This is a genomic window from Streptomyces sp. NPDC052910, from assembly GCF_055585605.1.
Genome location: NZ_JBVJJR010000005.1, coordinates 1 through 54,949 on the forward strand (window position 1 = coordinate 1; position 54,949 = coordinate 54,949).

Sequence of the window (54,949 nt, forward strand, 5' to 3'; positions counted from 1 at the left end):
TCCTCCGGGCGCTTCCCTTCGGTGTTTCCAACCTTACCAGATCCGTTTTCCGTTCCGTTTCCGGTTCGGATTCCGTTTCCGGCCCCCTGTTGGAGTGGGGTTTCGCCTTCTCGCTTTCGCTTTCCGGCGATTCCGACTTTATCAGATTTTCAGCGGACCGATTTACTCGGCGTTTCGCTTCCTTCTGAGGGAGTCGAAGAGCTTCGCGATCAAGTGAGCGTTGCTCACGACTCGAAGCGATGTAGATACTAACCGTTGGTGACGAGCTAGTCCAGCCGTCCCAACCGTTCGAATCTACCTCCCCCACTCGCCCGTGTCAACAGGTCTGTGGGGCAGAAGGAAACCCTACCAGCCTCCGAGCTCAGTCGAACACCGACGGCGGGCTCTCCAGCTCCTCCAGCTCGATGCCCGGGGCCGACAGGACGACGTCGCCGGCCAGGTGGACCGCGTGCCGCTCCCCCGTGTCCAGGGCGCTGACCTGGTACTCGTCCACTTCCAAGGTCCCGTTGTCAGTGGTGTGTGGTGTCCTGCCGACCAGGGACCACGACTGGTCGACGGTGAGGGGGGCGAGGACGGGGGCGGTGAAGGAGACCAGGCGGACGCGGGTCGACGGGCCGCCGGGGGTCCGGCGGAGCAGGCGGGCCAGGGCCACGTGGAAAGCGGGGGAAACACCGGTGAAGGCGTGGGCCCGGACGTTGCCTTCCGTCGCGTGTTCGCCGGACGGATCGGTGCGGACCCAGGTGACCCCGTCGAGAGCCGCCGCCCGCACCTGCCAGTCGGCGGACCGGAGCTGAAGGCGGATGGGCCGGCCCAGCGCGTCGATCGTCAGATCGACCGAGCCGGCCGGAGCGCCGGACGCGTGGGTGGTCGTGGAGACGTAGCGCCAGCCGGAAGGCCCGGTCGCGCACTGGAAGTGTTCGTCACCGAGGGGGGTGTGGTCGTGCGGATCGTGGAGCGAGTAGCGGCCGCGGGGCATGGAGGGTTCCTTGACACGAACGGGCCAGGCCCCCGCCGCGAGGGCAGGGGCCTGGCCGGCCGGCTGGTGCGCCGGCTGCTGACGCTGCTGGGGCTGCTCCCGGCGCGGAGGCGGTCGGGAGGACCGCCGGCGCCGAGGGAGCCGTCAGTAACGGTAGTGGTCGGGCTTGTACGGGCCCTCGACCTTGACGCCGATGTACGCCGCCTGCTCCGGGCGGAGCGTCGTCAGCTTGACGCCGAGCGCGTCGAGGTGGAGCCGGGCGACCTTCTCGTCCAGGTGCTTGGGGAGCACGTAGACGTCGGTCGGGTAGGACTCCGGCTTGGTGAAGAGCTCGATCTGCGCCAGGGTCTGGTCGGCGAACGAGTTCGACATCACGAAGGACGGGTGGCCGGTCGCGTTGCCCAGGTTCAGCAGGCGGCCCTCGGACAGGACGATGAGGACCTTGCCGTCGGGGAAGGTCCAGGTGTGGACCTGCGGCTTGACCTCGTCCTTGACGATGCCGGGGATCTTCGCGAGACCGGCCATGTCGATCTCGTTGTCGAAGTGGCCGATGTTCCCCACGATGGCCTGGTGCTTCATCTTGGCCATGTCGGAGGCCATGATGATGTCCTTGTTGCCGGTCGTGGTGATGAAGATGTCGGCGGTCTCGACGACATCGTCCAAAGTGGCGACCTGGTAGCCGTCCATCGCGGCCTGCAGCGCGCAGATAGGGTCGATCTCGGTGACGATCACCCGGGCGCCCTGGCCGCGCAGCGACTCCGCGCAGCCCTTGCCGACGTCGCCGTAGCCGCAGACGACCGCGACCTTGCCGCCGATGAGGACGTCGGTGGCGCGGTTGATGCCGTCGATGAGCGAGTGGCGGCAGCCGTACTTGTTGTCGAACTTGGACTTCGTCACGGCGTCGTTCACGTTGATCGCCGGGAAGAGCAGGGTGCCCGCCGCCTGCATCTCGTAGAGGCGGTGGACGCCCGTCGTGGTCTCCTCGGTGACGCCGCGGATCTCCGACGCGAGCTGAGTCCACTTCCGGGGGTTCTCCCCCAGCGTGCGGTTCAGCAGCGTGAGGATCTGGGCGTACTCCTCGCTGTCCGCCGTGGACGGGTCCGGGGCCGCGCCGGCCTTCTCGAACTCGACGCCCTTGTGCACGAGCAGCGTGGCGTCACCGCCGTCGTCCAGGATCATGTTCGGGCCGCCGGTCGGAGCGTCCGGCCAGGTGAGGGCCTGCTCCGTGCACCACCAGTACTCCTCCAGCGTCTCGCCCTTCCAGGCGAAGACGGGGACGCCCTGGGGGTTGTCCGGCGTACCGTTCGGGCCCACCGCGATGGCCGCGGCGGCGTGGTCCTGGGTGGAGAAGATGTTGCAGGACGCCCAGCGCACCCGCGCGCCCAGCGCCACCAGGGTCTCGATGAGCACCGCCGTCTGCACGGTCATGTGCAGCGAGCCGGTGATGCGGGCGCCCGCCAGCGGCTGCGCCTCCGCGTACTCCTTGCGGATCGCCATCAGACCGGGCATCTCGTGCTCGGCGAGGGTGATCTCCTTACGGCCGAATGCCGCCAGGGAAAGGTCCGCGACCTTGAAGTCCTGGCCGGTGGAGGTGGTGGTCATACGGGCTGCTCCTCCTGAAGGGCGAGCGAGGGTTCGGGTACGGCCGTGCGACGGACAGATCGTCGTGCGTGTCGGTCCCCTTCGACACCCGCACGTCACACCTGGCCGCAGCGCAGTCCGTCGGAGGTCCTCTCTCCCTCGGCCGGCCCGTCGTGCGAACCGCCCGACCGCCATCAGCAGCGACGTCTGGCACCGCGTCCGAATCTACACCGGACGGCCCCCTGATCCCCAGCCCCTCCTTGGGATCCGTGCTTGCCGCGGTGGTTTGGTGACGGGGTACCGGGTTCTACCGGACGTCGCGGAAGGTTCCGTGCTCCCGAGGAGTTCCGTGCTCCTTCCCCGCTCCGCCGAGCGCGCCGGAAGCGCCTCGCCTCCCCGGAATCCGCCGTCCCGCTGTGAAGGATGCGACCGAAGGGTGTGCCCTGAGCAATTCGATTCGACCGTGGGTACCGCCGGGAACGCGCGTGCCGGGAAGGAGGCTCCGTGACCGGTCCGGCCGATCCCTCCGGGGGGACGACGGGAGGCCGCGGCGGCGGTGAGCCGTCCGGCGCGGAGGAAGTCGGGGAAAGCGGCGCCGGGACAGGCGGCGCGCGGCCGCTCCGGCTGGTCGCCGTGACCGCCTGTCCCACGGGTATCGCCCACACCTATATGGCGGCCGAGAAGCTGGTCCGGGCCGCCGAGGCGCTCGGGCACCGCATGCGGGTGGAGACCCAGGGCTCCATCGGTGCGGAGAACGTGCTGACCGCCGGGGACATCGCGGCGGCCGACGGAGTGATCGTCGCGGCCGACAAGGACGTGGACCTGGCCCGGTTCGCCGGCAAGCGGGTGCTCGTCACCGGGGTGGCCGACGGCATCCGCCATCCGGAGCTGCTGATCCGGCGGGTGGAGGACGCGCCCCTTCACCACCCGGCGGGCAGGGGGCGGGAGGGCGGCCCGAGGGGTGGCTTCTTCGAGGCTCCGCTCTTCGGCGGCGCGGCCGGAGCCGTCGGGTACCGGGCACTGATGAACGGCGTCTCCTACATGATCCCGTTCGTCGTCACCGGCGGGCTGCTGATCGCCGTCTCGCTCGGGCTGGGCGGGCGGGCCGGGCCGCACGGGCTGGCGATTCCCGCCGGGTCGTGCTGGGAGCACGTGCACCGGATCGGCGAGGTCGGGTTCGCGCTGATGCTGCCTGTCCTCTCCGGGTACATCGCGTGCGCGCTCGCCGACCGGGCGGCGCTGGTGCCGGGCATGGTCGGCGGGTGGCTGGCGAGCGACGGCGCGCTCTACGGATCGCGGTCGGGCGCGGGGTTCCTGGGGGCGATCGTCACCGGGTTCCTGGCCGGGTGGCTGGTGCTCGCGATGCGACGGGTTCCGGTGCGGCGCTTCGTCCGGCCGGTGATGCCGGTCATCGTCATCCCGGTGGTGGCCTCGTCCGTTCTCGGCCTGTTCTTCGTCTACGCGCTCGGCCGGCCGGTCTCGTGGGTCTTCGACCACCTCACCGACGGACTCGCCGGGCTGCATGGCGCGGGCGCCGCCGGGCTGGGGGTCCTGCTGGGGCTGATGATCACCTTCGACATGGGTGGGCCGGTCAACAAGACGGCCTTCCTCTTCGGGGCCGGGCTGGTCTCCCGGAGACCGGAGGTGATGGGCGTCTGCGCTGCCGCGATCCCCGTGCCGCCCCTCGGGCAGGGGCTGGCGACGCTGGTGCGGCGTGCCCTGTTCCCCGCGCAGGAGCGCGAGGCGGGGCTCGCGGCGCTGATCATGGGCTTCTTCGGTATCACCGAGGGGGCGATTCCGTTCGCCGCGGCGCGGCCCGCGCGGGTGATCCCCGCGAACCTGCTCGGCGGTGCGGTGGCCGGCGCCATCGCGGGGGTCGCCGCGGTCACCGACGCGGTGCCGCACGGCGGGCCGGTCGTCGCGCTGCTGGGGGCGGTGGGCGGCGTGCCCATGTTCTTCGTCGCCGTCGGGATGGGGACGGTGGTGACGGCGTTGGTGACGGTGAGTCTGATGGGGGTGGGGGGTGGTGGGGCTGCGGCTTCCCCCGCGTCCGCCGCTTCCCCCGCGTCCACCGGATCGCCCGCGCCCGCCGCGGGGGAAGCGCTGGGCGGGTTGCTGTCCGTGCGGACCATCCGCCCCTGGCTCACCGCGCGCCGCAAGGAGGAGGCCATCCGGGAACTGGCCGGGCTGCTCGCCGCGGATGACGCCGTGCTCGACGGCGAAGCCCTGGTGGCCGCCCTGCTCGCGCGGGAGGCACGGGGCACCACCGCGGCCGGGGAGGCCGTCGCCTTTCCCCACGCCCGGACCGGCGCGGTCGCGGCTCCGGTCGTCGCCTTCGCCCGTTCGTCCGAGGGGATCGACTGGGGGGCGGCGGACGGTGTCCCCGTGCAGCTGCTCTTCGCCGTCGCCGTGCCTGAGGGGGCGGACGAGGAGCATGTGCGGATTCTGGGGGTGTTGGCGCGGAGGCTGTTGGATTCCGGGTTCCGGGAGCGGTTGTCGGCGGCGCCGGATGCTTCGGGGGTGTTGCGGGTTTTGGGGGCGTCGCGCTGAGGCTTGGTGGGGCGGCGGGCGCGGTCGGGCGGGGCGCTGGGAGCCTGTTCGGCGGGCGCCCGGCGCCGGAGGGGGTCCCGCCGAGAGGCCGGCCTACCGGCCGGCGCGGGCGGTTCCCCGGTCCCGCCCTTTCACCGTTTCTTCGGGGCCGCGCCCCGGGCCCCGCTTCGCGGCTCCGCCGCGAGGCGCGAGGTTTTCAGACGCCGGACGGGCTGGTCACCGCGCTCTCGGCCCCGGGCATCACGCCTCGCCGCGAGATCCTCAAACGCCGGACGGGTTGGGGGTGGGGCCGGGTCCCCCCGGGGTCGCCGCCGGGTCCGGGCCCGCTGCCGCTGCCGTTTCGCTGTAGACGTCGGGTTCGAGGTAGATGACGCGGGCGATGGGGACCGCGGTGCGGATGCGGGTTTCGGCAGCGTCGATGGCTCGGGCCACGTCGGCGGCGGTGTCGTCGTGGCGTACGGCGATCTTGGCGGCGACGAGGAGTTCCTCGGGGCCGAGGTGGAGCGTGCGCATGTGGATGACGCCCGTCACGGTCGCGCCGTCGACGGCGGCCTCGCGGATGCGGGCGACCTGCTCGGGTCCGGCGGCCTCGCCGAGGAGGAGGGACTTGGTCTCGGCGGCGAGGACGAGGGCGATGAGGACGAGGAGGGCGCCGATGCAGAGGGTGCCGATGCCGTCCCAGACACCGTTGCCGGTGGCGACGGTGAGGCCGACGCCGCAGAGGGCGAGGACGAGGCCGACGAGGGCGCCGAAGTCCTCCAGGAGGACCACGGGCAGTTCGGGCGCCTTGGCCGTGCGCACGAACTGTTTCCAGGACTGCCGGCCGCGCAGTTCGTTCGATTCGGCGATGGCCGTGCGGAAGGAGAAGCCCTCGGCGATGACGGCGAACAGGAGCACGCCCACCGGCCAGTACCAGTTGTCGAGCTCGTGCGGGTTCTTGATCTTCTCGTAGCCCTCGTAGAGGGCGAAGACGCCACCGATGGTGAACAGGACGATCGCGACGAGGAAGCCGTAGACGTACCGCTCGCGCCCGTAGCCGAAGGGGTGTTCCTCGCTCGCCGCTTTCTTGGCCTTCTTTCCGCCGATCAGCAGCAGGGCCTGGTTGCCGGAGTCGGCGACCGAGTGGACCCCCTCCGCGAGCATCGACGACGAGCCGCTGAACGCGAAGGCGACGAACTTCGCCACGGCGATGGCCAGGTTGGCCCCCAGCGCGGCGACGATGGCCTTCGTTCCGCCTTGAGCACTCATACGTACGGGGTGTCCCTTCCGCCACGGGCCCACCACGGGGTCACCGCGATGGTCTTTGCTGTTTCTTTGCCGCCTTCGGCGGGCCATTGTGTCAGCAGCCGCGGCCTTCCCGGCCTCACAGCGCGACGGTGGCGCGGAACAGCGTGCCCTCTCCCCGCAGTTCCACGCGCTCCCCCGCCGGGACGAACACGGACTCGCCGCGCGCCAGCTCCACGTCACCGGCGTCACCACCGAGGCGGACGGTACCGGCGGTGCACAGGAGGATCTGGGGGGCGGGCGCGTCCAGCGTCACGGGCGGGGCGTCGGTGGCCCGTACGTAACGGGAGAGGCGGAACTCGTCGACGGGGGCGTCGTACACCTCCTCCTCGTCCGGCCCGGCCTCCGGCCGCAGCACGGCGGGGACGGTGGGTTCGAAGCGGACGACCCGCAGCAGCTCGGGAACGTCGACGTGCTTGGGGGTCAGCCCGCACCGCAGCACGTTGTCCGAGCCCGCCATGATCTCGACGCCGAGCCCCTCCAGATAGGCGTGCGGCACCCCGGCGCCCAGGTGCAGGGCCTCGCCGGGCTGGAGCCGTACGTGGTTGAGGAGCATGGCGGCGAGGACGCCCGGGTCGCCGGGGTAGTGCCGGGCGACGGAGGCGTAGGCGGCGCAGTCGGCCCGGTAGGGGCCGTCCTCGGCGGCCAGCCGGCCGGCCGCGGCGGCGGCCTGGGCGACGGTCTCCGCCATCGCCGCGCGGTCGGCGGTGAGGACGGCGGTCAGGACCTCGCGGAGCGCGTCGGACGCGGGGTGGGCGCGCAGCAGGTCGACGTACGGCTTGAGCGCGTCGACGCCGAGGGCCTCGAACAGGTCCGCCGTCCGCACCGGGTCGCGGAAGCCGCACAGCCCGTCGAACGGCGTGAGGGCGCAGAGGAGTTCGGGCTTGTGGTGCGGGTCCTTGTAGGTGCGGTGCGGTGCGTCGAGCGGGATGCCGCGGGCTTCCTCGGCGGCGAAGCCGGCCTCCGCCCGGGCCCGGTCGGGGTGCACTTGAAGGGAGAGCGGGGCGGCGGCGGCGAGCAGCTTGAGCAGGAACGGGAGCCGGGGGCCGAAGGCACGGACGGCCGGGGCGCCGAGCTCGCGCTCGGGGCCGGCGGCGATGACGTCGGTCAGGGGGCGCGGCCCGTCGCCCCGGTCGACGCGGGAGGGGGCGCCGGGGTGGGCGCCCATCCAGAGCTCGGCCTGGGGCTCACCGGTCACCGGGGTGCCGAGGAGGCCGGGGATCGCGGTGGTGGAGCCCCAGGCGTAGGGGCGCACGGTGTTGGCGAGGCGGTCCATGGGGGGCGGTTCCTGACGTGTGCGGACGGGTCCGGCGCGGTGCGTACGGGTCCGGGGCGCCCGGACCGGGCGACGGTCCGGCCCGCGGACGGGCTTAGGGGGTACCGGCGAGGGCCAGGTAGACGGCGGCGAAGTCGGTCACGGCCAGCAGCTCGGCGGCGGTCTCCAGGGCGCTCGCGCCCTCGGCGGCCTCCAGCTCGCTGACCGGGGTGTCCCGGTGCAGCGCCAGGTCGCGGGCGCCGGGGACGGGCGAGGTGACGTCGGGAGCACGCTCCCGCAGCAGGACGACCCGGGCGTGCAGGGCCTCCGGTTCGTCGACGCGGTCGCGGAAGAAGTCGTCGGGGTCGGCCCCGGCGGCGAGCGAGCCGGAGAGCAGGGCGCTGTGCGCGGTGAGCGCCTCGGGCAGCTCGGCGGCGAGGGCCGGGCGGCCGGCCAGTGCGGCGAGGACGGTCGCGAAGCGGCGGCCGGCGGCGGCCGCGAGCTCGCCCTCGGTCCAGATCAGCGGGAGGGTGTCGGCCAGTTCGGCGGCGAGGGTCTTGGCGGGGTTGCCGTAGGTGGCGGTGGCCGGGCCGCAGCGTTCGGCGAGCCGGTCCAGCCGGTCGGCGAGCGCGTCCAGAGCCGGTTGCGGGGCCTCGAACAGGCCGATGCGGTCGGCGAGCACGAGCAGCGGGGTGAGCAGGGACCACAGCGTGCCGGGACCGGTCGGCAGGACGTTCTCGCCGTTCTCCGGGCGCGCGGGGGTGTCGTCGCCGGCCATCGTCGTCTCGTACGGGGTGCTGGTCAGCGGGACGGCCAGGCCGCGGGCCTGGGCGGTGGCGTCGGCGAGCGGGGTGCCGGCCGGAGTCACGCAGACGACGGAGCAGCCGCGGCGGTACGCCTGTTCCAGCAGCAGGGCGAGGCCGGGCTCGGTGCCGTCGGGGCTGACGACGAGGAGCAGGTCGACCGGGCCGATCCAGCCGGGGAGCGTCCAGCGCAGGGCGCCCGGGGCGGCGGCGACGCCGGTGGGGCGGAGGTGGGCGACGGGGCAGCCGCCGCCGGCGAGCGCGGCCAGCAGGTCGGCCGCGGAGCCGGCGGCCGGGCCGGGCCCGGCGACGAGGACGGCGCGCGGGCGCCCGTCGGGCCGCAGCGTTCCGACGCCCGCCTCGGCGGCGTTGCGGACGGCCGTCCGGACCCGGGCGCCGGACTCGGCGGCACCGCGCAACAGGCCGTGGACGTCGGCACGGGCGAGGGCGTCGGGGTCATCGAGGAGTGACTCGTCGAACACCGTTGATCAGCTCCGATCGCCGTGGTGTGCGGGGGTGCCGGCCGGGACGGCGCGGCTCAGTGGGGGCGCCGGGCCTCGTCCACCAGGAGGACGGGGATGCCGTCGCGGACGGGGTACGCCAGGGCGCAGCTCTCGCTCTCGCACACCAGCTCGGTGGTCTCGCCGGAGCCGTCCGCTTCCTGCCGCAGGGGCGCGTGGCACGCCGGGCAGGCGAGGATCTCCAGGAGGCCGGCTTCGAGCGGCATGGGGGTTCCCTTCGGGAGGTGTGCGTCGGGTGTGCGTCTCTGTGCGGTCAGGGTACCGCCGGACGTCACCGTGATGACGTCCGGCGGGAAACCGGGACGGCGGTGCGCCCCTCAGGCGCGGACGATGGCCAGGACCTCGTCGCGGACCCGGGCGACCGTCTCCGCGTCGCGGGCCTCGACGTTGAGCCGCAGGAGCGGCTCGGTGTTGGAGGCGCGGAGGTTGAACCACCAGTCGGCGGCGGTGACCGTGAGGCCGTCCAGCTCATCGAGCTCGACGTCGTCGCGGTCCGCGTAGGCGGCGCGGACGGCCGCGGCGCGGCCCGGCTGGTCGGCGACGGTGCTGTTGATCTCGCCGGAGGCGGCGTAGCGGTCGTACTCGCGGACCAGCTCGGAGAGCGGCTTGTCCTGGCCGCCGAGGGCGGCGAGGACGTGCAGCGCGGCGAGCATGCCGGTGTCGGCGTTCCAGAAGTCGCGGAAGTAGTAGTGGGCGGAGTGCTCGCCGCCGAAGATGGCGCCCGTGCGGGCCATCTCCTGCTTGATGAAGGAGTGCCCGACGCGGGTGCGGACCGGCTTGCCGCCGTTCTCCTTGACGACCTCGGGCACCGACCAGGAGGTGATGAGGTTGTGGATGACCGTTCCGCCGGGGTGCTTGCCGAGTTCGCGGGCGGCGACCAGGGCGGTGATGGCGGACGGGGAGACGGGGTCGCCGTTCTCGTCGACGACGAAGCAGCGGTCGGCGTCGCCGTCGAAGGCGAGGCCGATGTCGGCGCCGGTCTCGCGGACCTTGGCCTGGAGGTCGACCAGGTTCTTGGGGTCGAGGGGGTTGGCCTCGTGGTTGGGGAAGGTGCCGTCGAGCTCGAAGTAGAGGGCGACCAAGTCGATCGGCAGGCCCTCCAGGACGGTGGGGACGGTGTGGCCGCCCATGCCGTTGCCCGCGTCGACGACGGTCTTCAGCCGCCGGATCCGGCCGAGGTCGACCAGGGAGCGCAGGTGGGCGGCGTAGTCGGCGAGGGTGTCCCGCTGCGACAGGGTGCCGGGGGTGGCGACGGGCTCGGGGGCGCCGTTCTCCGACCAGTCCTCCACCAGGGCGCGGATCTCGGCGAGGCCGGTGTCCTGGCCGACGGGGGCGGCTCCCGCGCGGCACATCTTGATGCCGTTGTACCGCGCCGGGTTGTGGCTGGCCGTGAACATGGCGCCGGGCAGGCCGAGATGACCGCTGGCGAAGTACAACTGGTCGGTCGAGCAGAGCCCGATCTCGGTGACGTCGGCGCCCCGGGCGGCGGCGCCGCGCGCGAAGGCCCGGGCCAGCCCGGGGGACGAGGGCCGCATGTCGTGCCCGACGACGATCGCGTCCGCCTCCGTCACCTTGGCGAAGGCAGCGCCGAAGAGCTCGGCGAGCGCCTCGTCCCACTGGTCGGGGACCACACCACGCACGTCGTACGCCTTCACGAGCTGCGACAGATCAGCCACGTCTCACCCTCCTGGAGTCCGGTACAGGTCCGGTACAGGTACCCAAACCTACCCGGACCCATCACCGGTTCCGGCGGCGGACGGCCGCGGAGGGGCCGAACCGGGGGCGAATCCGGGTCGAATCTCCGGGGAAGGTGGGGGGTTGAGCGCTCGGCGAACGGTGAAGACACCCGGCTGTCGGGCGGCCGGACGCGTGTCGCCGGGCCGAGAAAGAGGGGTAAAGAGGGGCAGAGGCGCTCTGAAAGCCGCTGAAGCCCCGGAAAGGGACGGACCGTGGTGAAAGCCCCCGGGCGAATCGGCCGGAACCGGCCGCCGGGCGGCGGGGCTTCAGGGCGCGACGCCTCAGGAGTCGGGCGACCGCAGCACCCTGAGGTGACCCCGGCGGGCGACCTCCATCGGGTTGACCTCACGGCTGGTGGGACCGATGGGCCCCTTGGCCTGCCCGCCGACGGAACCGACCGGGCCGACGGACCCACCGCCCGCGGCACGCTCCTGCGGACGGGCCGCCTCCCGCACGGCGTTGGCCAGCGCTTCGAGGTCGTCACTGCTGGGACGGGCGGGACCGGTGTCCACGGCCAGCCGGACGACGTCCCACCCGCGGGGGGCGGTCAGCCGCTCCGAGTGCTCGGCGCACAGGTCGTAGCAGTGGGGTTCGGCGTAGGTGGCGAGCGGGCCGAGGACGGCGGTCGAATCGGCGTAGACGTACGTCAGCGTCGCGACGGCCGGGCGGCCACACGCGGTGCGCGAACAGCGACGTACAGGGCTCACGAGGTGGGACGGTACCGCACTCTTGAGCGGGCCGCGACGACTCACTCCTGGCTCACCCCTCCGTGTCGTGCCGGAGCGCCCGGTGGACACCGCCCCCGAACCGCCGGGTCGACCTGCGCGGGGACGGCGTGGAACAGGATGCGCGGCCCTGGAACTCTGTCATCACTCAGCCACCATAGTGTCATTCGGGATGCGATCGGCGGTCGCGGCGTCGGCTTTATCCGATCGCAAGCAACATCGGAACGCTCATCGGGTGACATCCGATGAGATGCGCGGCTACCGCGCGTACACGGCCGACCGGCGGATACCCTTCGAGGTGATGGACAGCCCCGACAGCCCCGTACCTTCCCCTGCCGGTCCGCCCGGTCCGCCCGGCCCCTCCGGCCGGCGTCCACGCCACCGCGACCGGCACGGCCGCGGTATGCGCGGTCCGATCGCCCCGCCGCAGGTTCCGCTGTCGGTGAGCCGCGCGGAGGCGTTCGTCGACCTCGTCCACGACTCGGCGGAGCGGCTGGAGCGCCGCTGGCCGCAACTGGCGTCCGTGGACTTCGTGGTGCGGGAGGTGCCCGTGCCGGGCGAGGACGGCGAGCCGGGCGAGGCGCTGTTCCTCGACGGCGGCTCGGTCCCGCTCGGCCGGTACGTGGCGGCGCACGGCGACGACCCCGACCGCATCGTCATCTACCGCCGCCCGGTGGAGATCCGCTCCAAGAACCGTGACGACCGGGCGCTGCTGGTGCACGAGGTCGTCGTCGAGCAGGTGGCCGAACTGCTGGGGCTGGCCCCGGAGTCGGTGGACCCCCGCTACGGGCAGGACTGACGCGGGCGCGGGGGGCCGGCGCCGCCCCCTCCCGCGTTTCGCGTACGGCCGCCGAGCGCGCGGTCACCGTCCCCGCCCTGCCGTCGCCTTCGGCGCGCGCCCACCGTCAGCACATCACCGTCATCAGCGCACCGCCGTCGTCAGCGCATCACCGTCGTCAGGTCCGACCGCACCGCCGGGACCTCCACCATGGAACGGTCATCCGGGACGGGCTGCACGGTGAACGCCGGGACGCCGTCGCGCGGAAGCGTCAGCGTCAGGGCGGCGTGCACCGGGCCGCCGGAGACCGTCTCCACCGTGAGCGCGTGACCGCCCTTGCCCCCGCCTCCCGGAACGGGCGGCTCCACCGTGAGCGTGGTGCCGGACCGGACGGTGTACGTCCGCGTGGCCGGGCCACCGCCCCCGCCCGCCGCCCAGGCCGTGACCTTGACCCGCGCCTCCGCGCCGGGCGCCGTCAGGGACAGCGCCGTGCCCTTGGCCCGGTCGTCCGCCACCGTGCCGCGGGCGCCGACCGGGCCGGTCGCCGGGAGGAACGCCGTCTCCTGCTTGTCGCCCTTGCCCCGGGTCACCCGCAGCCCGGCGACGACCTTCCCGCCGCCCTCGGCGGTCAGCAGCAGCGAACCGGCCTCGCCCCGGGCGACGCCGTCCAGTTCGGCCGACTCCGTGGTGCCGCTCCTGACGTGCAGCGTCTCGTGTCCCGCCGGGGTGATCGACCCGGTCGGGCCGGCGAAGCGGAGGGTGAGGTCGGCGTCCTCGGCGCCGGGGGCGAAGGCGACGAGCCGCACGGAGGTGGCGTCGGCCGGGATGCCCGGGAGGACGGCGGTGGCGGCCGGCTCGGAGGCGGGCAGCCAGTCACCGCCCTGCTTCTCGTCGGACGCCTGCACGGCCGCGCCGACCCGCCCGGAACGGGCGGTGACGTGCAGGGTGAGGTTCTCGGCGGGCGTGTCGGTCAGGGTGCTCAGCAGGACGGGCACCGACGAACGCGGCGGAACGGTCACGCCCTCGCCGGCGGGCGCCGCGACGCGGCCGTCCTTGCCGTACAGCTCCAGGTCGACGACGGCGGCGGTGCCGGGGTCGGGGTTGGTGAGGTGGACGTAGTCCTGGCGGCCCTTGGCCGTGGAGACGCCCGGGAACCAGAACGACGTGTCGGCCGGCGCGCATGTCAGCCCGTGCAGGCCGCGCCCGCTGCCCGCCGCGACGGACGTCGTCTGCCGGACGGTGAAGCCGGGGGCGAGCGGTCCGTCGGCGGCGCCGAGGAGGGCGGGGGCGTCGGAGCGGTCGGTGGTGGCGGTCGCGGGGGCGCCGGGAGCCTTGAGGGTGAGGACCGGCCCGGCGCCCGGGGCGGCCTTGTCGCTCTCCTTCTTCGCCGCCGGGTTCTTCTCGTCCGGCTTCCCGGCCTTTCCGTCCTTGCCGTCCTTGGCCGCCGGGGCCTGGCTCCTCGCCGTCGTCACCGGCACCAGCTCGGCGGGCCGCCGCGCGCCCCCGCCGCCGGTGGCACCGGATCCGCCCGGGGCGCCGGGGGAGAACGCCGTGTACGTCGTCTCCGCCACCTCGGAGGAGCTCGGCGCCGGGCAGACCACGGCCGAGCGCTGGACCGGCACCCGGCCGGCGGCCCGCACGCCCTGCGCGGTGTCGGTGCCGGCGCTCCCGGCGTCGCCCGAGGGCCCGGTCACCACCGCGACACCGGTGACGGCCGCAAGCGCCGCCGCGGTCGCGAGCAGGGAGAGGGTGGTGCGGCCCATGGCCGCCCGCTCCCGCTTCGCCCCCGGCCGCTCGCGCCGCGCCGTCGGCCGCTCGCGCTTCGACCGCTCCCGCTTTCCCGCTGCCCGCTCGCGCTTCACCGCTGGTCACTCCCGTCGCGGCGCAGGCCGCGGCCGCCGTCGTGCGTCGTGTCGTGGCTCGGTCCGCCGTACCCGTACGGGTCGTGGACGCCGTAGGGGCCGGAGGCGTAGGGGACGTCCTGTCCGGACGCGTCCTGGTAGGCGCCGGGGGCGGCCTGGTGGCCCGGCCCCGGGTACGCGTCGGCGTAACCGCCCGGCCCGCCCGGCCCTTCCGGACAGGGCGGCGGGTACCTGGAGGAGGACCCGTACGACCCGTACGACCCGTAGGGGTCGTGGGAGGCGGCGTCCCAGCCGCCGTCCGCCGCCCCCTGGGCGTACTGGGGGGCGGGCACCGCGGCGTAGGGGTCCGCCACGGCGTACGGGTCCGCCGAGGGCTGCTCGTACGGGTCGGCCGACACCGGCTCGGGCGCGGCCGGGCCGCCCTCCCCCGCCGGGGCCTCCCGTCCCTCGGCGGCGGCCCGCAGCCGGCGGGCCCGGCGGCCCTCGCCGGCCGGCGCCTGCGCGGGCAGGTCCACGGGCACCGCCGCGGGGACCACCGCGTCGGGCAGGTCGTCGTCGATCTGCCGGCGGCGGCCCGGCAGCGCGAGGACGACCAGGACGGCCGCGAGCAGCCCCTGTGTCCACACCCAGGCGGTCCGGGCGGCGGGCGTCTCGTAGGAGAGCGTCAGCCGGCCGCCGGCGGCCGGGAGCCGGAAGCCCTGCGCCCAGCCGTCGAGGGTGACGCGCGGCAGGGACCGTCCGTCGAGGGTGGCCCGCCAGCCGGGCGCGGCCCGGTCCGCGAGGCGCAGCACCCGGCCGTCCTTCCCGGCGGGGATCGTGGCCCGGGCCCCTACGGGCCCGGAGGGGACGGCCACCGGGCCGGCGCCCTCGGTGACGACGCTCAGCCGGGAGACCGGCCGGTCGACCCGCCACAGGGCGGTCCGTCCCTCCTGGCTGAGCCGGGTGAGGCCGGGGGTGGCGTCCAGGGCGGTCCCGAGGTCCCGGGCGGCGCCGTCGCGGACCAGGACGAAGCCCACGGCGTAGTCGGCGAGACGGGCGGCCTGGTCGGCGCCGGAGCCGGCGACGAGGCCGGCGACGACGGAGTCCAGCCGCGCGTCCCGGCCCGGGGCCACCGCGTCGTCGCCCAGTCGGATCCCGGAGCCGCGCACGAGCGCGTAGGCGACGTGGGCGGTGTGGCCCGGTTCCGGGGCGAGGACCAGGGTGCGAGCGCGGTCGCGGGTGGTCGCCGCCTCGGCGACGAACGCCGGGACCTGCACGGGGTCCCGCCGCTCCAGCGGCCCGCCGGCGCCGCCGGCCGCCCAGCCGACGGCGGCGACGAGCGGGCCCGCCGCCGCGGCGAGGGCGACGAGCCCCGCGACGGGCTGCCGCCAGCCGAAGCTCCGGGCGGCGACCCGCTCCCGGGCCCCCTCGGCGCCGACCACGGCGGCGGCGGTCAGCGCCAGGCCGTACACGAGCAGGGCGGGCCCGGCCCAGGCCGTGTGGTTGACGAGCGCCGCGCAGAGCAGCCCGGCGAGCGCGACCGTCCAGGCGGTGCCCACCGCGGCCCGCCGGTCGGCGCGGAGCAGCGCGCCGAGCGCGGCGAGCAGGACGCCGGCGAACAGCAACCCCCCGGAGGTCCCGGGCCCGCCGGGGTCTCCGGCGAGCAGGTGCCACGGCGTGGTGGTGCCGCCGCCGTACTCCGTCCCCGCCTGGGCGAGGAACCGGCCGGGGTCGGCGAACAGCCCGAACGACCAGGGCGCCAGGACGACCACCGGGGTGGCCGCGACGGCGAGCAGGGCGAGCGCGTGCGGGACGAGGCCGCCGCCCCGGGCGCGCAGCGCCAGGACGCCGAGGCCGAGGACCACGGCGAGCGGCCAGACCAGCGGCGTGAACGCGGTGCCGACGGTCAGGAGGAGGGCGTACGTCCAGACGGCCCGCCACACGGGCCGGGCGCCCGGCGAGCGGAACCCGCCGGCCGCGACGGCGGCTCGGGCGACGAGCGGAAGCAGGACCGCGAGGACGGCGGTGCCCAGTCGGCCCGTCGCGAGGGCGCCGGTGACGGCGGGCAGGAACGCGTAGGCGACGCTGCCCCAGGCCCGCAGCGACCGGGAACCGGCCAGCGGGCGGGAGGCGAAGTAGGCGGTCAGTCCGGCCAGCGGCACCGAGCAGACCAGCAGCAGGGTGACGGCGAGGTCCGGCGAGCCGAGGAGCAGCGTCGACAGGGCGGCGAGCACGGCGAGGTACGGCGGGGCTCCGGTGGTGCCGCCGGTGCCGACGGCGTGCCAGCCGGCCGCGTACCGCGACCACAGGTCGGACGCGCCCTCCGGCGCGGGCAGCAGGGCACCGCCGGACAGCGCGCCGCCGCCGTACAGCCCGCGGCAGGCGACGACGGAGACCAGCAGCAGGGCGGCGAAGAGGACGGGCGCGGGCTTGCGGGCGATCCGCCGCAGCCGGGCGAACTGCTCGATCTCCAGGAAGTCCGCCTCGTCGCCGCCGGGCCCGGACTCGACGGCGCCGTGCCGCCCCGCCGACCTCGACTCGGGGTCGGAGCGGCCGCCGAAGAAGGCCGTGAGCTGCTCGAACACGACCCTCAGGGTGGCGCCCGGCGGGGGGAAGAGGGGCCGCAGCTCCTTGGCGTCGACGGCCGCCGCGCGGCGTCTCCGGGCGGCGCGGACCCGGCCGGGGCGCAGCAGCACCGCGCCCAGGCCGGTGAGCTCGTCGAGTGCCTGGCCGGGGACCTTGCCGACGAGGTGGCCGAGGGCGCTCAGCAGGGTCCCCAGGACGACCCGCAGGAGCACGTAGGGAAGGGCCGGGCCCCGGGTGTTGGCGAGCAGGGCGTAGACGGCGCCCGCCTTGTCGACGCGGTGCGGGGAGGCCGGCCGGCGTCCCACGCAGTCGACGGGACGGCGCTCGCGGGAGGCGGCCTCGGCGTGCCGGAGGACGGCGTCGGGGGCGACGAGGACACGGTGTCCGGCCGCGTGGGCGCGCCAGCAGAAGTCGACGTCGTCGCGCATCAGGGGCAGCCGGGGGTCGAAGCCGCCGAGCGCCTCCCAGACGTCCCGCCGGACGAGCATGCCCGCGGTGGAGACGGAGAGGACGGACCGCACGTGGTCGTGCTGGCCCTGGTCCTGCTCGCGGCGGTCGAGGCCGGTCCAGCGGCGGCCGCCGCGGGCGATGGTGACGCCCACTTCGAGGAGCTGCCGGCGGTCGTACCAGCTCCGCAGCTTGGGCCCGAGGACGGCGGCGGGCCGGCCGGCGGCGATCTCCTGGTCGGCGACGCGCAGCAGTTCGCGGAGGGCGCCCGGTTCGGGGGCGCAGTCGTCGTGCAGCAGCCACAGCCACTGGACGGGTTCGGCGTCGCGGTCGTGGGCGTCCGGGGACCCGTACGGGTCGTGCTGGTCGTCGCGCCAGGTGCGGCTGACGGGGTCCCAGCCGCTGGAGCCGGCGAGGTACGGGAGGTCGTCGGCGGTGGGCGCGGGGGTCGCGCGGACCGCCTCGTCGACGGCGGTGCCGAAACCGGCGCGGCGGGCGAGGTGCAGGACGCGGTCGGCACCGAGCGCGTCGGCGAGCAGCCGGGCCGAGTCGTCGTCACTGCCGGTGTCGGCGGCGACGGCCCGCTGGACGGGCCGCTCCTGGCCGAGCAGTCCGGCGAGCGCGTCGGGCAGCCAGCGGGCGCCGTCGTGGGCCACGAGCACGGCGGTGACGACGTGGCGGGGGAACGCCGGGGGGTGGGTGAGGTCGAACGCGGGGGGTGCCGGGTGGTGGGCCGGCGGATCGCTGTGCGCGGACATCGGGTACGGGCCCTCCGGCCGGTGGCGGCCGGGCGGGGGCGGGTGCCGCTCCCGGTTCGGCCGCGGTGCTGGACTGCGGTGGACGGTGCGCCCGAGGGGCGTCGGCCGTCTCGGACGGCACCCCACCCTAGTGGCTGGGAACGGGGCGCTCCGCCTCCTTGGGACGGGGTGTGGACGACGGCCGTGTGTGGTGCGAGCAGGCGTTCGACGGGGGGTGGCGGCTGCGCACGACGGGCTCAGGGGAAGGCGGAGCGCGGGCGGTGAGGGTGCCCGTGGGTGCGGCGACGGACCGGCTGGGCGCGGAGGCGTGGGGAGGCGTGGGGAAGGGGGGAGAGGGGGGGTGGGGGCGGTGGCTCCGGCGCGTACGGCTCGTACCGCTGACGTCGGACGTATGACGGGCGTACGACAGACGTACGGCGGGCGTTCGGGAGGCGGCGGCGGACGGGCGGCGGGCAGCGGACCGCGGCCATGGCGGCGCGCCGGGCTCGGCGGGAGCCGCGGGATAGCGGCCGTCGAGCCGGCGGAGACCTGGTGGGATCCGGCGAGGCCGGGCGCCCGGCGGACCGGTGGGCGTCGCGTTCGGCGACCGGCGTGCGGCGGTGGTCGACCGGCGGCCGAGGACCGGCGATCGGGAGTCGGCGGGAGGCCGGCACGCGACCGGTGCGGCTCGCGGGCGGCGGCGGGCCTCGACGGGACGGCCCGATGGTGACCCGGCGTCAGATGCCGGGAGCGACGCGGCGTCCGGAGCCGCGGCGCCGCGGTGGATGGCGCTCGGCCGGTGACGCCCGAGAGGCGCCGTTCAGGCGGTGCGCCGGAGGTGACGCGGGATCAGACCGCGGCCTTCTTCAGGCGGCGGCGTTCGCGCTCGGACAAGCCGCCCCAGATGCCGAAGCGTTCGTCGTTGGCGAGTGCGTATTCGAGGCATTCGGAGCGGACTTCGCAGGCGAGGCAGACCTTCTTGGCCTCGCGGGTCGATCCGCCTTTTTCGGGGAAGAAGGACTCGGGATCGGTCTGGGCGCACAACGCGCGCTCCTGCCAGCCGAGCTCCTCGTCCGCCTCCTCGACCAGCAGTTGCTGAAACAGCTCGGTCATGTGCGCCCCTCGTCTGTCATTGCGTCCCCGTGATGCTGCCGTGATGAGGTACGGCAGAACGACACGAGTGAAATTACAAGTGCGCCGATCCGGGCCAGTCAAGCCGAGATCTGCTATTGAGCCCCTTATTCACTCTGCGGAACCAAGGCCGAGCGGAAAGTTGCCAAACCACCACAAGAGTGGACACACCTCTCGTCAGCCACAGCCGTCCCGCGACTCCCTTGTCTTCAAGGGGGGACGCGAGGGGCGACCGTCCAGTTGCACCACCCGTCACCGGGCGATGTTTGAACACCAGGATGCCGGGCGACTGTCCCGCAACCCCACGAGACAAACCTTTCTCCGATCTCCGCTACCGGATGAGGTGAAAGATTGGCATCAAACCGGACATCCGGTTGACATGGCACAGCGGATGCCGGTCTCCTTGTGAGCATGCTCGCGACCGCACCCTCCCCGACGTCCGCCCGGACGTCCGTCCCGGGGATTCCCGGCCTGACCCGTTCCTACGGGTCGCGCTGTGCCGCCCAGGCGCGCTGTCGCTGTTCTAGCTGTTGATGCCCCAGAGCTCCGGCTGACCCCTTTTTCTCACCGGCTTTCCCGAGCTTCCTCCCGCGCGCGTCCGCGCGCGCTCCCGCTCGCGTTCGCCTGCCCCGCCCTCCCGCGACCGGACCCGTCACCGCACGGTCCGGCCGTCACGCCGTACGCGTGACCGTCGCGCCGTCCGCGTGACCGTCCGCACCCTCCGCCCTCCGGCCCCGCGCCTCCCGCTCCCGCCACCCGTCGAGGAACCCCGCTCATGAACAGCGACGTCCAGATCGCCGGCGACCCGCTCGCCGTCCCCCACCTCATGCCGCCGCCGGCCGCCCACCCCGCCACGGTCGCCGAGTTCGCCGGGCTGGCCCGGCGCATCGCCGCCGACCGCGCGGCCTGGTCCCCACTGGTCCGCTACGACGCCGTCACCCGCTGGTACCACCGGCTGCGCACCGGCCCCGGCTACGAGGTGTGGCTGCTGAGCTGGGTGCCCGGCCAGGGCAGCGGGCCGCACGGCCACGGGCGCTCCTCCGGCGTGCTCACCGTCCTCCAGGGCGCGCTGACCGAGCTCCAGGAGGTGTCCGGGGCCACCGTCCGGCGCCGCCTCGGCGAGGGCGACCAGCGGGTCTTCGCCCCCGGGTACGCCCATGAGGTCGTCAACGACTCCCTCGAACCGGCCGTCAGCCTCCACGTCTACTCCCCCGGCCTCACCGAGATGCCCCGCCACCGCCCGCTCGGCGTCACGGAGGGCCGCCCGGCCGCCGCGCCCGTCCGGTGACGTCCCGCCGCACCACCCCTCCGAGGCGCCGGACGGGGCTGACAGACTGGCCCGCATGCAGCGCATTGTGGTTCTGGCCGGCGGGATCGGGGGCGCCCGCTTCCTCCGCGGCCTGACATCAGCAGCCCCGGACGCGGACATCACCGTCATCGGCAACACCGGTGACGACATCCACCTCTTCGGCCTCAAGGTCTGTCCCGACCTCGACACGGTGATGTACACGCTCGGCGGCGGCATCCACGAGGAGCAGGGGTGGGGCCGCGCCGACGAGACCTTCGCCGTGAAGGGGGAACTGGCCGCCTACGGCGTCGGCCCCGAGTGGTTCGGGCTGGGCGACCGCGACTTCGCCACGCACATCGTCCGCACGCAGATGCTCGCCGCCGGCTACCCGCTCAGCGCCGTCACCGAGGCGCTGTGCGAGCGGTGGAAGCCGGGCGTGCGGCTGCTGCCGATGAGCGACGACCGCGTCGAGACCCACGTCATGATCGACGACCCGGACGGCACGGAGGGCGCGCGCAAGGCCGTGCACTTCCAGGAGTACTGGGTGCGGCTGCGCGCCCAGGTGCCCGCACACGCGATCATCCCCGTCGGCGCGGAGCAGGCGAAGCCGGCACCCGGCGTGCTGGAGGCCATCGGCGCGGCCGACGTCATCCTCTTCCCGCCGTCCAACCCGGTCGTCAGCGTCGGCTCCATCCTCTCCGTGCCCGGGATCCGGGAGGCCGTCGCGGCGGCGGACGCGCCGGTCGTCGGGCTCTCGCCCATCGTCGGCGACGCGCCGGTGCGCGGCATGGCCGACAAGGTGCTGGCGGCCGTCGGCGTCGAGTCCACGGCCTCGGCCGTCGCCCGGCACTACGGCTCCGGCCTGATCGACGGCTGGCTGGTCGACACGGTCGACGCGGCGCGGACCGCCGAGGTGGAGGCCGCCGGCATCCGCTGCCGTGCCGTCCCGCTGATGATGACGGACGTCCCGGCCACCGCGCGGATGGCCGCCGAGGCACTCGCCCTGGCCGAGGAGGTGCGCGCGTGACCGAGGCGCCCGCGTACCGGGTCTGGGCCCTGCCCGGACTGCCGGAGGTCCGGCCCGGCGACGACCTGGTCAAGCTCGTCGCCGCGGCGGCCACCGCCGAGGGGCTGCCCGGGCTGGCCGACGGCGACGTCCTGCTCGTCACCTCCAAGATCGTCAGCAAGGCCGAGGGACGCGTCGCCGAGGCACCCGACCGCGAGGCGGCGATCGACGCCGAGACCGTACGGCTCGTGGCCCGGCGCGGCACGCTGCGCATCGTCGAGAACCGGCTCGGCCTCGTCATGGCCGCCGCGGGCGTCGACGCCTCCAACACCCCCGAGGGCACGATCCTCCTGCTCCCCGAGGACCCGGACGCCTCCGCCCGCGCGCTGCGCGCCGGGCTGCGGGACACCCTCGGCGTGGACGTCGGCGTGATCGTCACCGACACCGCCGGGCGGGCCTGGCGCGCCGGTCTGACGGACATGGCGATCGGCGCGGCCGGGGTGCGCGTCCTCGACGACCTGCGCGGCGGCACCGACGCGCACGGCAATCCGCTGACGGCCACCGTCGTCGCCACCGCCGACGAACTCGCCGCCGCCGGCGACCTGGTGAAGGGCAAGGCGGCCGGGCTTCCGGTGGCGGTGGTCCGCGGTCTGCCGCACGTCGTGTCCGGCTCCGAGGACACGCCGGGCGCGCGGGCGCTGGTCCGCTCCGGCGCGGACGACATGTTCCGGCTCGGCACCTCCGAGGCCGTCCGGGAGGCGGTCCGGCTGCGGCGCACCGTACGGGAGTTCACCGACGCCCCGGTGGACCCGGGCGCCGTCCGCCGCGCGGTCGCCGCGGCCCTCACCGCCCCCGCGCCGCACCACACCACCCCCTGGCGCTTCGTCCTCCTCGAGTCCGAGGAGTCCCGGCTGCGGCTGCTCGACGCCATGCGCGACGCCTGGATCACCGACCTGCGCGCCGACGGCCGCTCCGAGGAGAGCGTCGCCAAGCGCGTCCGGCGCGGCGACGTCCTGCGCAACGCGCCCTACCTGGTGGTGCCGTGCCTGGTCATGGACGGCTCCCACACGTACCCGGACCCGCGGCGGGCCGCGGCCGAACGCGAGATGTTCGTCGTCGCCATGGGAGCCGGCGTCCAGAACTTCCTGGTCGCGCTGGCGGGTGAGCGGTTGGGGTCGGCGTGGGTGTCGTCCACGATGTTCTGCCCGGACGTCGTCCGTGACGTCCTCGGCCTACCGGCGGACTGGGATCCGATGGGGGCCATCGCCGTGGGGCGTCCTGCGGCGGCTCCCCGGGAGCGGGCGGAGCGGGAGGCTGACGCGTTCGTGGTGGTGCGGTAGCGCTGCGCGCGGCTCGCTCGCTTGGCGGCCCGTCCCGTCGGGCGTTGGCCGGGGGCCGGCGCCCACCCCCCACCCAGCCCGTCCGGGTTCGGGGCGGCGCCCGCCGCCACCTCGCTTGTCAGCCTGTCCTGCCGGACGTTGGCTGGGCCGGCGCCCGCCCCCACCCAGCCCTTCCGGCGTTTTCAAGGCGGCGCCCGCCACCACCAGCCCGTCCGGCGTTTGAGGACAGCGCCCGGAGGGTGCTTCGGGGGTGCGGGGGCCGGCCCCCGCGAGAAACGGTGAAAGGGCGGGGTTGGGGCCACTTCCCCCGGCCCACGCGGCGTTCACTCCCTGACGGTGTCCGGGACAGCGGGCCGGTGGGTGGGGGGCGGTGCCCCGGTCCCGCCCTTTCACCGTTTCTCGCAGGGGCTGCGCCCCCGCACCCCCCGAGCGCGCCCGCGGCGCGCGTCCTCAAGCGCCGGACGGGCTGGGTGGCGGGGGTGGGTGGGTGAGCGCCGCACGCGCTGCCCGCAGCGCCGGGCGGGCTGGTGGGGGCCGGCGTCCTCGGACACCGGACAGGGTGGGTGAGCGCCGCGCGCTGCCCGAAGCGCCGGACGGGCTGGATGGCTACAGGTGCCTGATGTCGTTCACCGAGAAGCGCGGCGCCCGCCGCTCCGGGCGCACCCCCGTGAGGAGGACGAGGCGGCAGGCCCGGTGCCGCTGCCCGGCATAGGGGGCGAGGAGCGCGAGCATGCCGGCGTCGTCGGTGCCGCGGGCGCCGGCGAGCGCGTAGCCGATCGTCTTGGGCAGGTGGAGGTCGCCGACGGTCACGGCGTCCGGGGCGCCGTTGCTGCGCTGGAGGGTCTCCGCCGCCGTCCAGGGGCCGATGCCGGGCACGGCCTGGAGGCGGGCGGCGGCCTTGTCGGCGTCCATCGTCGCGGCTTCTTCCAGGCGGGCGGCCACGCGGGCGGCGCGGACGACGGTCGCCGAGCGCTTGCCGTCGACGCCGGCCCGGTGCCATTCCCAGGAGGGGAGCAGGGCCCAGGCGCGGGCGTCGGGCATAACGCGCATGCGGCCGGCGGGCCCGTCGGCGGGGCCCGGCGCGGGGTCGCCGTGCCGTTGGAGGAGGAGCCGCCAGGCGCGGTACGCCTCGTCGCTGGTGACCTTCTGTTCCAGGATGGAGGGGATCAGCGACTCCAGCACCAGCCCGGTGCGGGCCAGCCGCAGGCCGGGGTGGCGGCGGTGGGCCTCGTGCAGGAGGCGGTGGCGGGGGGTGAACGCGGTGGGGTCGTCGTCCGCGCCGAGGAGCGTGGGGAGGGTGTCCAGGAGCCGGTCGGCGCCCGGGCCCCACGCCTCGGCGCGCACCTCGCCGGCGCGTGCGGCGATCCGGATGGTGCCGGGGCCCTCGGGGGTGCGGCTGGCGCGCCAGACGGCGCCGTCGGGGGCCACGCGGTACGCGGGGTCGCCGGGGCCGCGCGCCAGGACGCCGAGGGTGCGTCCCAGGTCGAGGGGGCCCGGCGGGGCCCAGGTGCGGGTGGCCATCCGGCCAGGGTAACGCCGTGTGGTTGCGGCTACTGGTCCGACGAGAAGCGCACCGCGCCGCGCGGGATCCGCGCGTCGCACCACACTCGGGCGCCCGCCCGGAACTCGTTGTCGGGGCCGATCTCCGCGTGGTCGCCGACGACCGCGCCGTCCAGGACCGTGCGCGCTCCGACGCGCGCGCCGGCGCCCACGAGGGAGTCGCGGACGGAGGCGCCCGCCTCGATGACGGCGCCGTCGAGGACCGTGCTGCCGTCGACCCGGGCGCCGGGTTCGACCCGGGCGCCGGCGCCGATCACGGTGCCGCCCATGAGCTTGGCGTCGGGGGCGACCTCGGCGGTGGGCAGCACCAGCCGCTCGCCGCAGCGGCCGGGGACCGCCGGGGAGGGGGCGCGGCCGAGGACGAGGTCGGCGGAGCCGCGGACGAACGCCTGGGGGGTGCCCAGGTCCAGCCAGTAGGTGGAGTCGACCATGCCGTGCAGGTGGGCGCCGTCGGCCAGCAGGCCGGGGAAGGTCTCGCGCTCGACGGAGACCGGGCGGCCGGCCGGGATGGTGTCGATCACGGACCGGTTGAAGACGTAGGCACCGGCGTTGATCTGGTCCGTGACGATCTCCTCGGGCGTCTGGGGCTTCTCCAGGAAGGCCGTGACGCGGCCGTTCTCGTCGGTGGGGACGAGGCCGTACGCCCGCGGGTCCGTCACCCGGGTGAGGTGGAGGGAGACGTCCGCGCCCGCCGTGCGGTGGGTGGAGATCAGGGCCTCGATGTCGAGGCCGGTGAGGATGTCGCCGTTGAAGATGAGCACGGGGTCGTCGGGGCCGGAGTGCAGCCGGTGGGCGACGTTGCGGATGGCGCCGCCGGTGCCCAGGGGCTCGACCTCGGTGACGTACTCCAGGTGCAGGCCCAGCGCCGAGCCGTCGCCGAAGTACGGTTCGAAGACCTCGGCCAGGTAGGAGGTGGCGAGCACGATGTGCTCGATGCCCGCCGCCCGGGCCCGGGCCAGTTGGTGGGTGAGGAAGGGCACTCCCGCCGCCGGGACCATGGGTTTGGGCGTGTGCACGGTGAGCGGACGCAGCCGGGTCCCCTTGCCGCCGACCAGGAGGATCGCTTCGCGCGGAGGCGGCTGATGCGGTTCAGTCAACGTGTTCGTCTCTGCTTCCTGGTGGGGCCGGGCCGTGAACGGCGGCCAGTGTATGCAGACGGTGCGGACTGAGCGGACGGTGCGCCTCCGCTACGGTCCTGGCGATGCGGTCCCGCCGTGGCGGATCCGGGTGCGGGACGGGGCCGGTCAGCGGCCCTGGAGCCGGGCCGCGGTGCTGCGCGCGGCGCCGAGCTTGCCGTAGAGGCGGTCGCCGGGGCATTCGGTGGAGTAGCCGTCGCGGTGACCGGAGATGACCTTGAGTTTGACCTTCGCCCCCTTCTTGAAGAGGTTCCCGCCGGCCGACACCAGGGTCGTGGTGCCGCGGGGGTTGGCGTTGTACAGGCCGAGCTTCCAGGCGGTGAGGGCGGCCACGGCGTTGACCGCGGCCGTGGCCGGGCTGGTCTTCCCGTAGGTGCCGAGCACCGCGATCCCCATGCTGTTCGTATTGAAACCGAGAGTATGGGCGCCCTTGACGGGCTTTGCCACCCCGCCCGCCCGGCCCTCGTAGACGGTGCCGCACTTGTCGATGAGGAAGTTGTAGCCGATGTCCCGCCAGCCGCTGCTGACGACGTGATAGCGGTAGATACCTCGGATGACGGAGGCGGACTGGGCGCAGGAGTACCCGTTGCCGGAGGCGGTGTGGTGGACGAAGGCCGCCTTCACCTTCTTGGTGTAGACGAAGCCCTTCTCCCGCAGTGACTCGTCGGCGCCCCAGCCGGCCCGGGTGACGATGCGCGGGCGCGGGCCGGCGTGCCCGGCGTAGGCGACGCCGGTGTCCGCGTCGGTGTCGTCGTCCGCGGCCGAGTCGACGACGCCGTTGGCGTCCGCCGCGTCGGCGGAGGTGTCGCCGGGGTCCCTGCCGTCGGCGGGCCCGCCCGGCCGGCCGGGTTCGGCGCCCTGGGGCTCCGCCGGGGGCCGCGCGGGTTCGGCGGCACCCTCGGCGCCCTCGGTCGTGCCGTCCGCCGCCGCGGCGTCCTCCTCCGGTCCGAACCGGTCGCCGGCGCCGCCCGTCCCGCCGGCGCCGTAGCCGCCGTCCCCGCCGTCCCCGGTGTCGTTGGAGCTGACACTGGCGCCCGGCGCGACGGCCGTGAGGGCGGCGACCTCCTTGGCGGTGGGCCGCTGGGCGGCGGCGGGGATCTCGTGGGCGCCCAGCGGGGCGAGCGGGGCGTTGACCGCGGAGGTGGCGCGCTCCTCGTCGTCGGGGGCGGGGGCCAGCGCGCGGGTGCGGGTCCGGGCGGCCGGTGCGGAGCCGGGGTCCACGAGTTCGGCGCGCAGTCCGCGCGGCAGCGTGGCCTGTGGCCGCCGCCCGGCCGGGGCGTCCGGCCGGACCCGTACCTCGATGGCGTCCGAGGCCCCGACCCAGAGCGGCGCGGTGGCCCCCCGGACGCCGGACCGGGCCTCGACGGTGCCGAGGTCGGGCCGGTCGTGGTCCTGGACCTGGACGTCCTGCCACGCGGACCAGGTCCGGGCGCCCAGGGCCCGGGTACGGACCTGGGCCCGGCCGCGGAGCTCGGCCCCCACGTCGTCCCAGACGATGCCGACCAGCGAGAAGGGTCTCACCCGCTGCGGCCGCAGGCCCCGGGCCCCGGACCCGGCCGCCTGCGCCCATGTCCTGCCGTGCGCGGCGGTCTCGGTGCCGTCCGCGGTCCCCAGCGGGACGAGGGGCAGCGAGTACGTCGCCCCCGGGATCTGCCCCCGGGCGGCGGACGGGGCCTGTGCCGGGGCCGGGGCCCGGGGTGGAGCGGCGGCGGGGAACTCCGGCGGGGCCGCGGCCGGGCGGGCGGGCGCGGAGGCCGCACCGGGCGCGCCGATGACGGGCAGGGTCAAGGTGGCGGCACAGGCGGTGACCGCCGAGGTGACGAGGAATCCACGCATGACACAGATCCTGCGCATACCCGAACAAACCTGTCCATTCATCGGGTGACGGCCTGTCGGCCCTCGAAGCCCCTCGCGGCAGGCCCGTCCGACTGACCGTCACGCCCCGCCCGGCGTACCCTTCCGGGGATGAACGCCACCGACCGCACCCCCGCCGACCTGCTGCGTTCCGCCCTCGCCGCGGACCCGTCGCGCCCGCTCGTGACCTTCTACGACGACGCCACCGGCGAACGCGTGGAACTGTCCGTGGCCACCTTCGCCAATTGGGTGGCCAAGACCGCCAATCTGCTCCAGGGTGATCTCGCCGCCGAACCCGGCGACCGCCTCGCGCTGCTCCTCCCCGCCCACTGGCAGACCGCCGTCTGGCTGCTCGCCTGTTCCTCCGTCGGGGTGGTGGCCGAGGTGGGCGGCGACCCCGCCGCGGCCGACCTCGTGGTGAGCGGCCCGGACCGACTGGAGGAGGCGCGCGCCTGCTCCGGGGAGCGTGTGGCGCTCGCCCTGCGCCCGCTGGGCGGGCGCTTCCCGCAGCCGCCGGAGGGCTTCCTCGACTACGCGGTCGAGGTTCCCGGTCAGGGCGACCGTTTCGTCCCGTACGCCCCGGTGGACCCGCAGGCTCCGGCGCTCGCCGTGTACGGCCGGGAGCTGACGGGCGCACAGGTCGTCGAACAGGCGCGCGAGGTCGCGGCCCGGCGGGGGCTGGAGCCCGGTGCGCGGCTGCTGTCCGGACTGTCGTACGACACCTGGGACGGCCTCGCCGCCGGCCTCTACGCCCCGCTGGCCACGGACGCCTCGGTGGTGCTCTGCCGGCACCTCGACCGGCTCTCCGAAGAGGCCCTCACACAGCGCCGGGCGAGCGAACGCGTCACCGTGACGGCCCTCTGACGCTGCCGGGTCGCCACTTCGGAGCGATGATCGACGGGTAGGCACCCCGAGACCCGCCCCGGAGGGAGTCGCGCAGCCGTGGCCCACAGCTCAGGCGCACCTCTCCGGCCGTCCGGACCGCCCGGGTCGTCCGGGCCCGACAGCCCCGGCGGCCCGGCCCCGGACGGCGGCTCCCGCGTGCCACGGCGCCGGCGCCGCTGGGTGCGCCGGCTGCTGCTGGGGCTGGTGGTGCTGCTGATCGCGGCGACGACGCTGACCTGGGTGCTCTACGAGCGGCTCGACGGCAACATCACCACGGACACCCGGACGGCCGACGAGCTGGCGCGGTACGAACGGGAACGCCCCACCGCGCTGGTCGCGGGCGCCCAGAACATCCTGATCATCGGCTCCGACAGCCGCAGCGGCGCCGAGAACGGCAAGTACGGCGCGGACAGCGGCACCCAGCGCTCGGACACCACGATCCTGCTGCACCTGGCCGCCGACCGGAAGAGCGCGACGGCCGTCAGCATGCCCCGCGACCTGATGGCGAAGATCCCGAAGTGCCGGAAACCGGACGGAAGCTACACCAACGAGCATTTCGCCCAGTTCAACTGGGCCTTCGAGGACGCCGGCGCCGCCTGCACCATCCGCACGCTGGAGAACATCACCCGCGTCCGCGTCGACCACCACATCATCGTGGACTTCACCAGCTTCAAACGGCTGGTGGACGCGGTCGACGGCGTCGAGGTCTGCCTGAAGCGGCCGATGGACGATCCCGAGGCCCGGCTGAAGCTGCCCGCCGGGCGGCAGGTGCTGCACGGCGAGGCGGCCCTCGGCTACGTCCGCGCCCGGTACGGCCTCGGCGACGGCAGCGACACCGAACGCATGGGCCGGCAGCAGGAATTCCTGGGGGCTTTGTTCCAGGAGATGCGCAGCGACGGAGTGCTCCTCAACCCCACCCGGCTCTACCCCGTGCTCGACGCGGCCACGAAGTCCCTCACCACGGACTCCGGCCTGGACTCGCTCCGCAAGATGTACGACCTGGTGCGCACGGTACGCAACATCCCCACCGACCACGTCCAGTTCCTGACCGTGCCCCGCCGGCCCTACCAGTACAACGCGGACCGGGACGAGTTGGTGCAGCCGGAAGCGGACCAGTTGTTCGAGCTGCTACGGCACGACCGGCCGGTGCCCGTCACCCCGCACGTCCGCCCGGCCGACGGCAAACACGCCGCTCCGCCCCGCGATTCCGAGCCCTCCGAGGCCCCCCTGGCGGACCCCTCACCGCCCGCCTCCGCCACCCCCTCGCCCGCCGCTCCCCCCACCTACGAGGGGACCACGGCGGCCCGCGGCATCTGCGGCTGACGGCGACGGGGGTACGATCGGACTTTTCGCCCCGGCGAAACCGTCGGGGGCGGCACTCCGGCGAAGAGATGGGGCGGATTGCCCAGTTGTAGGGGTGCGTGATTTGTCACTGACGTCGCTAGCCGCTGAACTGGGCGGATAGTGTGAGCGGTCCGGTGCGCACGGCCGGTGACCCGCGCACCGCAAGACGACATGACCGAGCGCCTCGGGGACAGGCGCCGCGTGGCACCGACGGAGGACTCAAGCGACCGTGGACGCGCAAGGCCGTGGGCGGGCGGACGGCATCGACCCCGCCGACCAGTGGGTGTTCGACCCCAAGACCGGCAGCTACGAGCTGCGCCTGGACCCCTCCGACACGTCGGGCCCTGTCCCCGGACATGTCTCCCCCGCCGGGGCGCGGTCCAATCCCGCCGGCGGCAATCCGCCGGGTGCCGTGTCCGGCACCGCGACGGGCCCCACGCCCGGCCCCCGGAAGAAGCCCGCGCCGGGCGCGCGGAGCGGCGGGCGCCCGCTGCCGGAGCAGCGCGGTGGCCGGCGGGCCGGCAAGGCCACGGCCGCGGCCGCGGCCACGGGGCGCCGCAAGCCGAAGCCGAAGAAGAGCGCGAAGAAGAAGGTCCTGCTGTGGACCGGCGGCACCCTGGCCTTCCTGCTGGTGGGCGGCTCGCTGGGCGCGTATCTCCTCTATCAGCACCTCAACGGCAACATCGAGAAGGTCGACGTCGGCGTCGACAACGAGGCCGTGCCTGAAGGCCCGGTCAACATCCTGCTGATCGGCACGGACAAGCGGTCGGGCAAGGGCAACACCGGCTACGGCGACAACGGGAGCGTCGGCCACGCCGACACCACGCTCCTCTTCCACGTCTCCGAGGACCGCACCAACGCGACGGTGATCTCCATCCCGCGCGACATGGTGATCGACATCCCCGAGTGCCCGACCAAGAAGGACGGCACCACCCGCACCATCCCCGGCTCCAAGAACGTGCGCTTCAACGAGAGCCTGGGTCAGGGAGACCGCGACCCGGGCTGCACCTGGCGCACGGTCGAGAAGATCACCGGCCTCAAGGTCAGTCACTTCATGATGGCCGACTTCAACGCCGTCAAGTCGCTCTCCTCGGCGGTGGGGGGTGTCGAGGTGTGCGTCGGCAAGGACGTCAACGACCCCAAGTCGCACCTCAAGCTCTCCGCGGGCAAGCACGAGATCGAGGGCGAGCAGGCCCTGGCGTTCGTCCGCACCCGGCACAGCTTCGGTTTCGAGAGCGACCTGGACCGCATCAAGCTCCAGCAGCAGTTCCTGGGTTCGATGATGCGCAAGATGAAGTCGGACGACACCCTCACCAACCCCAAGAAGCTCTACGACCTCAGCAACGCGGCCACCAAGTCGCTCACCGTCGACACCGGCATAGGGTCCATCTCCAAGCTCACCAGCCTGGCCAAGGAACTCAGCAAGGTGAACCTGAAGAACATCACCTTCGCCACGCTGCCGGTGAAGGACAACCCGGCCGACGGCAAGTACCACAAGACGGTCCTCCTGGACGAGACGAAGGCCGAACCCCTGCTCGCCATGGTCCGGGAGGACGTCTCCCTCACCGAGGTCAAGCGCAAGGAGAAGGCCGCCAAGGACAAGGAGCAGGCCGCCGAGAAGGAGAAGGACGCCAAGCAGGCGGCCCTCCTCAAGGGTCCCAAGGCGGAGCCGGCCAAGGTCCGCGTCAAGGTGCTCAACGGCAGCGGCAAGCTGGGCGCGGCCCAGGAGACCGTCGTCTGGATGCAGAACACCAAGGGGATGGCGCACGCGGGCAACGGCGGCAACGCGGGGCCCGGCGGCAAGAAGATCCCCAAGACCATCCTGGAGTTCGCCCCCAACCAGGCCGACCAGGCCCGCAGCCTGGCGGAGGCCATGGGCCTGCCGGCCGACGCCCTCCATCAGACCGGCAAGGACGCGGCCCCGCTTGCCGACATGACGCTCACCCTGGGCGCGGACTTCAAGGGCGCCGGGGTCCCGGTCACCCCGCCGAAGGCCCCCAAGCAGGCGCCCAAGGACATCCAGCGGATCGAAGCCGACAAGAACGTCTGCGCGAAGTGAATCCTGCGAACACACTTGTGCATCTCACTACCCGGTAACAGAGTCACCAGGTAACGCACCTGCCCTGCGGGCCGTGCGCACCATTCAGGGGGAGGCCCAATGCGGCTCAACGGTCTACGGGGGGAAGAAAAGGCCGAAACCGGGGGAAAGCAGAAAGCGGGCACCGACGAGACGCGCGCGGAGGAGGCGGCCGGCGAGGGCGCTCCCGCCGCGGCGGCAAAGGCCGGTCGGGGCGGTGGTAATGACGCCGCGTCCGGCCGCGCCTCGGGCGGCGGCAGACCGCCGCGGCGCCGCGCGATCCGAATAGTCCGCTGGGCCGCGCTCTCCCTCGCGGTCCTCGTCCTCGGAGCGTCGGGAGCGGGCTACTTCTACTACCAGCACCTCAACGGCAACATCCGCAAGAGCAAGCTCAACCTCGGCGACAAGCAGCTCGACCGGAGCGTCCCCAACGCGGCGGGCCAGCGGCCCCTCAACATCCTCCTCCTGGGGTCCGACAGCCGGAGCAGCAAGGAGAACCAGAACCTCGGCGGCGCCCGCGAGGACGCCGACCGGCCGGCCCTCGCCGACGTGCAGATGCTGGTCCACGTCTCCGCCGACCGCAGCAACATGTCGGTCGTCAGCGTCCCCCGCGACACCCGCGTGACCATCCCCAAGTGCACCGACCCGGCCGACGGCAAGGTCTACCAGGAGACGAGCAGCCAGATCATCAACACCAGCCTCCAGAACGGCGGTCCCGGCTGCACCGTGGCCACCTGGGAGGAGCTCACCGGCATCCCCGTCGACCACTTCATGATGATCGACTTCGCGGGCGTGGTGAGCATGGCCGACGCGGTGGGCGGCGTACCGGTCTGCGTGAAGAGCAACATCCGCGACGACAAGTCGGGGCTGCGGCTGGAGAAGGGCACGCACACCATCAAGGGCGAGCAGGCCCTCCAGTGGCTGCGCACCCGGCACGGCTTCGAGGACGGCAGCGACATCGGCCGCACCCACGCCCAGCACCTTTACATGAACTCGATGGTCCGTCAGTTGAAGTCCGGCAGCCGGCTCAGCGACCCCGGGCAGCTCACCGACCTCGCCGAGGCGGCCACCAAGGCGCTGACCGTCGACAAGGACCTGGGCTCGGTCAAGAAGCTCTACGACCTCGGCAACGACATCAAGCGGGTGCCGTCCGCCCGGATCACCATGACCACCATGCCCTGGGTGCAGGACCCGCAGGACCCGGACGCCCACGTCATTCCCAAGGCAGGCGACGCCGACAAGCTGTTCTCGCTGGTCCGCAACGACATCGCGCTGGACGGCAAGGACAAGAGGAAGCCCGAGCCGACGGAGGCCAAGGACGCGGGCAGGAAGGGCGCCAAGGTCGCCAAGGACCGCATCGCCGTCACCGTCTTCAACGGCACCGGCACCGCCGTCCTCCCGCCCGCCACCGGCCGGGGATCCGACATCGCGTCGTACCTCGTCAAGCAGGGCTTCGCCAAGGCGACGTCGGACTCCACCCCGCGCGCCCAGGCCGACACCACGATCACCTACCCGAAGCAGACGCAGCGCGCCGACGCCCTGGCCGTGGCCAAGGCGCTCGGCCTGCCGGAGGACGCCGTACGGCTGTCCCCGTCGGCGGAACAGGTGACGCTGGTGATCGGCGGCGACTGGCGCGAGGGCGACACGTACCCGAAGCCGGCGGACGCGAAGGGCGACGCCGCCAAGGCGGGCGGCACGTCCGACGGGAAGGCGAACGGGAAGAAGACCGGCGGGAGCAAGCCCGACGCCGGGGACGAGAAGGACCCGAAGAAGGGCCAGGGCGACAAGGACCGGAACGACAACAAGGCCCCGGAGAGCGCCGACCCGCTCAACGGCGACGACCGGTCCGCCTGCATGGAGGTCAACCCGCTGAACCGCTTCTGACGGTCCCGCGAAAAACGGTCCCGCGAAAAGCGGTCCCGCGAAAAGCGGAAGGGCCGCCTCTGTCCCACAGAGGCGGCCCTTCCCGCAGCGTCCGACGCGCCCGGGCTACGCCCGGACCGCCGGCCGGCGGCTGGCGATGACGCGCTTCGCGAGCGACCGCGGGCTGGTGAGGAAGCCGAAGCCCCACGACATGTGCATGGTCGCCAGCGCCACGGGGATGCGCACCCGGGCCTTGGCCGGCAGCCCCTTGCCCGCGGGCACCGAGCCGGCGACGATCGCCGCCAGGTAGCCGCCGGGGACGACCAGCGCCCACGGCGTCACCGCGACGCCGGCCACGAGCCCGGCCGCGATGGCGACGACGGCGGTCGGCGGCGCCAGGTAGCGCAGGTTGATCGAGCCCTTGTGGAAGCGGGCGACGACGTGCCGCCAGCGGCCGTAGTCCTTGTACTGCTTGGCCAGCGCCCGCACGCTCGGCCGGGGGCGGTACGAGACCTTGAGCTCCGGCGAGAACCAGATCAGCCCGCCCGCCTCACGGATGCGGAAGTTCAGCTCCCAGTCCTGGGCGCGGATGAACTCCTCGTTGTACCCGCCCTGCCGCTCCAGCGCCTCGCGCCGGAAGACGCCCAGATAGACGGTCTCGGCCGGGCCGGCCTCACCGCCGGTGTGGAACGCCGCGTTGCCGACCCCGATCTTCGAGGTCATGGCGGCGGCGACGGCCCGCTCCCAGTCGTTCTCCCCCTCGGCGTGCATGATGCCGCCGACGTTCTGCGCGCCCGTCTCGTCCAGCAGCCGCACCGCCGTCTTGATGTAGTCGGGGGACAGCATGCCGTGCCCGTCCACCCGCACCACGATCGGATGACGCGACGCCTTGATCGCCGCGTTCAGGGCGGCGGGGGTACGGCCCGTCGGGTTGGGCACGGTGTGCACACGCGGGTCCTCGCGGACGAGCTCGGCGGCGATCTCGTCCGTACGGTCGGCGGACGGACCGAGGGCGATCACCACCTCCAGCTCGCCGGCGTAGTCCTGCTCGAGGATGTGCCGCACGGAGGTGCGCAGATGACGCTCCTCGTTGAGCACCGGCATGATCACGGAAACTGCGGGCGGCTGCTGCTCTGGCATGGTTCCTCGGAAGTACGGGGGTCAGGGGTTCACCCCGCGGCGGACGGAAGCGTCGGCCACGTTACCGCGAACGGGGGACACGGACCCGCGCCGCCCGGGTGGCGGACGGGGGCCGGACGGCGTGGAAGCGCGGACCGTTGATCGTATCGGCCTACGGTGACCCGGTTCGCTCCCCCTGCCGCGCCGGGGGTGATCCCAGCCTGTCGCGGAGGTCACGAAGTGCCAGAACCGGACAGCGCCCCCCGCCCGGACCGGGGCCGGCACGGTGCCCCGCACCGGCCCCGCTGGGGACTGCGCATCGCCACCGCGCTCGCCCTCGTCATCCTCGTCGCCGGCGGCGCCGGGCACGCGGTGGTGCACGGCATCGACCGGGGCATCCGCCGCGTCGACCCCTTCGCCGGGCTCTCCCACCGCCCCCGCACGGGCCACGGCACCACCGTCCTGGTGGTGGGCACCGACGGCCGCGACGACCTCACCGAGGACCAGCGCACCCGCTACCACCTGGGCGGCGACCCCTGCCACTGCACGGACACGATGATGCTGGTCCACTTCTCCCAGGGCCGCGACCGGGCGTCCGTCGTCAGCCTCCCCCGCGACACGTACACCGTCCTGCCCGACCGCACCGACGCGTCCGGCGCGTTCCACCCGGCCCATCCGCAGAAGCTCAACGCGGCCTACGCGGAGGGCGGCCCGGCGCTGACCGTCCGGGCCGTCGAGCAGCTCACCGGCGTGCACGTCGACCACTACCTGGAGATCGACTTCACCGGCTTCATGCGCACCGTCGACCTGCTGGGCGGCGTACGCGTCTGCACCGAGGAACCGCTCCGGGACGACCACAGCGGGCTCGACCTGCCCGCCGGGACCAGCACGCTCGACGGCGGGCAGGCCCTGCAGTACGTCCGCGCCCGGCACCTCGACGCCAGCGCCGACCTCGGCCGGATGCGCCGCCAGCAGCGCTTCGTCGCCTCCCTGCTCCAGCGGGCGACGAGCAGCGGCGTCCTCCTCGACCCGCCGGTGTTCCGCCGGGTCGTCGCCGCCCTGCTGGGCTCGGTCAGCGCGGACCGCGGCTTCGCCGGGACGGAACTGGTCGAGCTGGGCCGGACCCTGCGGGGGCTCCGGCCGGCCGCGACGGAGTTCACGTCGGTGCCGATCGCGTCCGTCGACTTCCCGGTGCCCGGGGTCGGGTCGACCGTCCGGTGGGACGAGGACGCGGCGGGCCCGCTGTTCCGGGCGCTGCGGGCGGACCGGCCGCTGGCCTCGCTCGGGGGGCGTCCGAGTGAGGCTCCGGCGGAATCCGCGGAAGCGGACGGAAAGCGTCCGGGCGGGGCGGCGGGCGGGATGGCGGTGCCGTCTCCCGGTCCCGTGAACGGTCCCGCGTCCCCGGCGGACGGCGCCTCGCCCCGGCCGGCGGGCACGCCCGGGCCGTCCCCGGCACCGGCTCCCGGCGGGGCGACCGCGCCCCCCACCGCTCCCGTGGGAGCCGCCGCCCTGGGGCCGGTCGGGACGGTCACCGCCACGACGGCCCCCGAAGCCACGCCCGGCCCCGCCGTGACGGACGCGAGCCCGGCGCCCGTCGACGTGCCGCCCGGGCGGATCGGCGTCCAGATCCTCAACGGCTCCGGCCGTCCCGAGCTCGGCCACGACACCGACGCGGCGCTGCGGGCCGCGGGCTTCCTCACCACCGGCCTGCCGGCCGAGGCCCCACCGCCGACCGCCCTGCGCACGGTGATCGCCTTCGACCCGCGCTGGGACCGCTCCGCCCGCGCCCTGGCGGCGGCCCTGCCGGGCGCCGAGCTGCGGCCGGTGCCGGGTCAGGGGCCGCTGATGCAGGTGACACTGGGCGCGGATTTCGTAGGGGTACGGCCGGTGCGTGGGCCGGAGCCGCAGGCCGCGTCGCCCGGGGAGCGGGAGGTGGTCACGGGGGACCGGGCGGTGTGCGACGGCTGAGCGCCGGGGGGTGTCCCGGTGCCTCCCCCAAAGGGGGCACCACCGCTTCGCCGTCTCCCGGGGCTCCGCTCCGGACCCCGATCGCGGCTCCGCCGCCCGTCGGCAAGCGCCGGACAGGCTGAGGGGGCGCCCTTCTTCGGGAGAGGGACCGGGGCTCAGTCCTTCAGGCCCTCCGCCGCCCGGTTCATCCGAAGCTCCTTGATCGCGCGGCGGCGGGCGAGCCGGTGCGTGCGCCGGATCTGCGCCTCCTGGTAGCGCCGCCGGTCCTTCTCGGTCTCGGGGATCACCGGCGGTACGGGCCGCGGCTTGCCCTCCTCGTCCACGGCCGCGAAGACGAGGTACGCGCTGCCGACCTGCACGGCCGGCGCGGACTCGTTCCAGCGCTCGGCCATGACGCGGACGCCGACCTCCATCGAGGAGCGTCCGGTCCAGTTGCACTGCGCCTGGACGTGGACGAGGTCGCCGACGCGGACCGGCTCCAGGAAGGCCATCTCGTCCATGGACGCGGTCACCGCGGGGCCGCCGGAGTGCCGTCCGGCGACCGCCCCCGCGACGTCGTCCACCAGTTTCATGATCACTCCGCCGTGCACGGTCCCCAGGAGGTTCGTGTCGCTCGCGGTCATGATGTGGGACAGGGTCGTGCGGGAGGCCGAGGTCGGCTTGCCGGGTATGCCGGCCGCACCGGACTCGGCGGTCCGGTCGTGAGTGGTCATGCACCCCACTGTATGCGGGGTGCACGGACCGGGCCGCCCGTGTGTCAGCTCTGCAACAGCCGTGACCCGGTCCGGTACCACCCGTCCGGACGAGTCCCGCGGCCGGGCACACTTCTCCCCATGAGCGAGTGGCCCGAAGTGCGGAACAACGACCGCCGGTACCAGTACGGAGGCGGCGGCGCCCACCCGCGCCCGGAAGGGGCGCGCGGCGGCCCGCGCGCGCACCAGGGCGGGCCCCCGCCCCAGTACGGGCGGCCCGGGCCCGGCGCGCCGGGCGGCCGGCCCGACGACGGCTACAACACCGGCCAGGTCTACGGGCGCGGCGGCGGCCACCCGAGCGGTGGCGCTCCCGGCGGGCCCGGCGGCGTCCCGGGCGGTCCGGCCGCGCGGGGACGCGCGCCGCGCGGCGGCCGGCCGAACTGGCGCAAGCGGATCACCATAGGCCTGCTCGCCTTCCTCGCCGTGGTGCTGGTGGTCTCCGTGAGCACCTACTTCTGGGCCGACTCCAAGCTGCGCCGCGAGGTCGACCTCGGGAAGGTGGAGGAGCGCCCGCCGGGCGGCGACGGCACGAACTACCTGATCGTCGGCTCGGACAGCCGGGAGGGGCTCTCCGACGAGGACAAGAAGGAACTGCACACCGGGTCGGCCGACGGCAAGCGCACCGACTCGATGATGATCCTGCACACCGGTGACAACGGCACCACCATGCTCAGCCTGCCGCGCGACTCGTACGTCACCATCCCGGCCTTCACCGGGCAGAAGTCCGGCAAGCGGTTCCCGGCCTCGACCCACAAGCTCAACCAGGCGTACGCGGACGGCGGCCCCGAGCTGCTGGTCCGGACCGTCGAGTTCAACACCGGGCTGCGCATCGACCACTACGCGGAGATCGGCTTCGGCGGGTTCCGCAGCCTGGTCGACTCGCTCGGCGGCGTCGACATGTGCCTCGACAAGCCGGTCAAGGACCGCGACTCGGGCGCCGACCTCAAGGCGGGCTGCCAGACGCTGGACGGGAAGCAGTCGCTCGCCTTCGTCCGCCAGCGCCACCAGGAGGCCGACCAGGACCTCGGCCGGATGCGCAACCAGCAGAAGTTCCTGAACACCCTCGCCAAGCAGGCGGCCTCGCCGTCCACCGTCCTCAACCCGTTCACCCTCTACCCGGTGATCGGCTCCGGCCTGGACACGCTGATAGTCGACGACGACATGGAGCTGTGGGACCTGGCGTCGATGTTCTGGGCGATGAAGGACGTCACCGGCGGCGACGGCAAGCAGATGACGGTGCCGATAGGCAACGCCAACCTGGCGACGCGCGGTGACGGCGTGGCCGTGAAGTGGGACCCGGTGAAGTCCAAGCAGCTCTTCGAGCAGTTGAAGAAGGACGAGAGGGTCACGGTGTCGTAGGTCCGCTCCGTCGGGCGGGGCCGCGCTCAGGCCGGCTCCGCCCCCTGGATGACCGCGAAGATCCCGCCCTGCGGGTCGGAGACGACGGCCATCCGGCCGGCCACCATGTCGAACGGCGGTACCAGCACCGAGCCGCCCGCCCGGACGAGCGCGTCGACCGTGGTGTCCGTGCCGTCCACGGCGAAGTACGTCAGCCAGTGCGAGGGCGTGCCCTCGGGAAACCGCTCCAGCCCCTGCATCCCGCCGATCGGCCGGCCGCCCGCCTTCAGCGCGAAATAGCCGGGTGCCTCCTCCATCGGCGTCGCCTCGATGTCGAACGCGGCCCGGTAGAACGTTCCCGCCGCCTCCGGATCGGAGGTGTTGAGCTCGTTCCAGATCACCGCACCCGGCTCGTTGACCACCTCGCACCCGAAGAAGTCCCTGGTCTGCCAGAGCCCGAACACGGCGTCCGTGGCGTCCGCGACCACCGCCATCCGGCCGAACGTCAGCACGTCCGTCCCCGGCATCAGCACGCGTCCCCCGTGCCGGGTGACGGCGTCCGCCGTGGCGTCGGTGTCCGCCACCGCCAGGTACGTCGTCCACGCGGTCGGCGGCGGAGGCTGCCCCTCCTGCGCCATCGCCGGCCCGATCCCCGCCACGGCCCGCCCGTCCAGCGTGCACACCGCGTACCCACCGGTCTCCGGCGGCCCGGGCTCCCCCTGCCACCCGAACAGATTCCGGTAGAAATCGAGCGCCGCCCGCTGATCCGGCGCCATCAGATCCACCCAGCAGGGCGTTCCGGGCGCGTACGTCTCACGTACCTCGGGCATGACGCTCGCCTCCTGGCGCACGGCGGTCCCCCCAGGGGTCGATGTCCAGGGTGGGGGGTGGGGGGCGGGGGCGCCACTCGGGCGCTCCGCGCCGGTTCGGGGCGCGGTTTCCCGTTCCCTCAACCGGCACTTCTTGACCCACGGGTCGCGGCTCCGGAAGCATCGGATTCACGCGGGGAGCACACCTCAGGAGAGGGACCGATGACGCTCAAGGCGACGCTGCCGGCCAGAGCGTGTGACCTCAAGGACTGCCCGGCTCTGTACGCGACGGACCGCGACACCTTGCTCGTGCAGGGCGAGACACCGACCGACCACGGGCTCGAGATTCCCGCTCACGAAACGCTGGTGGAGATCCCGATGGAGCTCATCCGGAAGGTCATTCTGTTCGACACCGAGACCGTCGCCGTCATGCGGTATGACGATCAGGGGGCTTTCCTCAGGGTGGAGGTACTCCCCCGGGGAACAGCGGGGGACTACGTCCGGCACCGGGACACGGCGCTCGCCCATGCGGAGCCGTTCGCACACTGGTGGGCGAAGCACGGCGAGTGAACGGAGCTCAGCTCGGGGCGGCACTGCGGGCGCTGCGCGAGGCCTCCGGCAGGGAGGCCAAGGCGGTCGCCCGCAGTGCTCTCATGTCCCCCTCGAAGTTGTCGAAGATCGAGAACTCCAGGCTCGCCCCCAGCGCGACCGACGTGGACCGCATCCTGACCGCCATCGGTGTGTCGGACGCGGTCAAGGCGGAGTACACCGGAGCCGCGCGCGCCGTGGCCACGGAGGCGACGGCCTGGCGGCTGCTGAAGAGGACCGGCGTCCACAAGGGCCGGCAAGCCGTCAAAGCGCTTGAGGCCCAGATGTCCGTTCTCCGGCTTTTCCAGCCGGCTCTCGTCCCCGGCCTGCTGCAGACGGCGGAGTACATCAGGGCCGTCCTGCGGCGCCATGACCTGAGCGACGACACGCTCACCCGAACGATCACCGGCAGACTCGAACGCCAGGCCGTCCTCTACGACAGCACGAGGAAACTGCACTTCGTCATCACCGAACCGGCCCTTCGATGGCAGATCGTGCCCCGCCCCATGCCGGCCGCTCAGATGGACCGGATCGTCTCCATGTCCCGGCTCCCCCACGTGGACATCCGTGTGGTTCCCCTGAGGTCCCGGCAAAGCGACGTGGCCAACCACGCTTTCGTGATCAGGGACGACCGTCTGGTCACAGTGGAAACCGTCCATGCCGAATTGGTGGTCACCGAGCCGAAAGACGTCGAGCTATACGTCCGTAAGTTCGAAGGCTTCACGCAAGCGGCGGTGGCCGGGGACGAGATGCGGAGCATGGTCGAGGCGATCCGCGATGAGTTCTTGAGCGAACAGGAAACGTCCTGGATCCGCTCCCGGACGCGCCACCGCACTGGTCCCGTGACCCGGAACGCACAGCACGTCCAGCGGCTGAGTACGTGCTCTTCCGGCTTGCGGCCGACGCCCCCCGCCCGACCACTCAACGGCAGAGGGAGCGCAAGGATGGGTAAGAAGAACGAAGACGACTGGGACCCGTACACGAATCAGGACCAGGCGACCGATCCGGACACTCGCGTCTCCCGGAACGGGAACGTGCACAGCAGCATGGCCGACGACGAGGACCGCGAAGGGAAGTAGCGCCCGTGATCCACGGCGAGAACCTGGCGAAGGACCTGCGTCGTGACCACGGCTTCGTGCACGTCGGACGGACCAGGGACGGCAAGGCCGTCGTCATGCGCAAGCGGGACAGGTGGACCGTGGTCCCGCTGCGCTGGCTCACCGAGGACGCCGTGGAGACGATCAAGGCCCAGGCCGGGGTCGGTGGCGGGTGAGAACGCGAACGCCCCGGTCGGCTTCGACCGGGGCGTTCGGGCTGCTGTTACGGCAGGTTGCGCGCCATGACGATGCGCTGGACCTGGTTCGTGCCCTCGTAGATCTGCGTGATCTTCGCGTCGCGCATCATGCGCTCCAGCGGGTAGTCGCGCGTGTAGCCGTAGCCGCCGAGCAACTGGACGGCGTCGGTGGTGATTTCCATGGCCGCGTCGGAGGCGAAGCACTTCGCCGCCGCGCCGTGGAAGGTCAGGTCGTCGTCGAGGCGCTCGGACTTGGCCGCCGCCGCGTAGGTGAGCTGGCGGGCCGCCTCCAGCTTCATGGCCATGTCGGCGAGCATGAACTGGACGCCCTGGAAGTCGCCGATCGGCTTGCCGAACTGCTTGCGCTCCTGGACGTAGCCCTTGGCGTAGTCGAGGGCGCCCTGGGCGATGCCGAGGGCCTGGGCCGCGATGGTGATGCGGGTGTGGTCCAGGGTCTTCATCGCCGTGGCGAAGCCCGTGCCCTCGTCGCCGATCATGCGGTCGGCGGGGATGCGGACGTTGTCCAGGTAGACCTCGCGGGTCGGCGAGCCCTTGATGCCGAGCTTCTTCTCCGGCGCGCCGAAGGAGACGCCCTCGTCGGACTTCTCGACGACGAACGCGGAGATGCCCTTGGAGCGCTTCTCCGGGTCGGTCACGGCCATGACCGTGTAGAACTCGCTGACGCCCGCGTTGGTGATCCAGCGCTTGACGCCGTTGAGCACCCAGAAGTCGCCGTCGCGTACGGCGCGCGTCTTCATGCCGGCCGCGTCCGAGCCGGCGTCGGGCTCGCTGAGGCAGTACGAGAACATCGCGTCGCCCTTGGCGAGCGGGCCCAGGTACTTCTTCTTCAGCTCCTCGGAGCCGGAGAGGATCACCGGCAGCGAGCCGAGCTTGTTGACCGCCGGAATGAGGGAGGAGGAGGCGCAGACGCGCGCCACCTCCTCGATGACGATGACCGTCGCGAGCGCGTCGGCGCCCGCGCCGCCGAACTCCTCCGGCACGTGCACCGCGTGCAGATCGGCCGCGGTCAGCGCGTCGCGCGCTTCCTGCGGAAACCGTCCCTCCTCGTCCACCTGCGCGGCGAACGGCGCGATCTTCGCCTCGGCGAGCGAGCGAACGACCTTGCGGAGCTCGTCGTGCTCCTCGGACGGCCGGTACAGGTCGAAGTCCTTGTTTCCCGCCAAGGCGAACTCCCCAGAGCGTTAACTACCGTTTAGTAACCATGATTCTAGGGGCCGGGGCCCGGACGGGGATACGTGAGCTTGCCGACAGCGACAGATCATGGGGAATCTCCCCACGACCGCCCCGGACTATGCTCGGGCCACGCAGTCAGCAAGCCCGTACGTACCTGGAGCACGCATGGCCCCCAAGATCACTGTGATCGGCACCGGCTACCTCGGCGCCACCCACGCGGCGGCCATGGCCGAGCTGGGTTTCGAGGTACTGGGCCTGGACGTGGTCCCGGAGAAGGTCGAGATGCTCGGCCGGGCCGAGGTGCCCATGTACGAGCCGGGGCTGGAGGAACTCCTCCGCAAGCACGTCGCGGGGCTGGAGGGGTCCAGCGGGCGGCTGCGCTTCACCACCTCCTGGGACGAGGTCGGCGAGTTCGGCGACGTCCACTTCATCTGTGTGAACACCCCGCAGAAGCACGGCGAGTACGCGTGCGACATGTCGTACGTGGAGGCCGCCGTCGCCTCCCTCGCCCCCCGGCTGCGCCGCCCCGCGCTGGTCGTCGGCAAGTCGACCGTGCCCGTCGGCAGCGCCGCCCGCATCGCCCGGAAGCTCGCCGAACTCGCCCCGGCCGGCGCCGAGGTGGAACTCGCCTGGAACCCGGAGTTCCTCCGCGAGGGCTTCGCCGTCCAGGACACCCTGCACCCGGACCGCATCGTCGTCGGCGTCGAAGGCGAGCGCGCGGAGAAGGTGCTGCGCGAGGTGTACGCGACGCCCATCGGCGAGGGCTCGCCGTTCGTCGTCACCGACTACCCGACCGCCGAACTGGTGAAGACCGCCGCCAACTCCTTCCTCGCCACGAAGATCTCCTTCATCAACGCGATGGCCGAGGTGTGCGAGGCGGCCGACGGCGACGTCGCCAAGCTCGCCGAGGCCATAGGGCACGACGAGCGGATCGGGAAGAAGTTCCTGCGCGCCGGCATCGGCTTCGGCGGCGGCTGCCTGCCCAAGGACATCCGCGCCTTCATGGCCCGAGCGGGCGAGCTGGGCGCCGATCAGGCGCTCACCTTCCTCCGCGAGGTCGACTCCATCAACATGCGGCGGCGCGGGCACATGGTCGAGCTCGCTCGTGAAACGGTGGGGGGCGGCTTCCTCGGACGGCGGGTCGCCGTCCTCGGCGCCACCTTCAAGCCGGACTCGGACGATGTGCGGGATTCGCCCGCGCTGAACGTCGCCGGGCAGATCCATCTGCAGGGTGGTCAGGTGACCGTCTACGACCCGAAGGGGATGGAGAACGCTCGCCGGGTGTTCCCGACGCTGGGCTACGCGGACAGTGCGGCGGAGGCTTGCCGGGGGGCGCATGTGGTGCTGCACCTGACCGAGTGGGCTGAGTTCCGGGAGCTTGATCCTGCGGCGCTGCGGGAGGTTGTGGCCGCGCCGCAGATTCTGGACGGGCGCAACGCGTTGTCCGCTGACGTCTGGCGGGCCGCCGGGTGGTCGTTCCGGGCGATGGGTCGGCCGCGGGCTTAGCCCTCCGGGGGTGTGCCCCAGTCCCTCCCCTTCGCCGTTTCCTGGGGCTGCGCCCCAGACCCCCTTTTCGCGGCTTCGCCGCTCGTCCTCAATCGCCGGACGGGCTGGGTAGGGCGCCCTATCCAGCCCGTCCGGCGTTTGAGGACAGCGCGCGCAGCGCGCTTCGGGGGTGCGGGGGCTTGCCCCCGCAAGAAACGGTGATTGGGGGTCCCCCCTCTGGGGGAGGGACCGGGGCCACTCACCCGTCCAACTGCCCGATCGTCGCGATCGAAGGCCCACGCCGCGCGGCGACGGTCCGGGAAACCGCCTCCGCGTCCCGCAACACCCGCACCGCGTTCCCCCACGTCAGCTTCGCGATATCCCCCTCCGACCAGCCCCGACGCAGCAATTCCGTGATCAGGTTCGGATACCCGGCCACATCCGCCAGGTCCGATGGCGTGAAGGCCGTCCCGTCGAAGTCACCGCCGATACCGATGTGGTCGGCCCCGGCGACCTCCCGCATGTGGTCCAGGTGGTCCGCGACCGTCGCCGCCGTCGCGACCGGGCGCGGGTGGCCCGCTTCGAAGGCCTGGTGGACGGCCATCGCCTCGGGTGTCGTGTCGAGGTGGTGGAAGCCGTGCGCGCGCATGTTCTCGTCCGCCGCGCGGGTCCAGGCGACGGCCTCGGGGAGGACGAACTTGGGGACGAACGTCACCATCGCCATACCGCCGTTGGCCGCCAGCGAGGCCAGCACGTCGTCGGGCACGTTGCGCGGGTGGTCGCAGATCGCGCGCGCGGAGGAGTGGGAGAAGATCACGGGCGCTTCGCTGACCCGGATCGCGTCCCGCATGGTGTCGGCGGAGACGTGCGAGAGGTCGACGAGCATGCCGAGGCGGTTCATCTCGCGGACGACCTCCTCGCCGAAGCGGGTGAGGCCGCCGGCGCGCGGCTCGTCGGTCGCCGAGTCCGCCCACGGGATGTTGTCGTTGTGGGTGAGGGTCAGGTAGCGCACGCCCAGGGCGTACAGGGCGCGCAGGGTGGCCAGGGAACAGTTGATGCTGTGGCCGCCCTCGGCGCCCATCAGGGAGGCGATGCGGCCTTCGGCACGCGCGGCCTCCATGTCGTCGGCGGTGAAGGCGAGCCGCAGGTCCGCCGGGTGGCGGTCGGCCAGCCGGCGGACGACGTCGATCTGTTCGAGGGTGGCGCTCACCGCGTCGTCCCCGGCCATGTCGCTCCGCACGTACACGGACCAGAACTGGGCACCGACCCCGCCGGCGCGCAGCCGGGGCAGGTCGGTGTGCAGGCCGGCGGCGCTCTGGTCGGCGGCGATGTCGCGGCGGTCGAGGTCGTAGGCGACCTGTTCGCGCAGCGCCCAAGGGAGGTCGTTGTGGCCGTCGACGATCGGGTGGGCGGCCAGCAGTTCGCGGGCGCGGTCGAGCGGTTCCATCACGTCCGTCCCCTTACTTCCCGAAGCCGAAGCCTGTCTCGCCCTGTGCCTTGGCGCGCAGGCGGCGGCCCTTCTCCGTCGCCTGCTCGTTGAGCTCCTCCTGGAAGCGGCTCATCCGGTCGCGCAGGCCGGGGTCGTGCGCGGCGAGCATGCGCACCGCGAGCAGGCCCGCGTTGCGGGCGCCGCCGACGGAGACGGTGGCGACGGGGACGCCGGCCGGCATCTGGACGATGGAGAGGAGCGAGTCCATGCCGTCCAGGTACTTGAGCGGGACCGGGACGCCGATCACCGGCAGGGTCGTCACCGAGGCCAGCATGCCGGGCAGGTGGGCCGCGCCGCCGGCGCCCGCGATGATCGCCTTGAGCCCCCGGCCGGCCGCCCGCTCCCCGTACGCGACCATCTCGCGGGGCATTCGGTGCGCGGAGACGACGTCGACCTCGTAAGGGACCTCGAACTCGGCCAGCGCCTCGGCGGCGGCCTCCATGACGGGCCAGTCGGAGTCGGAGCCCATGACGATGCCGACGACCGGTGCGCCGGGGGAGCTGCTCATTCGGTGATCGTCCCTCGCAGGTATCCGGCGGCGTGGGCGGCGCGCTCGCGCACGTCGTCCAGGTCGTCGCCGTAGATGTTGACGTGTCCGACCTTGCGGCCGGGTTTGACGTCCTTGCCGTACATATGGATCTTCAGGCCCGGGTCGCGTGCCATGCAATGGAGGTACGCGGAATACATGTCCGGATAGTCGCCGCCCAGAACATTGGCCATGACGGTCCACCGGGCGCGCGGGCGCGGGTCGCCGAGGGGCAGGTCCAGGACGGCCCGCACGTGGTTGGCGAACTGCGAGGTGACGGCGCCGTCCTGGGTCCAGTGGCCCGAGTTGTGCGGGCGCATCGCCAGCTCGTTGACGAGGATCCGGCCGTCCCGCGTCTCGAACAGCTCGACGGCCAGGTGGCCGACGACGCCCAGCTCCCGGGCGATCCGCAGCGCGAGCCGCTGGGCCTCGGCGGACAGCTCGGGCGGCAGACCGGGCGCGGGGGCGATCACCGTGTCGCACACGCCGTCGACCTGGATCGACTCGACGACCGGGTAGGCGACGGCCTGGCCGTGCGGGGAGCGGACGACGTTGGCCGCCAGTTCACGGACGAAGTCGACCTTCTCCTCGGCGAGGACGGGCACCCCGGCGCGGAAGGCGTCCTCCGCCCCGGCCGTGTCACGGACGATCCACACGCCCTTGCCGTCGTAGCCGCCGCGCACGGTCTTGAGGACGACCGGCCAGCCGTCGCCCTCGGCGGCGAACCGCTCGACGTCCGCCGGATCGGCCACGACGCGGTGTCGTGGACACGGAACGCCGATCTCCGTGAGCTTCGCCCGCATCACACCCTTGTCCTGGGCGTGCACCAACGCGTCGGGCCCCGGGCGGACGGGGATGCCGTCCGCCTCCAGGGCCCGTAGGTGCTCGGTCGGAACGTGCTCGTGATCGAAGGTGATCACATCGCAGCCTTGTGCGAACGCACGAAGGGTGTCGAGGTCGCGGTAGTCCCCCACCACCACCTCGTTCACGACCTGCGCCGCCGAGTCCTGCGGAGCGTCACTGAGCAGCTTGAATCTGATGCCGAGGGGGATGCCCGCCTCGTGGGTCATACGGGCGAGCTGACCGCCGCCGACCATGCCGACTACCGGGAACGTCACGCTCTTAGGGTATCCGCACGCACGACCGGCCCCGGCCCCGCCTTGGATGATCGTCCAAGACGGAAGGTCACCGGGTGGCGACGGGCGGGGCGGCGGGCGTTCGTCCGGTATTCACCCGGTCCCCCGGCCGGTCCCGGAGAGCGCTCGCTAGCATGGGGAGTCGCCCCACGCCCTGACCGCCCATCCTTACGGAGCCTGACGAACCCATGAGTCATCGGCGCGCAGTGCGTTCCCGGCTGGAGCGGCTGGTCCGCGAAGTCGCCAAGTTCGGTGCCATCGGGGCCGTCGGCTTCGTGGTCAACGCCATCGTCTTCAACATGTGCCGGCACTCGGAGCTGGCCGTGGTCCGCTCCGGCGTGATCGCCACCTGCGTCGCCATCGCGACCAACTACGTGGGCAACCGGTACTGGACCTACCGCGACTGCGACAAGAGCCGCCGCAGCACGGAGCTGACGCTGTTCCTGCTGTTCAGCGGGGTGGGGCTGGTGATCGAGAACGGGATCCTGGCGCTGTCGCACTACGGGTTCGGCCTCACCTCCACGGTGGCGGACAACATCGCCAAGAACGTGGTCGGGCTGGGGATCGGCACGGTGTTCCGGTTCTGGTCGTACCGGACGTGGGTGTTCAAGCGCCTGCCGGCGACGCAAGCGGCAGTCGAGACCGCTGAATCGTTTCTGGCGGCGGCGGAGGTACCGCGGCAGCGGACCGGGGCCTCGTCCACGACGTCGGCCACGGCCTCCGCGTCCGCTTCCACGACCGCTTCCACGACGCGGTACTGACCCCGCCGGCGGTCCCGCCCGCCGCGGCCTCAGTCCCGCCGCTCCCCCTGCTCGGGCCGCCGCTCCTCCTGCTCGGCCGGCAGTTCCTCCCATTCGGCCTCCCGGCCGCTCCCCGGCCTCGCCTCCATGCTCAGGAACAGCGCGAACACCGGCGGGTGCTGCTGGAGCAGTTCCAGCCGGCCGCCGTCCGCCTCCGCGAGATCCCGTGCGACGGCCAGCCCCAGCCCCGTCGAGTTCCGGCCACTGACGGTCCGCTCGAAGACGCGCGCGCCCAGGTCCGTCGGCACCCCGGGGCCCTCGTCGGAGACCTCGACCACGGCCTGGTTGCCGGTGACACGGGTGCGCAGGGCGACGGCTCCGTCCCCGTGGGTCAGGGAGTTCTCGATCAGCGTCGCGATGACCTGGGAGACCGCGCCCGGCGTGCCCACCGCGCGCAGCCCCTGCTTCCCGGAGCGCACCAGAGCCCGGCCGCCGGCACGGATGGCGGGCCGCCACTCCTCCAGTTGCTGCTTGATCACCTCGTCGAGGTCGAAGGTGACGGCCGAGCCGGTCTTGGGGTCGCGCGAGTTGGTCAGCAGCCGCTGCACGACGTCGGTGAGCCGCTCGACCTGGGTGAGGGCGATCGTCGCCTCCTCCTTGACCGTGTCCGGGTCGTCGGTGAGCGTGATCTCCTCCAGCCGCATGGACAGCGCGGTCAGCGGGGTGCGGAGCTGGTGGGAGGCGTCGGCGGCCAGCCGCCGTTCCGCCGTGAGCATCCGCGCGATGCGTTCGGCGCTGCCGTCCAGGACGTCGGCGACCCGGTCGAGCTCGGGGACGCCGTAACGGCGGTGGCGGGGGCGGGGGTCGCCGGAGCCGAGCCGCTCGGCGGTCTCGGCGAGGTCGGTGAGGGGCGCGGTGAGCCGGTTGGCCTGCCGGACGGCCAGGAAGACGGCGGCGACGACGGCCAGCAAGGCCACCGTGAGGATGACCAGCAGCGTCCGCCCGACCTCCTTGCTGACGGCCGAGCGGGACTCCTCCACCCGGACCCGTTCGCCGTGCTCGCCTGACTGCTCCGAGACGATCAGGCCGCCCTCGGGGCGGGTGCCGATCTCGATGGGCGCACGGTGGGGGATCTCCACCCGGGCGTACCGGTCGGGGGCGATCTGCTCCCGCAGCACGCCCGACTCGACGCGTTCGCCGCCGGCCAGCCGGCCCTCGACGCTGCTCACCAGCCGCACCGCCTCGGACTGCACGCTCTCCTGCGCGCTGTTCTCGATGGTGCGGGTCTCGACGATGACCAGCGAGATCCCGAAGACCGCGATCACGACGAGGACGACGGCGAGCGTGGAGTTGATCAATCGGCGGCGCACGGGCGGTTCTCCGGCTCGTTGTTCCGTTGTTGCCCGGTCCGGGGCCGGCCCTGCCGCCGTCCCGTGGCCGGTCCTTCCGTGTGCGGCGCTAGTTCTTCTCGAACCGGAAGCCGACGCCGCGCACCGTGGCGATGTAGCGCGGGTTGGCCGCGTCGTCCCCGAGCTTCTTGCGCAGCCAGGAGATGTGCATGTCGAGGGTCTTGGTGGACGACCACCAGGTGGTGTCCCAGACCTCGCGCATCAACTGGTCACGGGTGACGACCCGGCCCGCGTCCCGGACCAGCACCCGGAGCAGGTCGAACTCCTTGGCGGTGAGCTGGAGTTCCTCGTCGCCCATCCAGGCGCGGTGCGACTCGACGTCGATCCGGACGCCGTGCGTCGCCGTCCCCTGCTGCGGGGACTCGGCGGCACCGCGCCGGAGCAGGGCCCGCACGCGGGCGAGCAGCTCGGCGAGGCGGAAGGGCTTGGTGACGTAGTCGTCGGCACCGGCGTCCAGCCCGACGACGGTGTCGACCTCGTCGGCCCGGGCGGTGAGGACGAGCACGGGGAAGCCGTGGCCCTCGGTGCGCAGCCGCCGGCAGACCTCCAGCCCGTCCATGCCGGGCAACCCGAGGTCGAGGACGAGCAGGTCGACATCTCCCTTGATCCCCGCGGCAAGCGCTGTGGGGCCGTCTTCGCGTACCTCCACCTCATACCCCTCACGGCGCAGGGCGCGTGCGAGCGGCTCCGAGATGGACGCGTCATCCTCGGCGAGCAGTACTCGGGTCATGCACGTGATGGTAGTCCGCTCGGGCGCACGTCAGAGCGCAGTCCTGGCACCCGGGACCGGCGGGAGGCCGAAGAGGATGACACATCGGAACCCCGGCGGATGGTTCCGCCGACCCCTGTGATCCATGTCTCAACTCCTTCCATATGCGGGCGGGGTGTGACGTATGGTTACCGGAAGTCTGTACCAGCGTCTGGGACCTTCGGCTCGGCAGTAGCGCCGGAGGTCTCTTCCGTACGCGGCACTGATACGTCACTCTTATGTGAAACCTGAACGACCTGTCGGCCGGGTCCGCCGCGCGACGATGCGCGGGGGCGTGGATCCCGGAACGAGGGCCGCTCTGCCGGCTCCCCCCGAGGGGGAGGCGAACCCCAAGGGCGTGGGGGCGAGCGAAGCCGTCGACCGGTGCCGGCCAACCCCCATACGGGCGCGCAGCAGCTCCACGCGCGTCCTCGGAACCCAAGGATCGACCATGGCGTCCAGCCTGACGAAGGAGTCAACCGCGCGGGACAACACCCCCGTCGCCGGCGGCAAGACCCTCTTCGGCCACCCCCTCGGCCTGGCCCCCCTCTTCCTGACGGAGATGTGGGAGCGCTTTTCCTACTACGGAATGCGTGCCCTTCTCGTCCTCTACCTGATCTCCGGTGGCCCGGACGCCAAGTCCGGCAGCCAGGGCGGCGGTCTGGCCATGCCGGAGTCCACGTCGCTGGCCATCTACTCGGTCTACGTGGCCATGGTGTACCTGCTCGCCATGCCCGGCGGCTGGTTCGGTGACCGGGTCTGGGGCCCGCGCAAGACGGTGGCCATCGCGGCCAGCGTGATCATGTGCGGCCACCTGCTGCTCGCGCTGCCCGGCAAGCCCACCTTCTTCGCCGGTCTGGCCCTGGTGGCGATCGGCTCGGGCCTGCTGAAGTCCAACATCTCGACGATGGTCGGCCACCTGTACAACGGCCCCAAGGACCCGCGTCGCGACGGCGGCTTCACGCTCTTCTACATCGGCATCAACCTCGGCGGCCTCGGCGCGCCGCTGGTGATCGGCACCGTCGGCCAGCAGGTGAGCTGGCACCTGGGCTTCACCCTCGCCGCGATCGGCATGGGCCTCGGCCTGGTGGCGTTCCTCATCGGCACCCGCTGGCTGGACCCGAAGAGCGCCGAGGTCCCGATGCCGCTGACGGCCGCCGAGCGGAACTCCTGGCTGCTCAAGGGCCTGATCTGGCTGGTCATCGCCGCCATCTTCTACGGCGTCGTGATCGGCACCGGCACCTTCACGATCAACTGGGCGCTCGTTCCGATCGCCCTGATCGGCCTGATCGTCCCGATCTTCGTCCTGGCCCGCATCAAGCGGGACAAGGAGCTGACGTCGGAGGAGCAGACCAAGGTCAGCGGCTACATCTGGTTCTTCGTCGCCGCCGCCGTGTTCTGGGGCATCTTCGACCAGGCCGGCTCGACGATGTCGACCTTCGCCGAGAAGAAGACCACGGACAACGTCTTCGGCATCCACTTCCCGTCGACCTGGTTCCAGTCGGTCAACTCCGCCTGGGTCCTCGTCCTCGCCCCGGTCTTCGCGGCGATGTGGGTGTCCATGGCGCGCCGCAAGCGCGAGCCCAGCTCCACGGTGAAGTTCTCCGCGGCGATGCTGCTGGCCGGTGCCTCCTTCGTGCTGTTCGCCATCCCCATGAAGATGGCGACGGGCGGCTCGACCGTCAGCCCCATGTGGCTGATCGCCATCTACATGCTGCAGACCCTCGGTGAACTCTGCCTGTCCCCCGTGGGTCTGTCGCTGACCACGAAGATGGCGCCGAAGAAGTACGCCAGCCAGATGATGGGTGTCTGGTTCCTCGCGGTCACCGCGGGTGACTGCGTCATGACCCTGATGGCGACGGCGGGCGTGGACCTCAACGGCTTCGGCGTGATCCTCGGTGAGGCCGGGGTCGCGGTGCTGGCCGGTGTCGCGGTCTGGACGTCCCGCAAGAAGATCGAGGCCCTCATGGGAGACGTGCGCTGACCCGCACCGCCCCCTGAGGCGGGCGCCGACCCGGTCGGCGCCCCTTCCCTCGTCCCACAGCCACAGTGCCCCCGGCGCGATGACGCGCCGGGGGCATTCGTGTGCGCGGGGAGGGCGTGCGGAGGGGGGCGGGCGCGGGTGAGGGCTTCCGTGGGGGGGTGACGGGTCTGATGGGGCTGCTGGGGCATGGTGACCGGGAGACGCGGCGCCGTAAGAGCGCCCGGCGGCTCCCGGTCACCGGCGGGCTCCGGGGCGTCCGCCGCCCGGCTCTCGGGCGTCTGCCGGCTCCGGGCCATCGGCTCTGGGGCGTCCACCGACTGTGGGGATCCGCCGGCTCTGAGCCGACCACCGGCTCCGGGAACCCATCGACTTTGGCGTGTCCGCCGCTGTCGGCCGCTCGGGCCTTTCCTGGCTCCACGGGCGCGTGGCCCCGCCCTGGCGGCCCTCCGGCGCGTTTCCAGGGCCGTCTCGGGCCTCCGGCGCGCGCCGGGCCCGTGCGGCCCTCCAGCGGCCTCTCAGGCCGTCGCACGAGGGTTCCGAGCCGTGGCCGCACGGCACCGCGGCCCAGAGGCACCCCGCCGGGCACACCAAAGCGGCCACCGGCGGGAGAGCCCGTGGCCGTGCGGGGGAGGAAAAGAGGACTGGGGGCGTGCGGGCGGCACGCCGGGTGTGCGTCCGTCTACGAGGGGGCGGCCAGTTCCGCCCAGACCGTCTTGCCCGTGCCGTCCGCGTTGCGGACGACACCCCAGTCCAGACAGAGCCGCTGCACGATGAACATGCCGTGTCCGCCGGGGCGGCCCGCGCGGTGGGGGGTGCGGGGTACCGGCTCTCCGGTGCCGAGGTCGGAGACTTCCAGCCGCAGCACCTTCGTCCCGCGGCTGACGAGCAGCTCGGCGGGGCCGCCCGCGTGCAGGCAGGCGTTGGTGACCAGCTCCGAGACCACGAGCAGGACGTCCTCGGCGGCGGCCCGGTGATCGGCGTCGGCCGCGGGCAGCCAGCCCCAGTCCCGGAGCGCCTGGCGGGTGAAGTCACGGGACAGGGGCACGGCTCCGCTGACCCCCACGAGGTGGAGCCTGCGGGCCGGGCCGCCCGGTGGCGCCGTTTCGGCGGGGTCGGCCGCGGCTGAGCCGTGCGCCTCCGGGCCGGGATCTCCCGGCGCCGGCGGGTACGGCCGGGTGGTGCTCATCAGCGCTTCACCTCACCGATTCACCGATTGGAAAAGAGGACTCTGTCTTCGCGTGCGAAGTCCGCGACGTCGTCGCGCACAAAGCGGTCAGCCTGCTCCTGCCCGGACGCACGCGGTGAACACCTACGACACCGGACCGGTGGCCCGCACAACACACCGTCGTCCGCCCGTCACTCGGCGAGAGCCGCGTCGAGACTGCTGTGCACCGCGAAAACCGCGCCGGCACCCGTGATCTCGAACACCCGGGCCACCACCGGCCGCATCGCCGCGAGATGGACGGAGCCGCCCGCGGCCTCGGCCTTCAGCCGGGCGCCGAGCAACACGTTGAGCCCGGTGGAGTCGCAGAACTCCAGCCCCGAGCAGTCGACGACGATGCGCGCCCCGACCTCCTCGGCACAGCTCTCCAACGGCTCACGCAGCAAATCGGCCGTATGGTGATCGAGCTCACCCTCCGGTTTCACGACCGCACTCGCACCGTGCCGCCGGACCTCTACCCGTAGCCGGGCCCCGCTCACGACTCCGACACCTTTTCCCTGGTATCTCCGCATGCCATCGCGCATCCCTTCATGGTGTGCCCGTGCCCTGCCTGCCCGCTCAGGACAGCGGAAACCCTACGCGTTCCCTACGCCTGCGGAAAGTCGAACAACCGTCATTTACCACCAAATACGGACAATCGAGACTTGCCAAGCATAGGTAAAGACCGATACGGCTAGAGGAAGACATCACCCACCACGGACGGCCCGGAGGCGCCGCAAACCGCAGCACGAGCTCATGGCACCGGCGGCCATATGCCGAGAACGATGGAGGAGACCATGTCACCCCGGCTCGACGAACCGCGTTCCCCCTTCTCCCCGGAGGCAACCATCCCGCTCTCCGAGGACACCGTTCCGTACGGGACGGCGGAGACCGCGTCGTCGACACTCCCGCCCCTTCCGGACATCCCCTCGTACACCGAGGTGGAGCCGGTCGACGCGCGGGCCCTGTCCAAGACCCTTTTCGCACGCCTCGAGACGCTCGAGGAAGGCACGCACGAATACGCGTACGTGCGCAACACCCTGGTCGAACTCAACCTCGCCCTGGTCAGGTTCGCCGCCTCCCGGTTCCGCACGCGCAGCGAACCGATGGAGGACATCGTCCAGGTCGGAACCATCGGCCTCATCAAGGCCATCGACCGCTTCGAGCTCAGCCGTGGCGTCGAGTTCCCGACCTTCGCCATGCCGACCATCATCGGCGAGATCAAGCGCTTCTTCCGCGACACCAGTTGGTCCGTGCGCGTCCCGCGCCGGCTCCAGGAGCTCCGGCTCACCCTCGCCAAGGCCGGCGACGAACTCGCCCAGCGCCTCGACCGTTCCCCGACGGTCGCGGAGCTCGCCCGGCACCTGGACATCTCCGAGGAGGAGGTCGTCGAGGGCATGGGCGCGAGCAACGCGTACACCGCGAGCTCGCTGGACGCGCCCTCCGAGGAGGACGACGGCGACGGCGGCACCCTCTCGGCCCGCATCGGCTACGAGGACCACGACCTCGAAGGCGTCGAGTACGTCGAGTCGTTGAAGCCCCTGATCGCCGAGCTGCCGCCGCGTGACCGGAAGATCCTGGCCCTGCGGTTCGTCGGGAACATGACCCAGTCGGAGATCGGCGAGGAGCTCGGCATCTCGCAGATGCACGTCTCCCGGCTGCTCTCCCGGACGCTCGTGCGGCTGCGGCGCGGGCTGCTGGTCGACGAGTAGCACGACCGGCGGGCCGGCCGGTCCGCCGCCTCCGGGTGCACGGTGGCGGGGGGGGGGACACCGCGGGGGGGAGACCCGACTTTTGAGCGGGGGTTCAGGCCGCGGGCGGGGGGGCCCCCGCCCGGTGGGGGGGGGCCGCCGGCGGGAGCGGG

43 protein-coding genes and 2 pseudogenes are annotated in these 54,949 nt (G+C 73.2%); 20 read left to right on the forward strand and 25 right to left on the reverse strand.

Translation table 11 applies throughout. From position 1 onward, the window contains the following. Positions 1 to 188 (forward strand): hypothetical protein (locus ACZ6X9_RS19235; RefSeq protein ID WP_469779203.1); only part of this gene is annotated, 188 nt, incomplete at its 5' end. A gap of 173 nt (positions 189 to 361) precedes the next feature. On the opposite strand, the gene ACZ6X9_RS19240 is transcribed toward ACZ6X9_RS19235, so the two are convergent. Both ACZ6X9_RS19240 and ahcY read right to left on the reverse strand, forming a co-directional pair. Next, a complete protein-coding gene (locus ACZ6X9_RS19240; protein WP_469779204.1) occupies positions 362 to 976 on the reverse strand; it encodes a hypothetical protein in 615 nt (204 codons plus the stop codon). A 144-nt stretch (positions 977 to 1,120) separates the two neighbouring features. Continuing rightward, a complete protein-coding gene (ahcY, locus tag ACZ6X9_RS19245) occupies positions 1,121 to 2,578 on the reverse strand; it encodes an adenosylhomocysteinase (protein ID WP_469779205.1) in 1,458 nt (485 codons plus the stop codon). A gap of 483 nt (positions 2,579 to 3,061) precedes the next feature. Between ahcY and ACZ6X9_RS19250 the strand changes: the two genes are divergently transcribed. Beyond that, positions 3,062 to 5,107: a fructose-specific PTS transporter subunit EIIC gene (locus tag ACZ6X9_RS19250; protein ID WP_469779206.1), complete on the forward strand. Its 2,046-nt coding sequence runs from the start codon at positions 3,062 to 3,064 to the stop codon at positions 5,105 to 5,107. 261 nt (positions 5,108 to 5,368) lie between these two features. Here ACZ6X9_RS19250 and ACZ6X9_RS19255 read toward each other — a convergent pair whose 3' ends face one another. The 6 genes from ACZ6X9_RS19255 to ACZ6X9_RS19280 form a co-directional block, all read right to left on the reverse strand. Further along, positions 5,369 to 6,355 carry a cation diffusion facilitator family transporter gene (locus tag ACZ6X9_RS19255; protein WP_469779207.1) on the reverse strand — a complete coding sequence of 329 codons (987 nt, stop codon included), beginning with the start codon at positions 6,353 to 6,355 and terminating at the stop codon, positions 5,369 to 5,371. Between the two features lie 115 nt (positions 6,356 to 6,470). Continuing rightward, entirely contained in the window at positions 6,471 to 7,667 is a 1,197-nt protein-coding gene (gene manA, locus ACZ6X9_RS19260) for a mannose-6-phosphate isomerase, class I (protein ID WP_469779208.1), read from the reverse strand. A gap of 94 nt (positions 7,668 to 7,761) precedes the next feature. Then, on the reverse strand, positions 7,762 to 8,931 hold the full coding sequence (locus ACZ6X9_RS19265; protein ID WP_469779209.1) for an SIS domain-containing protein: 1,170 nt from the start codon (positions 8,929 to 8,931) through the stop codon (positions 7,762 to 7,764). Positions 8,932 to 8,987: 56 nt separating this feature from the next. Further along, positions 8,988 to 9,176, reverse strand: coding sequence for a Trm112 family protein (locus tag ACZ6X9_RS19270; RefSeq protein ID WP_469779210.1), 189 nt, complete (start codon positions 9,174 to 9,176; stop codon positions 8,988 to 8,990). Between the two features lie 111 nt (positions 9,177 to 9,287). Continuing rightward, a complete protein-coding gene (locus ACZ6X9_RS19275; RefSeq protein WP_469779211.1) occupies positions 9,288 to 10,646 on the reverse strand; it encodes a phosphomannomutase/phosphoglucomutase in 1,359 nt (452 codons plus the stop codon). A 342-nt stretch (positions 10,647 to 10,988) separates the two neighbouring features. Next, positions 10,989 to 11,459 (reverse strand): DUF3499 domain-containing protein, encoded by a 471-nt coding sequence (locus ACZ6X9_RS19280; RefSeq protein WP_469779212.1) that lies wholly within the window; start codon positions 11,457 to 11,459, stop codon positions 10,989 to 10,991. Between the two features lie 274 nt (positions 11,460 to 11,733). Between ACZ6X9_RS19280 and ACZ6X9_RS19285 the strand changes: the two genes are divergently transcribed. Further along, positions 11,734 to 12,231 carry a metallopeptidase family protein gene (locus tag ACZ6X9_RS19285; RefSeq protein WP_469779616.1) on the forward strand — a complete coding sequence of 166 codons (498 nt, stop codon included), beginning with the start codon at positions 11,734 to 11,736 and terminating at the stop codon, positions 12,229 to 12,231. Between the two features lie 140 nt (positions 12,232 to 12,371). Here the strand turns inward: ACZ6X9_RS19285 and ACZ6X9_RS19290 are convergent, their stop codons facing one another. The 3 genes from ACZ6X9_RS19290 to ACZ6X9_RS19300 all read right to left on the reverse strand — a co-directional run bounded on the left by ACZ6X9_RS19290 (position 12,372) and on the right by ACZ6X9_RS19300 (position 18,934). Beyond that, positions 12,372 to 13,973: a DUF5719 family protein gene (locus ACZ6X9_RS19290; protein WP_469779617.1), complete on the reverse strand. Its 1,602-nt coding sequence runs from the start codon at positions 13,971 to 13,973 to the stop codon at positions 12,372 to 12,374. 95 nt (positions 13,974 to 14,068) lie between these two features. Continuing rightward, complete coding sequence (locus ACZ6X9_RS19295; protein WP_469779213.1) at positions 14,069 to 17,842, reverse strand: glycosyltransferase; 3,774 nt, start codon at positions 17,840 to 17,842, stop codon at positions 14,069 to 14,071. An 828-nt stretch (positions 17,843 to 18,670) separates the two neighbouring features. Next, positions 18,671 to 18,934 carry a WhiB family transcriptional regulator gene (locus tag ACZ6X9_RS19300; protein ID WP_004952403.1) on the reverse strand — a complete coding sequence of 88 codons (264 nt, stop codon included), beginning with the start codon at positions 18,932 to 18,934 and terminating at the stop codon, positions 18,671 to 18,673. A gap of 793 nt (positions 18,935 to 19,727) precedes the next feature. Here ACZ6X9_RS19300 and ACZ6X9_RS19305 point away from each other — a divergent pair. From ACZ6X9_RS19305 to ACZ6X9_RS19315, 3 genes are read left to right on the forward strand one after another with little or no spacing between them, the layout of a single operon-like run. Then, entirely contained in the window at positions 19,728 to 20,240 is a 513-nt protein-coding gene (locus ACZ6X9_RS19305; RefSeq protein ID WP_469779214.1) for a cysteine dioxygenase, read from the forward strand. A 55-nt stretch (positions 20,241 to 20,295) separates the two neighbouring features. Next, on the forward strand, positions 20,296 to 21,267 hold the full coding sequence (gene cofD, locus ACZ6X9_RS19310; RefSeq protein ID WP_469779215.1) for a 2-phospho-L-lactate transferase: 972 nt from the start codon (positions 20,296 to 20,298) through the stop codon (positions 21,265 to 21,267). Further along, a complete protein-coding gene (locus ACZ6X9_RS19315) occupies positions 21,264 to 22,586 on the forward strand; it encodes a coenzyme F420-0:L-glutamate ligase (protein ID WP_469779216.1) in 1,323 nt (440 codons plus the stop codon). Before cofD ends, ACZ6X9_RS19315 begins: the two co-directional genes overlap by 4 nt. Positions 22,587 to 23,192: 606 nt before the next feature. On the opposite strand, the gene ACZ6X9_RS19320 is transcribed toward ACZ6X9_RS19315, so the two are convergent. From ACZ6X9_RS19320 to ACZ6X9_RS19330, 3 genes are all read right to left on the reverse strand, one after another. Next, positions 23,193 to 24,107 (reverse strand): DNA-3-methyladenine glycosylase family protein, encoded by a 915-nt coding sequence (locus tag ACZ6X9_RS19320; protein ID WP_469779217.1) that lies wholly within the window; start codon positions 24,105 to 24,107, stop codon positions 23,193 to 23,195. Between the two features lie 29 nt (positions 24,108 to 24,136). Next, entirely contained in the window at positions 24,137 to 25,243 is a 1,107-nt protein-coding gene (gene manB, locus ACZ6X9_RS19325) for a mannose-1-phosphate guanylyltransferase (RefSeq protein WP_469779218.1), read from the reverse strand. Positions 25,244 to 25,390: 147 nt separating this feature from the next. After that, a complete protein-coding gene (locus ACZ6X9_RS19330; protein ID WP_469779219.1) occupies positions 25,391 to 27,118 on the reverse strand; it encodes a peptidoglycan recognition protein family protein in 1,728 nt (575 codons plus the stop codon). Between the two features lie 129 nt (positions 27,119 to 27,247). Here ACZ6X9_RS19330 and ACZ6X9_RS19335 point away from each other — a divergent pair, with 129 nt between their 5' ends. From ACZ6X9_RS19335 to ACZ6X9_RS19350, 4 genes are all read left to right on the forward strand, one after another. Continuing rightward, positions 27,248 to 28,000, forward strand: coding sequence for a TIGR03089 family protein (locus ACZ6X9_RS19335; RefSeq protein ID WP_469779220.1), 753 nt, complete (start codon positions 27,248 to 27,250; stop codon positions 27,998 to 28,000). A gap of 177 nt (positions 28,001 to 28,177) precedes the next feature. Next, positions 28,178 to 29,344, forward strand: coding sequence for an LCP family protein (locus ACZ6X9_RS19340; RefSeq protein ID WP_469779221.1), 1,167 nt, complete (start codon positions 28,178 to 28,180; stop codon positions 29,342 to 29,344). Between the two features lie 250 nt (positions 29,345 to 29,594). Next, positions 29,595 to 31,424, forward strand: coding sequence for an LCP family protein (locus tag ACZ6X9_RS19345; RefSeq protein ID WP_469779222.1), 1,830 nt, complete (start codon positions 29,595 to 29,597; stop codon positions 31,422 to 31,424). 99 nt (positions 31,425 to 31,523) lie between these two features. Beyond that, on the forward strand, positions 31,524 to 33,326 hold the full coding sequence (locus tag ACZ6X9_RS19350) for an LCP family protein (protein WP_469779223.1): 1,803 nt from the start codon (positions 31,524 to 31,526) through the stop codon (positions 33,324 to 33,326). A 105-nt stretch (positions 33,327 to 33,431) separates the two neighbouring features. On the opposite strand, the gene ACZ6X9_RS19355 is transcribed toward ACZ6X9_RS19350, so the two are convergent. Continuing rightward, the gene (locus tag ACZ6X9_RS19355) at positions 33,432 to 34,445 is read right to left on the reverse strand and encodes a glycosyltransferase family 2 protein (protein WP_469779224.1); all 1,014 of its coding nucleotides are present in this window, start codon (positions 34,443 to 34,445) and stop codon (positions 33,432 to 33,434) included. A gap of 219 nt (positions 34,446 to 34,664) precedes the next feature. Here ACZ6X9_RS19355 and ACZ6X9_RS19360 point away from each other — a divergent pair, with 219 nt between their 5' ends. Beyond that, on the forward strand, positions 34,665 to 36,392 hold the full coding sequence (locus ACZ6X9_RS19360; protein ID WP_469779225.1) for an LCP family protein: 1,728 nt from the start codon (positions 34,665 to 34,667) through the stop codon (positions 36,390 to 36,392). A gap of 155 nt (positions 36,393 to 36,547) precedes the next feature. Here ACZ6X9_RS19360 and ACZ6X9_RS19365 read toward each other — a convergent pair whose 3' ends face one another. Then, positions 36,548 to 37,105, reverse strand: a complete 558-nt coding sequence (locus tag ACZ6X9_RS19365) for an acyl-CoA thioesterase (RefSeq protein WP_469779226.1) — start codon at positions 37,103 to 37,105, stop codon at positions 36,548 to 36,550. 120 nt (positions 37,106 to 37,225) lie between these two features. On the opposite strand from ACZ6X9_RS19365, the gene ACZ6X9_RS19370 reads away from it, so the two are divergent. After that, positions 37,226 to 38,503 (forward strand): LCP family protein, encoded by a 1,278-nt coding sequence (locus ACZ6X9_RS19370; RefSeq protein WP_469779227.1) that lies wholly within the window; start codon positions 37,226 to 37,228, stop codon positions 38,501 to 38,503. A 26-nt stretch (positions 38,504 to 38,529) separates the two neighbouring features. Here ACZ6X9_RS19370 and ACZ6X9_RS19375 read toward each other — a convergent pair whose 3' ends face one another. Beyond that, positions 38,530 to 39,312, reverse strand: coding sequence for a VOC family protein (locus ACZ6X9_RS19375; protein ID WP_469779228.1), 783 nt, complete (start codon positions 39,310 to 39,312; stop codon positions 38,530 to 38,532). A gap of 201 nt (positions 39,313 to 39,513) precedes the next feature. Between ACZ6X9_RS19375 and ACZ6X9_RS19380 the strand changes: the two are divergent. The 4 genes and pseudogenes from ACZ6X9_RS19380 to ACZ6X9_RS19395 all read left to right on the forward strand — a co-directional run. Next, positions 39,514 to 39,693, forward strand: a pseudogene (locus tag ACZ6X9_RS19380) (hypothetical protein); the annotation flags it as partial. 27 nt (positions 39,694 to 39,720) lie between these two features. After that, positions 39,721 to 39,861 (forward strand): hypothetical protein, encoded by a 141-nt coding sequence (locus ACZ6X9_RS19385; RefSeq protein WP_469779618.1) that lies wholly within the window; start codon positions 39,721 to 39,723, stop codon positions 39,859 to 39,861. Beyond that, positions 39,858 to 40,682 (forward strand): annotated as a pseudogene (locus ACZ6X9_RS19390) (helix-turn-helix domain-containing protein); the annotation flags it as partial. The gene ACZ6X9_RS19385 and the pseudogene ACZ6X9_RS19390, both read left to right, overlap by 4 nt. A 281-nt stretch (positions 40,683 to 40,963) precedes the next feature. Continuing rightward, complete coding sequence (locus ACZ6X9_RS19395) at positions 40,964 to 41,152, forward strand: hypothetical protein (RefSeq protein WP_469779229.1); 189 nt, start codon at positions 40,964 to 40,966, stop codon at positions 41,150 to 41,152. A gap of 47 nt (positions 41,153 to 41,199) precedes the next feature. Here the strand turns inward: ACZ6X9_RS19395 and ACZ6X9_RS19400 are convergent, their stop codons facing one another. Continuing rightward, the gene (locus ACZ6X9_RS19400; protein ID WP_469779230.1) at positions 41,200 to 42,357 is read right to left on the reverse strand and encodes an acyl-CoA dehydrogenase family protein; all 1,158 of its coding nucleotides are present in this window, start codon (positions 42,355 to 42,357) and stop codon (positions 41,200 to 41,202) included. A 175-nt stretch (positions 42,358 to 42,532) separates the two neighbouring features. Between ACZ6X9_RS19400 and ACZ6X9_RS19405 the strand changes: the two genes are divergently transcribed. Next, on the forward strand, positions 42,533 to 43,873 hold the full coding sequence (locus ACZ6X9_RS19405; protein WP_469779231.1) for a UDP-glucose dehydrogenase family protein: 1,341 nt from the start codon (positions 42,533 to 42,535) through the stop codon (positions 43,871 to 43,873). A 238-nt stretch (positions 43,874 to 44,111) separates the two neighbouring features. On the opposite strand, the gene ACZ6X9_RS19410 is transcribed toward ACZ6X9_RS19405, so the two are convergent. The 3 genes from ACZ6X9_RS19410 to ACZ6X9_RS19420 are packed head-to-tail and all read right to left on the reverse strand — an operon-like array spanning position 44,112 to position 47,036. Next, the gene (locus ACZ6X9_RS19410; protein ID WP_469779232.1) at positions 44,112 to 45,299 is read right to left on the reverse strand and encodes a dipeptidase; all 1,188 of its coding nucleotides are present in this window, start codon (positions 45,297 to 45,299) and stop codon (positions 44,112 to 44,114) included. A 13-nt stretch (positions 45,300 to 45,312) separates the two neighbouring features. Then, positions 45,313 to 45,849 carry a 5-(carboxyamino)imidazole ribonucleotide mutase gene (gene purE, locus ACZ6X9_RS19415; RefSeq protein ID WP_469779233.1) on the reverse strand — a complete coding sequence of 179 codons (537 nt, stop codon included), beginning with the start codon at positions 45,847 to 45,849 and terminating at the stop codon, positions 45,313 to 45,315. After that, the gene (locus ACZ6X9_RS19420; protein ID WP_469779619.1) at positions 45,846 to 47,036 is read right to left on the reverse strand and encodes a 5-(carboxyamino)imidazole ribonucleotide synthase; all 1,191 of its coding nucleotides are present in this window, start codon (positions 47,034 to 47,036) and stop codon (positions 45,846 to 45,848) included. Before ACZ6X9_RS19420 ends, purE begins: the two co-directional genes overlap by 4 nt. A gap of 155 nt (positions 47,037 to 47,191) precedes the next feature. Here ACZ6X9_RS19420 and ACZ6X9_RS19425 point away from each other — a divergent pair, with 155 nt between their 5' ends. Continuing rightward, complete coding sequence (locus ACZ6X9_RS19425) at positions 47,192 to 47,764, forward strand: GtrA family protein (RefSeq protein WP_469779234.1); 573 nt, start codon at positions 47,192 to 47,194, stop codon at positions 47,762 to 47,764. A 29-nt stretch (positions 47,765 to 47,793) separates the two neighbouring features. Here ACZ6X9_RS19425 and ACZ6X9_RS19430 read toward each other — a convergent pair whose 3' ends face one another. Together ACZ6X9_RS19430 and ACZ6X9_RS19435 are read right to left on the reverse strand one after the other, a co-directional pair. Continuing rightward, a complete protein-coding gene (locus ACZ6X9_RS19430; protein ID WP_469779235.1) occupies positions 47,794 to 49,113 on the reverse strand; it encodes an ATP-binding protein in 1,320 nt (439 codons plus the stop codon). Positions 49,114 to 49,201: 88 nt separating this feature from the next. Next, the gene (locus tag ACZ6X9_RS19435; RefSeq protein WP_004952297.1) at positions 49,202 to 49,882 is read right to left on the reverse strand and encodes a response regulator transcription factor; all 681 of its coding nucleotides are present in this window, start codon (positions 49,880 to 49,882) and stop codon (positions 49,202 to 49,204) included. A 469-nt stretch (positions 49,883 to 50,351) separates the two neighbouring features. On the opposite strand from ACZ6X9_RS19435, the gene ACZ6X9_RS19440 reads away from it, so the two are divergent. After that, complete coding sequence (locus ACZ6X9_RS19440) at positions 50,352 to 51,884, forward strand: peptide MFS transporter (protein WP_469779236.1); 1,533 nt, start codon at positions 50,352 to 50,354, stop codon at positions 51,882 to 51,884. Positions 51,885 to 52,563: 679 nt separating this feature from the next. On the opposite strand, the gene ACZ6X9_RS19445 is transcribed toward ACZ6X9_RS19440, so the two are convergent. Next, positions 52,564 to 53,070 (reverse strand): ATP-binding protein, encoded by a 507-nt coding sequence (locus ACZ6X9_RS19445; protein WP_469779237.1) that lies wholly within the window; start codon positions 53,068 to 53,070, stop codon positions 52,564 to 52,566. 170 nt (positions 53,071 to 53,240) lie between these two features. Next, positions 53,241 to 53,630 carry an STAS domain-containing protein gene (locus tag ACZ6X9_RS19450; RefSeq protein ID WP_398272265.1) on the reverse strand — a complete coding sequence of 130 codons (390 nt, stop codon included), beginning with the start codon at positions 53,628 to 53,630 and terminating at the stop codon, positions 53,241 to 53,243. Between the two features lie 240 nt (positions 53,631 to 53,870). Here ACZ6X9_RS19450 and ACZ6X9_RS19455 point away from each other — a divergent pair, with 240 nt between their 5' ends. Then, the gene (locus ACZ6X9_RS19455) at positions 53,871 to 54,797 is read left to right on the forward strand and encodes an RNA polymerase sigma factor SigF (protein WP_469779238.1); all 927 of its coding nucleotides are present in this window, start codon (positions 53,871 to 53,873) and stop codon (positions 54,795 to 54,797) included. Positions 54,798 to 54,949: the final 152 nt, after the last annotated feature.

Bases quoted from the DNA above. Each gene is read 5' to 3' on its own strand.
- ACZ6X9_RS19440 (WP_469779236.1), top strand. From the start codon at position 50,352: ATGGCGTCCAGCCTGACGAAGGAGTCAACCGCGCGGGACAACACCCCC.
- ACZ6X9_RS19320 (WP_469779217.1), bottom strand. From the start codon at position 24,107: ATGGCCACCCGCACCTGGGCCCCGCCGGGCCCCCTCGACCTGGGACGC.
- ACZ6X9_RS19375 (WP_469779228.1), bottom strand. From the start codon at position 39,312: ATGCCCGAGGTACGTGAGACGTACGCGCCCGGAACGCCCTGCTGGGTG.
- ACZ6X9_RS19285 (WP_469779616.1), top strand. From the start codon at position 11,734: ATGGACAGCCCCGACAGCCCCGTACCTTCCCCTGCCGGTCCGCCCGGT.
- ACZ6X9_RS19425 (WP_469779234.1), top strand. From the start codon at position 47,192: ATGAGTCATCGGCGCGCAGTGCGTTCCCGGCTGGAGCGGCTGGTCCGC.
- ACZ6X9_RS19445 (WP_469779237.1), bottom strand. From the start codon at position 53,070: ATGAGCACCACCCGGCCGTACCCGCCGGCGCCGGGAGATCCCGGCCCG.
- ACZ6X9_RS19295 (WP_469779213.1), bottom strand. From the start codon at position 17,842: ATGTCCGCGCACAGCGATCCGCCGGCCCACCACCCGGCACCCCCCGCG.
- ACZ6X9_RS19385 (WP_469779618.1), top strand. From the start codon at position 39,721: ATGCGGTATGACGATCAGGGGGCTTTCCTCAGGGTGGAGGTACTCCCC.
- ACZ6X9_RS19455 (WP_469779238.1), top strand. From the start codon at position 53,871: ATGGAGGAGACCATGTCACCCCGGCTCGACGAACCGCGTTCCCCCTTC.
- ACZ6X9_RS19240 (WP_469779204.1), bottom strand. From the start codon at position 976: ATGCCCCGCGGCCGCTACTCGCTCCACGATCCGCACGACCACACCCCC.
- ACZ6X9_RS19290 (WP_469779617.1), bottom strand. From the start codon at position 13,973: ATGGGCCGCACCACCCTCTCCCTGCTCGCGACCGCGGCGGCGCTTGCG.
- ACZ6X9_RS19255 (WP_469779207.1), bottom strand. From the start codon at position 6,355: ATGAGTGCTCAAGGCGGAACGAAGGCCATCGTCGCCGCGCTGGGGGCC.
- ACZ6X9_RS19270 (WP_469779210.1), bottom strand. From the start codon at position 9,176: ATGCCGCTCGAAGCCGGCCTCCTGGAGATCCTCGCCTGCCCGGCGTGC.
- ACZ6X9_RS19450 (WP_398272265.1), bottom strand. From the start codon at position 53,630: ATGCGCGATGGCATGCGGAGATACCAGGGAAAAGGTGTCGGAGTCGTG.
- purE (WP_469779233.1), bottom strand. From the start codon at position 45,849: ATGAGCAGCTCCCCCGGCGCACCGGTCGTCGGCATCGTCATGGGCTCC.
- ACZ6X9_RS19370 (WP_469779227.1), top strand. From the start codon at position 37,226: ATGAGCGAGTGGCCCGAAGTGCGGAACAACGACCGCCGGTACCAGTAC.
- ACZ6X9_RS19350 (WP_469779223.1), top strand. From the start codon at position 31,524: ATGCGGCTCAACGGTCTACGGGGGGAAGAAAAGGCCGAAACCGGGGGA.
- cofD (WP_469779215.1), top strand. From the start codon at position 20,296: ATGCAGCGCATTGTGGTTCTGGCCGGCGGGATCGGGGGCGCCCGCTTC.
- ACZ6X9_RS19335 (WP_469779220.1), top strand. From the start codon at position 27,248: ATGAACGCCACCGACCGCACCCCCGCCGACCTGCTGCGTTCCGCCCTC.
- ACZ6X9_RS19405 (WP_469779231.1), top strand. From the start codon at position 42,533: ATGGCCCCCAAGATCACTGTGATCGGCACCGGCTACCTCGGCGCCACC.
- ACZ6X9_RS19435 (WP_004952297.1), bottom strand. From the start codon at position 49,882: ATGACCCGAGTACTGCTCGCCGAGGATGACGCGTCCATCTCGGAGCCG.
- ACZ6X9_RS19355 (WP_469779224.1), bottom strand. From the start codon at position 34,445: ATGCCAGAGCAGCAGCCGCCCGCAGTTTCCGTGATCATGCCGGTGCTC.
- ACZ6X9_RS19410 (WP_469779232.1), bottom strand. From the start codon at position 45,299: ATGGAACCGCTCGACCGCGCCCGCGAACTGCTGGCCGCCCACCCGATC.
- manA (WP_469779208.1), bottom strand. From the start codon at position 7,667: ATGGACCGCCTCGCCAACACCGTGCGCCCCTACGCCTGGGGCTCCACC.
- ACZ6X9_RS19300 (WP_004952403.1), bottom strand. From the start codon at position 18,934: ATGACCGAGCTGTTTCAGCAACTGCTGGTCGAGGAGGCGGACGAGGAG.
- ACZ6X9_RS19365 (WP_469779226.1), bottom strand. From the start codon at position 37,105: ATGACCACTCACGACCGGACCGCCGAGTCCGGTGCGGCCGGCATACCC.
- ACZ6X9_RS19305 (WP_469779214.1), top strand. From the start codon at position 19,728: ATGAACAGCGACGTCCAGATCGCCGGCGACCCGCTCGCCGTCCCCCAC.
- ACZ6X9_RS19330 (WP_469779219.1), bottom strand. From the start codon at position 27,118: ATGCGTGGATTCCTCGTCACCTCGGCGGTCACCGCCTGTGCCGCCACC.
- ahcY (WP_469779205.1), bottom strand. From the start codon at position 2,578: ATGACCACCACCTCCACCGGCCAGGACTTCAAGGTCGCGGACCTTTCC.